A 57,671-nucleotide genomic window follows, 5' to 3' on the forward strand; every position below is an offset into this window, starting at 1 on the left:
ACATACAATCATTTTTTTGTAGGGTAATTGATCTTTAGAATCCGCCATGTAGACATAACCTTGACTCGTAGCGATAATTGGCTCTCCTGCTGCTTTTAACAATGAAATGTCGCCAACAATTACTTGTCTCGTAACACTCATCTGTTCTGCCAGTGCACTTCCTTTTAAAGGGTGCACGGCTTGTCTTAATAGTGTAAGAATATGTTCTCTGCGTTCATTAGCTTTAATTTTTGACTCTCTCATCTTTCTGCTCCTCTGTACGCTTTCGATATCCTTATAGTAACATATCGATTGTTTCCTTAATGAGTATCACTCGTACACATATCCGCTTAACTTCCATTGCTCGATGGAAAAAGTCGTTTCTCCAAGAGAGGTGAATAAGATGTCTTCATCTTCAGGCTGTGGAAACATCCGGCTTGTAAATACTTCCTTACCTCCATTCACAAAAATTTCTATAGAAGAAGTATCGATTAAAATATGCAGCTTTTTCAGTTCCTCTTTTAACACCGTCCGTCGAAACTCTGTTTGACTTTTGTCCTCGAGGTGCGGTCTCGATAAAGTAAGGGTTCCGTCCCTTTTTGTATAACTGAACGAGATATAATGGAAGAGCTCAATCGCAAACTGGTCATCAAGCTGTTCAAAATCTATCTGTAGTTCAATCGGTCTTCCTTCAATGCCTCTTATGGCCTTTTGGTCATTTTCGATCGTAATCTCAGAATGTAAGAGGACGGCCTCTCTCATCTCCTCTAATTCCGGAACGGGGTACTGGATAATTTGCTCTCCATTCCATTCTAATACACGCGGTACAGTGAGACAGTGGATCCATTTGCTGTTGACAGTCGGATGGGACTGTTCCATTTGTTCTGGGACGCCCATCCAGCCAAACATGATTCTTCTCCCTTTATCATCTATGAAAGTCTGAGGAGCATAGAATTCAAAACCACGGTCCAATTCGACAAATGCCCCATGTTCAAGACTGGGTTCAGTAAAAGACAGCTCTCCCGCAAAATAGCCCGTTTGGTAGGTGTTGTTGTATTTCATTCCATCTGGCTGAAGGCCTTGTGGTGAAACTAGCAGGATATCGGTGCCGTCCAGTTCAAACATGTCTGGACATTCCCACATATAGCCGAAATCGCCGAGACGATTTTCATTGGACCCGGCAATCGGTCCGAGGAACTCCCACTGAAGTAAATCATCTGATTCATACATGAGGACTTTCCCTTGTGCCTTTTGATTTTTCGCCCCTACGACCATATACCACTTGTGCTCTTTTTTCCATACTTTAGGATCCCTGAAGTCGCCCGTATACCCATTAGGCACGTGAATGACAGGCCCTTTCTTCTCAAAATGGACGCCGTCTGTAGAGATGGCTACACATTGATACTCCTCCTGATCGCCCTTATCATTAAACACGTTACCTGTATAAAAAAGGTATAAGGTATCTTCATGAGAAACAGCGCTTCCCGAGTAACAGCCGTCTTTGTCGTACCATTCAGAAGGAGCAAGCGCGATTCCTTCATGCTTCCAGTGAACTAAATCCTTTGATATGTAATGACCCCAAAATTTTTCTCCATGATCCGGTTTAAAAGGCATCCATTGATAAAAAAGATGATACTCCCCTTTCCACTGAATCAGGCCGTTCGGATCGTTCATCAACCCTACAGGCGGCATATGGTGGAAAGTAAGCCGGTAAGGATCTCCACTTACTGTAGTTTCGTGTGTAAAGATTTCACTCATTGCTTGCTGACGAAGTGCTGTATCTTTATCAGACATGTTGACCTCTCCTTCATTCAAGTCTTCCATATGGTAAAAGAACCCAACGTCACGTAACGTCAGGTTCTTTTATGGTGCAATTATTTAGTCTGTAGTTTGATGATATGAGTCTCTCCAGCATTGGCCGTTTCGCTGTAAGTAGGTTCAAAGCTTTCTACAATATCATCATAGTTCGTGATGACAATCGGAGTAATAGTGCTTTTAGCTTTTTCTTCTACAAGAGCTGTATCAAAAGTGACAAGTTTATCGCCCGCTTTGACTTGATCTCCTGTAGTGATGTGCCCTTCAAAGCCTTCCCCTTCCATAGCTACGGTCTCAAGACCGATATGGACAAGTACTTCAACACCAGATTTCGTTTTAATACCTACCGCGTGATTGGTAGGGAATAATTGTACGATTTCTCCATCTACCGGGCTGACAACTTCTCCGTTCGTAGGCTCAATAGCTACACCGTCGCCCATCATACGTTGACTGAAGACCGGGTCTGGAACTTCATCAAGGGAGACTACTTTGCCGCTGATAGGGGCAACGATTTGTTCCTCTACACTTTTTTTACCGAATAGCTTTTTTAACATGATCATCATCTTCCTTTCGTTGTTATAATCTTGGGTTCTTTTTGGTATAAACTGAATACTCTTCACTTTCCCTTAAAATATAACAGTAAACCTTATCATATGTAGGGCCGGCCATCTCATCCAGCCCGAGGCAGTCATCATCGTTTATGCGCACACCCTTCTAGTGCCTGCAGAAGGTCGAACCAAATATCCTGCCAAGCTTCCAAACCGACGGAAAGCCTTAAAAGTGAATCATTGATACCCATAGCTTCGCGATCTTTTGCAGGAATAAGAGAATGAGTCATTGTGGCTGGATGTTGAATAAGTGTTTCAGCATCTCCTAGGCTAACAGCAATCCTGACCAATTTCAATTGATTCATCAGCTGCTGCGCATCGCCTTTATCCCCCTTCAATTGAAAAGATAATACGCCTCCCCCCTGCGACATTTGCTTATGGGCGAATGATGAATCTGGATGATCTTTATCGGTTGGGTAGTTTACCTTCTCAACACGTGGATGCTGCTTCAGTTTTTCAACAATATTCACTGCATTACTGCTATGCCGGTCCATCCGGATAGGCAAAGTTTTCATGCCCCTGATCAACAGCCATGCATCCATAGGAGCCATAATTCCACCGTAGTCTTTTTGTGCGGTTTGAGCCAGTTCCTGAATATATGAACGTGATCCGGCGACGACCCCGCCAATCACATCTCCGTGTCCGCTTAAATACTTTGTGGCACTATGAACGACTATATCGCACCCCAGCCTAAGCGGCTGCTGCAGGTAAGGGGAAGAAAATGTATTATCCACCACTACCTTGATCCCACACTCATGAGCGATATCGGCAGTCCACGCCAGGTCTATCAGCTTCATCGTAGGATTCGCAGGTGATTCAATGAATAAACATTTAGTATTCGGCTGAATCATGGAACGCAGCTGCTGTTCATTCCTCATGTCACAAAAATCGTGGGAGATTTGATATTTTTCTTTTAATAATTTGAGTAATCCAAAGGTGCAGCCATAGATTCCGTTCGAGCAGATAATATGGTCACCGGCACTCGTAAGAGATGTGAATACAGCTGAAATGGCAGCCATACCCGATGCAAAAGCAAGTCCCATGTCTGCTCCCTCGGCGACGGCGACTTTTTCCTCAAAGACTTTGACCGTCGGATTACTAAGACGAGAGTAGATATATCCATCTTTTTCACCGGAAAACCTCAACGCTCCTTCTTCAGCATCTGGGAATGTAAAGGTCGAGGTTTGAAAAATAGGTGTCGATAAGCTTCCGTGATAGGGCTCTTCCCGAGTCCCTCCATGAATGAATTTAGTATCTGGTCGATAATTCATCAAAGATTCCTCCTTCCCTATCATCCTATGCAGTAGAATTACATTCTTTCTTAGCACACTAAAATAGAAGAAAGATTCTCTATTAAAGAAAGAGGAAAAGAGGTAAGATCATCTACCTATCTGGAAAAGACGCACGACCCAGTAAGCCGCAACTCATCTAGGAACTTAGCTCTTCTAACGTCAAATGATTATTATACAATTGTTCTGTCCAGGCAATGGCTTGACCAAAAATTTCAAGCAGTTCACTCAGCGTAAGCTCTATTCCTTGCAGTTTATGTTCTAAGTCATCAAATTCAGCTTTCTCTATTGCAATGACAAGATCAAGAATAAAACGATGGCTGTTTTCCTCTCCGCTCAGTGCTTGTTTAATGTTTGAATCCAGCGGCAAATTGGAGATGACTTCTTCAGTCGGTCGTTTCACCATAGCATCTACGGCGGACATTAATCCTGTCAGGAAATATTCTTCTGTAAGATGACTCTTTCCGATACTGACTCCGATTTGTTCACACATTTTAGCGCGCTGCAGGCTTGACTTCATCATTTCCTTTGATGCAGGAGCTGGTCCGCCCTCTTCGACAGTAAAAACGTACAGCCATTTTTTTAACGGGTCCACACCTAAAATAGTGACCGCTTGCCTTATGGACTGAATAGGCTCTGATAATTCTGCTGAAAAATTAATGATCCTTAGCAGTTTATATGTAAGTGTAAGATCTCCTTCAAATATTTCAATTACTTTTTCTAAATCAATCTTATCTTTATCTGTCGACAGCTCTTTCAAAACTTGAAAGTAGGACGATCCATATAAAGGGATGTCCTCAGCAGATAAAACAACCGGCTTGCTGTAATAATAGCCCTGAAACAGTTGAAAACCTTCCTTCACACATTGAAGATGCTCTTCCTTTGTTTCAACTTTCTCTGCTAACAAAGTGATTTTTGCTGCTTTTGCTGCCTGAACAAGCTTCACTCGCATCTCCGGGCACGTCTGTCTTATATCAACCTTAATAATATTTACATAAGAAAGAAGCCCTTCGATATCTGTTTGAGAGATACTCATCACATCATCAAGCGCAATAGAAAAACCTTTTCTCTTCAACTCCCGGCATACTTTAAGTAAATCGCCTGTCCATGAAACATCCTCGAGGATTTCTACAACTAACGTACGGGGATCGAAATATTCGGGGATTTTTTTCATTAAAAGATCCTCCGTAAAGTTGATAAAACAAGGGCGATTATGAGACAGCCTTTCGAGGCCGATCGTAACGAAACTGTTGATCAATACTTCTTTCGTTGCCTTATTTCCATCTGTGGGAGGGAAGTTATTTTCTTTACTGTTACGATAAAGTAGTTCAAAACCGTAGATTTGATCGTCTACATCCAAAATCGGCTGCCTTGCTACGAACACTTCCACTATCCTTTTCCCCTCCTCTTGTACTCTTTATTTAAGGCTTTATTAAAGTTCCATGTTGATATTCATATATGCTCCCTTAAGTGTAGGATTCAGTTTTGAGACATTCTGGCCGTTTCCGTCCCAAAATAGTGATTGAAGGGCCGGGAAATCACTCGCTTTCCATGGGCGTACGGTGAGCTTCCTCGGGCTAGCGCCCTCCGGGATCTCACCATGTACTGTCATCCCATAGGAGTCTCGCAATTTCCCGGCCCTTCTTGCTTTTGTGAGGATAACGGAAACATCATATGCGCTGCTGCACATATAAGTAACTGCTTTTAAGTGATAACCAGCTAAACTTCTGTATGCAAGAAAACGGTTGAAATTACCTCAAAGTACAGGAAGTTTTAAAACTAAAATGCTATAACCAGAGCACTGGAGTTTAATGCTCCCACTATAAGTAAGATAGTTCTTATTCAGATTATCCAGGCGATTTCGAGAAGCACATCAATAGTGAGAGGCGGCGGAAAAGTTGGTACAAGAGAGTTTTTGCTTCTCATGTCTTAGTTCCGTCTCTTACTATAAGATAGGTGGTTTTAGGAATGGGCGAGACTCCTGTGGGATAAGAGTGATTGGTGAGATCCCGGAAGGCGAAGCCTGAGGAAGCTCACTGCACTCCCACGGAAAGCGAGTAGCTCCCCAACAACCCCTGACTCTCAATACGGCAACGAACCCAGCTTACCTCAAAATCAAGTCTTCCACAATCTTGCCATATTGTTGAATAACTCACTATCAACAAACACCTTTAACATCGCTTTATGTAAAAGTATACTCCATAAAATGCCATCAACATATCCCTTACATGAATTTCCTTCTATTGGACAAACTGAAAAAAAGTGACCATTAGGAGGTTATTTATGGATAACAAATTAGATTGGACACACCCCGAACCACTCTGGAACAAAAATAGCAAACTTCCTTCCTTTGAGCCCTTAAGCCAATCCATCCGAACAGATGTCGTCGTTGTAGGAGCCGGGATTACAGGGATCACAACTGCCTATTTACTTGCAAAAGAAGGAAAGAACGTCACTTTAATTGAATCAAGCTCTATCCTTAACGGAACGACCGGGCATACAACAGCTAAAGTAACAGCCCAGCACGGACTGATTTACAACGAGCTCATCAACCACTTCGGAGAAGAACATGCCGCGCTGTACCTTCAGGCGCAAAATGATGCAATCTCTTCTATGGAAAAAGATATTCAGGAGCTTAATATTTCCTGCCAATGGGAAAGACAGCCTGCAATATTGTATGCAACGACTGCAGAAGGAGCCCAGAAGCTAGAAAAAGAACGGGAAGCTTATAGAAGACTAGGAGTCGCAGAAGAATCTCTTACTGGCCTCTCATTTTCAGTTGATGAGACTGGTGTACTGCTGATGGGCAATCAGGCACAATTTCACCCTCTTCTCTATTTATCGTCTATTCTCGAAGAGTTTTTAAATTTGGGTGGCCAGGTGTATGAACAGACTACAGCTGTGAAAGTTATTGAAGGCGAGAACGTCCTTGTAAAAACCGATCAAGAAGCAGACGTAACGTGTGACCAACTAGTTATTTGTACGCACTTCCCTTTTCATGATGGTAAAGGATTCTACTTCAGCCGCATGCATGCTGACCGCTCCTATGTGATTGCTATTGAGCCTGAGAATGAGTGGAAAGGCGGCATGTACTTATCCGTTGATGAACCTAAGCGATCCATCCGCTCCATCGAATTTGAAGGGAAGACCGTTTTATTGATCGGCGGAGAAAGCCATCGGACGGGAGAGGGTGGAGACAACTCCTTCCACTACCGGGCACTGGAAGAATTCGCGAATCGTACTTTTGGTATTAAAACCAAACTTTTTCAATGGTCTGCGCAAGACTTGACGACATTGGACAAGATTCCATACGTTGGGCCTATACGTAAAAACAACAAACAAGTGTATCTGGCAACCGGCTTCAGAAAATGGGGGATGACGAACAGCCGGGTCGCTGGTGAATTGCTCACTGACTATATTATGGGCAGGGAATCTCTCTATCACGGAGTATTTGCGCCGTCCAGATTCAAAGCAGATCCGAGCATTAAAGAGTTCATGAAAAGCAATATAGATGTCGCTTCTCATCTAGTCGAAGGGAAGTTAGAGCTCGTCGGAACTAGACCCGAAGCTCTGCTTAAAGGTGAAGGAGCCGTTATTCAGTGGAAAGGCGAACGAGCAGGTGCCTATAAAGATGAGAATGGAGAACTTTATGTGCTGGACACTACGTGTACGCACATGGGTTGTGAAGTTGAGTGGAACAGTGCAGAACACAGCTGGGACTGCCCATGCCACGGCTCACGCTTTTCCTATGACGGTCATGTTATGGAAGGGCCTGCTAAAAAGCCATTGAAGAAGATTGCTTACAGCGATACCGATGAAGTTCGGCATATTCCTGAGTCAGATGAAGTAAATGAAGAACAAACCGATCAACAGTAAAGACGCTGACTCCAGCGTCTTTTTTTTCCATTCTAATACATATTCCTTTCCATCACTTCTTTAGATGGCTAAACTAACATTAGGAAGTGAAGAAAGGATTTTGACTTATGCGAGATGAAAATAAACTGGGCGTTCTCTATACTACAGGGGCATATATCTTATGGGGGTTTCTTCCGATTTACTGGAAACTGTTACAGCACATTTCCCCTTTCGAAATTCTTGCCCACAGAATTGTTTGGTCGGCAGCATTTATGATGATCGTTATTCTATTTTTAAATAAAAGACGCCAGTTTTTTGAAGAAGCGAAACAGGTCTGGCAGACGAAACGGAGTTTGATCGGAATTACTCTTGCTGCCATCATGATCAGCATCAACTGGCTGACGTACATATGGGGTGTCAATAATAATCATGTTATAGAGGCCAGCTTAGGCTATTATATTAATCCGCTCGTCAGTATTCTTCTCGGCATGCTTGTGCTGAAAGAAACATTTACACGTCCCCAATGGATTGCTTTTATACTGGCAGGAAGCGGCGTGGTTTACATGACCGTTCATTTCGGCTCTGTTCCTTGGATTGCCTTAATGCTGGCGTTCAGTTTCGGCATGTACGGTCTCCTGAAAAAGTTAGTACCTCTTAATGCTATGTTTGGTTTAATGATTGAAACTTTGATCGTCTCACCAATAGCAATAATATACTTGTTAGGGTTTAAAGACGCCTATGAACAAGTGGAGTGGTTATCGCGGTCGACTCTCCTCGTTTTCGGGGCAGGTGTCGCTACTGCTATTCCTTTGCTGTTATTTGCTGCAGGAGCAAAACGGATACCTTTATCAATGGTCGGATTTTTACAATATTTCGCACCTACGATCATGCTCATCCTCGGTGTATTTTTGTATGATGAGCCGTTTACTGCCGTGCATGCCGTGTCATTTACTTTGATCTGGTCAGGGTTAGCGGTCTACACGATCTCACGCATGAAACGATTAAAGAAATATGAAGCAAGGGCGAGTTGATGGGTTTACATAAAAGGAGTGCATCCCAACCAGCTGCTTGAGATGCACTCCTTTTTTTCTTTGGCTATATTGAAGCTTTCATTTGATTAATTAGAAATTGATAATCTTGTTATATTTTCAGTCTCCCTAAGAGCCAAGGAAAGCACCAGCTGCGTCCAACCCAGATAAATAAGCACTTTCAAACCGGGTACGCCCGGAAGCATCATCCTGTCTAAGAAAAGCATCTCCTGCAGTGAGCAGCCTTTCGCTTACGTGATGATACGAATGCGGAAAAGTCTGAGCAGCTTGAGCATAGCGCCACTTCTTCAATTGCTCAGAAACTAAATCTTCCATTTGAAAAAATCCGCCCGCCTGCTCTTTAATTTTATCCAACACTTCTTCCTCGCCATAGTGTTCGCTGGACCACGCTGCCGTCATATATACACTGACAATGACATCATCTGAAATTCCTTTTTTATAATGGTCTACTATTCTCTCCACACCTTCCGGGAGCTGTTTGTCTACATGGCCGGAAGAAGGCAGCATTGTAAAATTTCTAAACTGAAAGATCCCTACATAAGTAGGCTGGAAGTCGATACTCTGTAAGTCATCCAGAGAAAAGCTGCTTCTTTCCAACAGTTCTACGGTCTGCGGTACCGGAATTGTGATCAACACCCTTTCACATTCCCACTCCTCCTTATCTTCCGTAACTACTGTATATTTAGCCCCATCACTCGCTATGTGAGACACCCTGCTTTCAAGCCTTACATTCAGTCCTTGAGCAAGCTTTTTAGCCAGTCCATTCATTCCATTCACAGAGGTGTACCTCGGATAATCCTCCCCGAACCAATGCTTAATCCAGCCTTTATTCAGCCAATCGGCTGCTTCCTTTTGCAGTTCATCTGACCTCACAGTAAAAAATTGTGCTCCATGATCAGCTTTTCCTTTGGCTACACGCCTCGTGGCCAGCCTTCCTCCCACACTTTTACTTTTATCAACGAGCAAAACGCGTTTTCCTTCTGATTCAAGTCTTCTTGCGGCAGTAATTCCTGTTAACCCCGCACCGATAATTATGATATCGTGATGTTCCATTAAAAGACCTCCCTTCCATCTCTTACAAAAGCTTTCCCTTTCCACAAAAAAGAACACCTTCTAAGATCAACGACAGATCGGCATTACATACAAGCTGATTGGGCGGATGTTGATCAGAAGTAGATCTAACTGTTCCTGCTCCGAATAATTTGCTGATCTTGTTCCAATATTTCATTCACCACTCCTACGGGTGCGGCTCCTTAAAATATAGCTGCCACACTTATGAACGGAGTTTCTATATCCTGAATTGTTTCTAGTTTCATATTTAATCCTGCGTATAAACCTGCTATGGTTATACTAATCGTGATTTACTATACAGTACAATTATTATTCATTGAAAAATTAATAACCTGATTTCATTCACCTCTCCCCGATTGACTACTCAGTCACGTAGACAAGTTGCATATGACCAATTAGTCATTTATCGTGTGGAAGATACAAGGTTATTATTATATAAGGAGCTTATAATATGGAAGATAAAGCCATACTCATCATCGAAAATGCTATCAAACTTTTTGCCAAGAAAGGGTACAGCACCACTTCTGTACAAGAAATCGCGAATGAATGCGATATCTCAAAAGGGGCTTTCTACTTACATTTCAAGTCTAAAGATGCCCTGCTGTTAGAGGTGTTCAATCATTATTCAAGACAAATCCAGCTAAAATCTGATGAAATACAAGCTACGGATTTAGATCCTCGCACGAAATTCGTCAAGCAACTAACAGTGACGTACCAGGAAATCATCAAGCACCGTGATTTCATCATCATGCAAATCCGTGAGCAAGCTATTCCCTTCAATAAAGATATTGAAGATTTTATGCAGCACATGCGTTTTAATTCTTATTTATTCTACAAAAGAAATCTGCTTGCGATTTATGGCAAAGACATCGATCAGACCATATGGGAAGTGACCTTATTAATGCAAGGGATGTTCAAAGCCTATCTCGATTTGATTATCATCGAAGGTGTGGAGCTGGATGTGGAACAATTATGTGAATCCATTTTAAGACGCGCTGACTACCTTGTGGAAGGATTCAATCGAACCGGTGACCAACCAGTCATAAATGATGACATTATGAACCGTGTAATTCCGGAGGATTATTATTACAACCAGCTTTACACGATTGTGGAAACCTTAAGAGAAATGAAAACAGATTCTAATGAGGATATAGAAGTAACGATCAGCGTACTGCTTGAAGAGATCCAGAAGGAACAGCCGCGACTGGCCGTTATAAAAGGTATGCTTTCAAACCTTGAGGAAGAAGATAGATTCAAAGGGGTAAGCGGACAGATTCGCACCTTTTTCCAAATTTAATAGCGTGCCTGCAAAGTATAATTCGTTCACATAAAATGTTTTATTAAATATCGGAATCTGAAAAGAGAGAATTTGGGTAATGGATATAGAGAGAGTGAAAAATATGGCAGGATATTGGAAACTACTCGCTTTACTCTGGTGGAAGTCTGCTGTTCCGTCATCGTGATGAGAGGAAGGTGGTTTTAGGAATGGGCTCGCTTTCCGTGGGAGTGCAGTGAGCTTCCTCAGGCTGCCGCCTTCCGGGATCTCACCAATCACTCTCTTCCCACAGGAGTCTCACCCATTCCTAAAACCACCTCATTTAAAGTGAGTGACGGAACTAAGAAACGAGAAGAAAAAACTCTGTTGTACAAACGTTTACCGCCGCCCCTCACTACAGATATAGAAGTGATTCTTTAAACCACTTAGATAAGAACTTTCTTACTAATTGTAGGGCATTAAACTCCAGTGCTATAGTTTACATTTTAAGAAGTTTCAAGCATCTACTCATAAACAACAGTCTCGCGGTTATCATTAAACAGTTATTTTTTATGAAGTACCGCTTAAGATGTTTCCGTTATCCTCAAAAGAGAAAAAGGTCCGGGAAATGGCCAGTTTTCTGGGACACATCGTCTTATCTAATATTTTCAATCAGTAACTACTATTTTAAATTTGGTGTAGTTTCGAGCACCTTTTAATCGGATGGTGGCTTTAGAAAACGGTGAGACTCCTGTGGGATGTACATGGTAGGTGAGATCCCGGAAGGCGAAGCCTGAGGAAGCTCACCACATGCCCACGGAAAGCGATCCGTTTTCTAAAGCCACCATATCCTCATACAAACATCTCGAAACTGACTCTTCCAATATAGGGAGCTTTAGTTGAACAACTTAAATAAACATTTAAAAGGCTCAGTCGAAAGATGACTGAGCCTTTTGGTATTCATTCATCTTCTTCGTCTTCAACGATTTCATCCAAAATTGGATAAACTGCCTCTACCCCTTCTTGGGCAACAAGACAAGCTGCCCCTAAAGGTGTGGACCAAAAAGAGTCTGGGATATAAGGGTTTTTCAAGCCGGCGGGCTGGAAAAGCGATCGGTATATTCTGTTCAACTGCCGTTCGGTTTCTTGCGGATTTACTTCTTTCTCCCCTCGAGCCAACAGGAAAACATAACGCATCGATTGAAATAAGTTATCGCCCGGCATAAAGGTATATTCCTTGAAAAATTTCAGCTGTTTTTCAGCTTCTTCCTTCAATCCTGTATTCACCGCTAAATCATCCAAATGTCCATGTAAGTGTCGATAAACTTGTTGAAAAATTCTGCGCTTCTCATCCTGCATCAATTTATCAGTATAAATCTCCTGCAGTTTTAGAAAGGCTGATTCCTTCGTCCACTCCATTTAGCTCCCTCGCTTTCATGAATATTGAAATCCAAAGTTAACCGCTTCATGTTCCGCAGATCCATACAACTCGGGAATCCCTTTAGAATGCTCTTTCAGAAGCCCAGGCAGGTGGGGCACAACTTTGTTCCAGACCATCGGATTAGCAGCCATCGCCTGAAAAAGAGCCTGTTCATTATTCGTCCATGCCCGGCGTGTCTGGATATAGTCCAGAGTCAGTCGATAACCTGGCCCCAATTTTTCATCACGTCTCTTTTGAAAAGCTTGCAGCGCCTCTTCCCAATCGGTCCCTTCCTCCCATGATTGAATGGCATCCACTAATTGGAAAGCTTGCATGAGAGCATCATTAATACCTAATCCTGTGCTTGGGTCTTTGCTGTGGCCAGCGTCACCTACTAACGCCCATCCCCTTCCTCCAGTCTGTCTGAAGAAATTAGGCACGCCCGTGGTACCAATGATTTTCCCTTGAAGGACAGCCCCATCAAGTCTTTCCTTCATTCCATAAAACTGCTTGAATGTCTTCTCAAATAAATGAGGGTTCTTAGCAAACTCCTGGAACTCATCAGGAAGTATCTCAAGCCCCAGACAATCCATTCCCGGCTCCATAGGGAAAAGGAATCCGATGCGTCCTTCATTTAAGAAAATTTCTGTTGTTGGTTCGATCAACGGCCGTACGTGATGATAGTAACCGTAGAATACTGGTCTTACGGCTGAATGCTCCCCGTAGACTTCAGCTTCCGCCCACTTAGCTATCTGAGAATTTCTCCCATCCGCTCCGATTACAAGGGCAGATCTCAGCTGATGTCTGTCTCCTTTTTCGTCTACAGCCTCTACGCCAGTTACTCTACCTTCATCTTTGAGCAATCCTACAGCCTGATACCCCTCTCTAAGTTCTACATCGGGAAATGAAGTTGCTTTCTGCAGGAGCACATGATCCAGGAGATCACGTCTAGGAATAAGTGTATAGGAATGCCGTGGTCCTTCAACAAAACTATCACCAATATATGTACGCATACGTTTGATTTTTCTTAAGCCCGAAGCCTCCACTTCATCCAGTACGCCTAGTTGCTCTAAATAATGAACGTTTGATAAATGGTGTGTTGAAAGAGTATCACTCGGAAAAGAAGCTTTATCCAGAAGAAGGACCCGCTTTCCCATTCTCCCTAATAAAATCGCTAAACTTGATCCAGCTACTCTCGCACCTACGATTATGACATCAAATTGCTGCTTCATCCTGTGCCCACCCTTAAGATTGTTATGTTCAGATTAACGCTTTTTTAGTTAATTATCCAGAACTAAGGCTGCATCCTGCCATATTTTTGGCCGAAAAAAAACTCCCGACGAAGGGAGTTTTTATATGGTGTTTCAATTTAATATTTGATTTCTTCTTCTACTTCGTGGTTCTGATCCAGAACTAGAATACGGCTTGGCTTGTTTTGCTCAGCCATTTCTTTAGCCTTTTCTAAAGCAGTATCTCTTTCATCGTACTCATCTGTTGGAGCGATATCCTCTATTTTTACGATCCAGCCTGTTACGTCTTTATTTGGTGCTACACTATATTCCTTCATAAATTCTCTCTCCTTTAACGTTGTCTTACTATGGATACTTCCCACCAATCCACCCATTCAAACGTCCTGTTCACTTTTACAAATAGTTTGACAATATGTGCTTCTCATTCTATAATTCGAAACATACCTTTTAAGACACGACTAAACTGAATAACTCTTATCTAGAGTGGCAGAGGGACTAGGCCCTGTGACGCCCGGCAACCTTCAAGCAACGGCTTGAAAAGGTGCTAATTCCTACAGATCTTTGATGATCTGACAGATAAGAGGAGGAACCTAAATACCAGCCCTCTTCTTATTTAAGAAGAGGGCTTTTTATATGCCATCTTTTCAAATGACGAAATTAAAATAGAGGAGGGAGTCCGACTATGTCTATTAAAAATATTACAAACCAGCAAACTCCCACGAAAGTACCGATTGGGGCTTTCACCTTAGAAAATGGCGACACTCTTACCGATGTTGAGCTGGCTTATGAAAGGTTTGGCCCAGAAGGTGCACCGGTCATTCTCATTTGCCATGCACTGACGGGAAACCAATTCGCTGTTGGCTCAAAAGAAAGCCCTGGGTGGTGGAAAGGGCTCATAGGGGACGATTGCCCAATTGACACTACATCATTCCAAGTCATCACCTTTAACGTCCTGGGAGGATGCCACGGGTCTACAGGTCCGGCGAGTATGGATCCTTCGAAGGAAGCACCTTACCGTCAGAACTTTCCTAAAGTGAGCATACGGGATATGGTACACGCGCAGCACAAGGCCCTGGACGTTCTTGGAATTAAAGAAGTGCACGCAGTGATTGGAGGATCTTTAGGAGGCATGCAGACACTGGAGTGGGGACTTCTTTATCCCTTCTTCATGAAACAGCTGTACGTCCTTGCAGCCACGCCCTACTTAAGTGATTATGGGATTGCCTTCAATCATATCGGAGCACGTGCCATAGAAGACGATCCAGCATTCAATGGCGGTTTCTACGAAGATAATGCCCAGCTTCAAGGATTTGAGATAGCCCGAATGGCAGGTATGGTCACTTATAGAAGCGGAACGCTTTTCCAGAAAAGATTTGATCGCCATCAAAAAGACTCCCTTTACGACATTCAGTCTTACATGGATTATCAAGGGGAAAAAATCAAAGAGCGTTTTGATGCGAATAGCTATTTATATTTATTAGAAGCAATGAACCACCACGACATCAGCCGAGGCCGCGGGTCTTTACAGGAAGCAGCAAAGCAGTTCAAAGCAAAACTTTATACGATAAGCTTTCAGCACGACTTACTTTACCCAAGAGAACTAATTGAAACATTCAGCGATCATGTCCCAGGCAGCGAGCACCACCATGTTCTGACTGATTATGGACATGATGGTTTTTTAGTGGAATTCAATCAGTGGGGATCATGGATGCAAGAGAAAATCAACGAAGGAGCAGTGAACCATCATGACGATTAAAGCAGCATTATTAGGATTCGGCACCGTCGGCCAAGGTGTTTATGAAATTCTGGAAGAGAAACAACAAGATTTACAACATTTACTCGGGCGCCCGGTAGAGGTGGTCGGTATTCTTGTGAATGACATGAACAAAAGCCGCCCGGTCAGAACAGAAACCCTGGTCACAGACCGATTCGAACAGATTCTTGAGCAGCAGCCTGACGTTATATTTGAAGCCACCATCGGCCAAGAGCCCGGTTATTCATATATCAAACAAGCGTTAAATGAAAGAATTCATGTAGTGACCGCTAACAAAGTGATGTTTGCCGCGCACGGGGAAGATATATTGGAGGTCGCTGATTTCCATGATGTCGGAATTGGATACGAAGCGACAACTGCTGCCGGTACACCGATCATCGGCACATTATCCCACCTCCTTCAAATCAACAACATAACTAAGGTAGAAGCCATTCTTAACGGGACAAGCAACTATATCCTTACGGCGATGCAGCAAGACGGAAAAAGTTTTTCCGAGGCTTTACAGGAAGCGAAAGATAAAGGATACGCAGAGGCTGATCCGGCCAATGACATTGAAGGACATGATGCTTTTTACAAGTTAATGATCCTCAGTCAATTGCTCCATAAAAAACAGCCCGTCTGGTCAGATGTTCCTCTTAAAGGCATTTCCCAAATCTCACCAGAAGATTTAACTGAAGCTGCACAAAAAGGGGAAAGAATACGTCATGTAGCCGCGCTTGAGCTGATTAACGGGGAATTGTCTGCTCAAGTGAAACCTGTGGCCCTCCCCGCTTCCCACGGACTTCACTCCATAGATGGAGTAGATAATGCCATCACCGTTTCAGGAGATTTAGTAGGCTCTGTTACGCTTCGTGGACCTGGTGCGGGGAAACGCACCACTGCCAGTGCAATGGTGGAAGATTTTGTGCGTATTCTTCAATCAGCGCCTATTTATCAACTTCATTAAACGAAGCCAAAAAAATCCTGAGACGAAATTGTCTCAGGATTTTCATTATTATTTTTCTTTTAACCATGACTTCTGAATCTCTGCATATTTAGAACGCATCATATCTTCTAGATGTATCTTAGAGATTTTTATCAAATCCTCTTCAGCACCGGAGTCTGAATGGAGGTAAATTTCAATACGGTCACCTTTAAGAGCTACATTTGTGAAATTCCCGGCATCAACCGCAAGCTCCGCACGCCCGCTTAATTCTTCATTCACCAGCTCAGTCAAGTGTTTTACGTGCTGCTCATCTTTTGTGAAAATGTCCTCTAATGCAAGCCGCTTCCCTTTCGACTTATCAAAATTCAAAACAGAATCAAAATTCACAGGAGAGTTGTCACCTGTAATAATAGACTGGTTGAATTTCACAACAAAAACATGTTCATCTTCGTAGAGAACATCATAAGACACACTAAATTCATGTGTGACGTCACTGTTTTGTTTTTCATGCGCTTTGTAACTGATTTTTTTGAATTTCTCTTTACTCTGGTTCACAAAGTCGATAATCGACTGATCGATTTGATCGTTTGGGGTTTGCGGATAATCAATAGACACATGGTACTCTTCAATTTTTTCAGTTTCTTCTTTAGTTGTTATTTCATAAGGTTCTTTTTTTTGAGATGACGAGGCTTTTTGATCATTAGCATCCGCAATGATAAATGAGCAGGCCGTCAGCAGTACTACACTAAGAAGTGATAGATATATATTAAATGAATTCATTTTCTTCCCTCTTTAATCATGATCTTTTCAAATCATAGTGTAACACAAATGTAATAGGGAATTAATAAATTTGTTATAAACAATCGATTTTTTTATATTTTCGTTCGAACATCCCATAGTTCTGGGAAAAAACGGTGGTCGAGTACCTTTTTCAAATACCCTACCCCCGAAGACCCTCCCGTTCCCGTTTTATGGCCAATAATTCTTTCTACTGTTTTCATGTGCCTGAATCTCCACTGCTGCAGAGAATCTTCAATATCTACAAGCTTTTCAGCTAATTGGTATAGGTTCCAATATCGATCAGTGTTTTTGTACACTTCTGCCCAAGCCTGTTCCACACTAGGGTCCGCTTGATAAATTTCAGTATAATCTCTATTCGTAAGGGAAGGATTGATCGGAAAACCTGCTTCGACGAGTTTTTCTATTGCTGCATCGTACAAACTCGGGGCTTCATAAGCTTGTTTTAATTCCTCATGTAGTTCACGATCTTTTTCATAAATTTTTATGACGTGCGGGGTTTTATAACCGAGAGCGAACTCGACCATCCGATATTGGTAGGATTGAAATCCAGATGCTTGACCGAGTTTATCCCGAAACTGGATATATTCTGCCGGGGTCAGTGTGGAAAGCACATCCCACGCGTGAATAATCTGAGTCTGAATCGTAGAGACTCGCGATAACATTTTGAAAGCTTCCTGCATTTCACCTTTTCGTATAGAAAGAACAGAGGCCTGTAATTCGTGCAGAATGAGTTTCATCCAGAGCTCACTAACCTGGTGAATGATGATAAAAAGCATTTCATCGTGATGATCAGATAACCGGTGCTGTGAAGAGAGAAGAGGGTCCAGTTTCAAATATTCTCCATAAGTCATCTTCTCTCGAAAATCCGTATGAACATGTTCGTTCCCTTTTGATCCATCTTCTTTCAATATGGTTCACCTCTTTTTAAGTCAGTATCCCCCGGTCAGGAATGTGGTTCGATGTGATCGGCAGGATTTCAGTGTGGACAAGCCCTTCATACATTAAGACCGTTCCGATTATTGGATGTTCAACGTGGACGTGAACTCGAAAAGCCTGTTCCTTTTCATCATAGTGCTCGTATAAAGAGGTTCGCGGCCCCTTAATCGATAAAGAATCCAATACCTTAGTCTTACGAGAATGCATGAGCAATCCTCCCTCTTTCGTCACATCTACATCCATGACGGTAGATAATAAAGAAGATTTACCTAAGCGGTCTACTATGGCTTGTTCTTGTTCATCGTAATACATCGCTGCGTCAAAACCACGAATCGCGTATGGGAAAAAGAAGCGGCGGATATAACTCAGCGCCTCCCGCCCGTCATCGTCTTCGTACGCATAATTTTCTAAAGTGAACGGCACCTCTTTCCCTCTTTCTCCAAATATGACGTGGTCTTTTGCGCCGATATTCAAGAAAGGGCGTAACATAAGAGGAGTACCCCTTATTTCTGTCATTCTCCCTTGGCCGAGGACCATAATATTTTGTTGACTTGTAATTCCGAATTTCTTTTGTAGTTCGGGGTGCAGCTGATGAAATTTTTCTTCGAGTGCTAAATGGAAAATCGATTTCATAAATTGTACCTCCCATACGTTCTATAGTGTCTTTATGTAGAAAGGGAGCTGTTGAAGACTCCCTTCCTTTTTGCTACATCACTTCTTCTGCGAATTGACTGATTGAATAACCCTTGCTCTGCTTCATCAGCCAGCCCTGGTTCTCCAGCTGCTTAAATAATCGCTGGATATATTTTTCCGGCCAGTCTGACAAAAGGCCAAACCAGCGTGTTTCATGAAGATGAAGCCTGCGGAGTTTATTCGTCGATTTCCCCGCAAGAACTTGTACAAGCGTATGTGCGGGATAATCTGTGCCATAATAATGGATTAGATCAAGCATTTGCTGGACAGAAGCATAATCAAGTGAGCGATCTTTAATCGTGATGATAATATCATCTTCCTGATAAACGACTTGACTGAGCCTCTCATTTAGTTCTTGTAAAAGCTGGTCCAGTGCAAGTTCTATATCTTCTGGTATATTATCCACCCATCCTTCCACCTGCTTCACCATAGAGACGTCGGCCAGCTTAATATGAGCAAGCCAGATGAGATTGGACTCAAACGACTCAATAGGCAGGTCGGAATGGTTCAATTTTTCATACATATCCAGAATCGTATCAGTCGTGACGAATGGCTCGTCATGTTTATATCGTTTGATCAAGTGAGCAATCTGTAAAGCTTCGTCCAACTTGTTACGATAAGGAATGAATTTTTCCTTTAAAAAAGATAATTGCCGCAGCTGATAAAGTAAATCAGTATTCTTATCGGCTATGTCGTTAAATTGTTGATGAATCGTCTTTATTCTTTTTCCAGCTTTTACAGGGTCGAATTCTTCTTCGAGCAGCACTTTATCATGATCAGTGAAGTAAAACACTTGATAATCACATACCTCACAGTAACAACAAATTTTCTTTTGACCAGAGTGAAACTGCAAATCTTTTTGGTGAGGACAAGTTGTACTTCGACTATTCAGCCATTGATCAGGTAAAGCACGGAAAGGACGCATGACAATCTCTACCCGGTGCCTCCAAAAGGATACATCCTCTGGATATTTAAGGACGGATAAAAGCGCCGATTGGTTCATGGTTTCTACAGCCTGAATGACGTTTTTCTTTTCGTGAGCAAGTAACACGATAGGATGAGCATGAAAGGAGTGGACGATCCTTGTGAGCCACTCTTCTCTTTCCTCTGAACTGATGTCCGCTATAAACATATAATCATCGATCACTTCACGAACGTGATATTCAAGCTGTTCAGACGATAATCGCGTGAAGTCGGTTTCATATAGATATTCATCTTTCAAGGGCAGCCCATGTTCTTTGGAAACACTGTTCCAAAGAAAAAATTCAGGTCTGATGAAATAAGGATGAAGCGTCTCATCTTTAAGAAACGAAACTGGCAGAACAGTCTGCCCCTTTATATTCAAAAACAAGTGTAAATTCTTTAAATCCATCTTTTTTTCATTAACATACGTGCCGACTGCTTCATTCAATCTAGAAAGAACACCGCGTTCAAACTTATGTCCGATTGATCGAATCGCTTTGTTCTTTTTTCCGATTGGAGTCAGAATGATATGAGGATATCGTTCATCTTCGTACGTTAAATTGACTGGAAGTCCCATAGTGATTCCCCTTTGTGATGGAAGGATATACTTCTATTATAGAAAAAGTATGAGAACATACCAATGATTATTGGATAAATGGGCTCATAAATATAAAATTTCCACGGAATAACCAATGAAAAGGCCCGTTTCTACAACTCCTGGAAAAGATTTTAGTTGTTTCTCCATAGTATGAGGAATATCTGGGAATCTTACATCCAAGATTACATTTCCCGCTTCTGTAATGACAGGGCCATCTTTAGCAGCGGCCTTGCGCAAATGTACATAAGTCGGTTCACAGTGTTCGATCAATTGCTCTTCAACGAGATGGATCGCCCTCGGGTCCACTTCTATTGGAACTTCAGCTTTTTCCCCCAGTCTCGAAACAAATTTACTTTGATCAACAAGGATATACGTCTTAGGGGAGCTTGCTATGACAAGCTTTTCCATGAACATTGCGCCTCCGCGCCCCTTGATCAGTCTTTTATTACTGTCCACTTCATCAGCTCCGTCAAACCCCCAATCAGGCTTGACTTCCGTCAATGAGGAAACAGGGATGCCATAATAGGCACATGTGAATGCAGCTTCTTTAGATGTCGGGACAGCTTTTACTTGCAGCTTTTCCCGGTTCACTCTTTCACCAATAGCCTTAATGGCCAGCATTGCTGTAGAACCGGATCCTACACCAATGACATCTCCATCTTTCACTTTAGAGCTTACGGCCTCCGCTAATTTTTCTTTTTCAGATCTATTAGATATGTCCCCGAAGTCAAGCGGAGATTCAAATAAAGGATTTTTCCATTTCATTTCTCTCACCTCTTAGTTGTTGTTATTCCCTAAACTGAGCAAATCAAGCCGGACCATCATTGAACCATTTGTTGAAGCATAGGATAGAAGAAAACGTTAAAAAAGCAGGTGGTCCTGTGAAAAAAGTCTATAAAAAGCTGCTGATATTTTATCTAGTATTGATCCTTGCGTTTATTTGGGTACTCATGAGCAAATAGCCTTTACCTGAGGCCAGGTAAAGGCTATTTTGTAAGATTATGTTTGAACGCATAAATGACAGCCTGCGTCCGATCATGCACAGTTAATTTCCCTAGAATATTACTTACGTGCACTTTCACTGTTTTTAATGCAATAAAAAGTTCTTCAGAAATCTCCTGATTCGTTTTCCCTTCCGTCATCAGCAATAAAATTTCCTTCTCACGTGCAGTTAACTGATCGTGAAGAGGCGCATCAGACCCTGTCCTCATTTTATTCATAATCTTTCCGGTAACTTCAGGCTCCAGAATCGATTGGCCATCATACGTTTGCCTGATCGCTCGTGCGATCTCTTCAGCTTTTGATGTTTTCAGCATATAGCTCGTGGCCCCTGCTTCCAGTGCCGGATATACCTTTTCATCATCTAAAAAGCTTGTAACAATAATGATCTTAGCTTCTGGCCATCGCTCAATAATCTGTCTCGTCGCTTCGATCCCATCCATTTTTTTCATGACAAGATCCATCAGGATGATATCCGGTCGATGCGACAAGGCCAGGTCCACAGCTTCTCCCCCATCATTTGCTTCAGCAATTACGTCAATATCGTTTTGAGAAGATAAATAAGCGGATACCCCGATACGAACCATTTCATGATCATCAGCGAACAGTACTTTAATCAATATGGCCGCCCCCTTTCAATAAAATCGGAACTTTCACTTCAAGTCTCGTTCCTTCGCCTTCTAAACTTACTACTTTAAGCGTGCCTCCAATTTCGATGGCTCGTTCCTTCATATTTTGCATGCCGTAAGAGCTGGCTTTCGCTTCTTCCACGTCAAAACCGATACCATCATCAACAATCCTTAGAATGATATACCCGTCTCTCCTGATCAGCATAACCTGGAGCGACTCTGCTTTGGCATGTCTTAATGTATTGGATACGGCCTCTTGTAAAATTCTGAACAGCTGATCTTCAATTCCTTTATCGAGGGTCAATGGCTCAACAGTCCAATCCACTTGCATCGGAACCTTCTGAGTTAGTTCTGCAAGTAATTCCTCAGATCCTTCTGATAAAGACTTCCCTTTCAGTGCTACAGGTCTCAAATGTAATAAGAGAGCCCGCATTTCCAATTGGGATTGATGGACCATATTTTCAACCATAGCTAGTTGATTTTTCAAGTCTCCATTCTCTTCTATAGACTTATTTTCATTAATAGCAGACATGAGCATTGAAGCTGCAAACAACTGTTGACTCACTGAATCATGTAATTCCCTGGCGAGACGGTTCCTCTCTTGAATAACTACCTCTTGAAGACTTTTTTCACGTTCTTTGGCCCTCTCGGTTGCAAGGCGCTGAGCGGTTTCAGCCTGCTCAGAAAATTTGTCTTCGATTTGCTTCATTTTCTCTTCAATGAGCGAAAATTCTTTTCTCGATTCGGTTTCGTTCAACACCGAATTTCCTTTCGTAATCGCATCCAGCTGATGTTCGATATAATGGAATTTCCGTGAATCGATCCATGCTTGGCCCCCGCCCAGTATGACACCCGCACTTACGCTCATCACCAACACAAAAATGATATAGGGTAAATCAAGTATTTCAAGCGTCCACAATTTTGACCAATTTTGCAGGGGAAAAGCGAAGAACGTAACTGTAATTAAAAGTACAGCAAGGACAATAATTAAAAGTACGTTGACAACGATTTGCTTTTGCCACCTGCTCATATGCGCTTCACCTCAAGATCACCAGACAAAATGGAGGTGATGATCTTCACCCGGGGCTTTTTCACCGCGTAATCTGGAGTCTTGTAGTCGATGACTTGATTCATCAATTTTCTATTTCTGAACTGAAAAATGGCTGCACGGCCAAAGATAGCACTATGTTGAATGGAAACCTCCACTTCGTAAGGAACATAGATATTGACATCACCAATGAAATGCCGGATTGAAATAACGGCTTCATCCTGTGGCAGTACAGTATTGCTCAAGTCGACTACCCGATCTCCAAACCCACCTTGGACATTGATATCCCGCCATTTATACGACCTTTCAGGAGTAGATTCATCCCCGAAGAACTTCTGCTTTACAATAGGATCAAGCTCTGACTCAGGAATATCTTCATAGAATACTGGCTCTATTCGTTCTGGTTCATTTTTTGATCGATAATAATGTCGGATCAGAAGCACAAGCACAGCGATGATAAGAAAGCGAACAGCCATCATGTTAATGACCGTAACAAATAAACTGACAGCCCCGATCCAGAATACAATTTTCCATATTAATTTTTTATAATTTTTCCACCCAAAGTAAAGGAGCACACCGGAAAAAATCACGGAAAATATCAAACCACCATTAAAAAAAGCAACTTCCAGCACGAGGAGGGCAGCACCTATGAGTAAAATAATATTTACTGTATCTGTAGACATTCTCTTAAACATAAGATGCTCCCCCCTTTCTAAGATGCTTGCTCTCTTTTAGTGATACTAAGTGTATCAACTATATGTAAAAGCTATATTAAACGATTCTATAGATTCTCATTGATATGACAGCTATCCGCAACACTCTCATTTCTGTGATTTAACAGAAACTATGATAAAAAGCGCAGACTTCACTGCGCCTTTTATCATACCATTTTTTATTACGGGGTCGTAACCTTCTCTTCCTTCTTCATATCCTTCTCAAGCTGCGCCACTTTACTATCGAACGTATTGCGGTAGTAAGAACTATTTACTTTGTATTCCAAGTTTTCAATATACCTATCGATCTCCGCAAATTTAGAATATGGCTTGTCCGCTGTATCTTCGATTACTTGATCCATACGGTGGTGGGCTCTTGCTATATTTTCTCGTCCCATTACCTCCATACGCTTTAGGTGCATATCCTTCAATTTATGCTTCATTTCCTCATATTTTCTTTCCAATGTTTCCAGCTGCTCGATAGATTCAAGGCGGGAAACCTTCAGCCTTTCCGCTCGTGACTCATATTCCTGCTGTTCTTTTACAGCGAATTCATACATTGAATCTTCACCCGCTTGCTGAGCTATCTCTGCTTGGTGTCTGCGTTTTGCAGCCATGTCCTCAGATTTCTGATATTCACGAGCAAATTCATCTTTCAAGCGATATTGGCGTTCTACAAGCTTACGAACTTTCTCTGTTTCTTTTTCACTTTCCCGCAAATATTGATTCAGCATTGCTATCGGGTTTTTCTTTTCTTTTTGATCCAATGCTTCATGGAAATCCGCTGAAATTGAATCTTTTAATCGTGTAAATAAGTTAGCCATTTTAAACTCTCCTTTATTATTTGTTCAATTCTGCCCATTGTTTTTCAAAATTAGTGAACGGATCATTTGATTGCACTTGCGTATCTTCCGCTTTAGTGCTTGTCCAGTTTTTATAGATCCAATAAATCGCATAAGCTGCAGCCAGTCCGACAACGGCATAAATATTAGATACCGCCACGCTTAAGATAATCAAACCGAGGATGACCCAGCCAATCTTTCCGGCAGTTGATTCGCTTTTAGTAAATTGTTTAAATACTACATAAAGCAGCCAGACGCTGACTCCAAGCAGAATCATCGGCCCTAAATTTGCTAGAAGAACTGCAAGGGCAATGAGAGCCGCTACAAAAAGCAAAAATTTCTTCATTTCATGTTTCCCTCCTTATCTATTTCCTGATTCAATCATATCGAGATCGTAGATTTTCCATAATGAGCCTGAGATATATTTTAGACTAGGTCTGGAGGCGTATAAGGATGTCGAACTTTTGATGATCATGCTTTGAACATAAAAAAAGGCCTGAAATCAGCCGTTCTGATTTCAGACCTTCCCTCCTTACTGGACGATGTTAAGTTTTGTAGGTGTTTTTGTGAGTGTTTCACAGCCGCTTTCTGTAACGAGCACGTCATCTTCTATTCTGACCCCGCCTATGTTCGGGTCATAAATGCCAGGTTCAATCGTATAAGTCATTCCTTCTTTTAACACTCCATCATTTAAATGACTCATTGATGGGAACTCGTGAACGTTGATTCCGAGACCATGACCAATTCGATGTGGAAATAAATGACCGTATCCTGCTTTTGTGATAACCTCTCTGGCTGCTGAATCAAGGTCCCCGATCCGTGTACCTGGCTTACTTATGGCTAAAGAAGCTTCAAGAGCTTGTTTAACCGTTTCATAAATAGCCTGCTGTTCATCAGTAATCGCCTGATAAGCAAACGTTCTAGTAATATCTGACGTGTACCCTTTCCAAACGACCCCTAAGTCAAAGAGGACAAAGTCTCCCTTCTTAAGTTTCCGGTCGCCAGGATTGCCATGGGGGTGGCCTGATTTTTCACCGAATAGAACCATTGTGGAAAAAGACATGGCGCTTACACCTTTTTTCTTAAGTTCATACTCAATGGAAGCCAGCACCTCCATTTCTGTAACTCCTTCTTTTAAAGCTTCTAACCCGGCTTGAACACCATAATCAGCTAATTGTGCAGCTTCACGGATATAATCTATTTCTTGCTGGTCTTTGACTACACGCATGTCGTTCAGCTGTGCTTCCAAGTCTGCCACTGATGCTCCTGAGAAGAGGTTTAAGAAAGATTCACTGCGGCCATAAGAAAGCACCTGCTTTTCAATTCCTGCTTTATGCACGTGTTTTATATTGATTTCATTTAATTTATCACCAATAAGAGTCCAGGGGTCTTCATGATCTGAGTAACCAATCACGTCATAAGACCATCCTGAATCCCGGAGCTGCTCCTCCTCCATTTTCGGCAGGACTGCAATGGGATGATGCTCCTGGAATACTAGCAGACCTAACAGCCGCTCATGCGGGTCTGTCAAAAATCCGGTCAAGTAGAAAAAGTTCTCGGGAGAATTTAAAAAGGCAACCTCTATGTCCTGATTTTTCAAGTATGTAGAAAGTATATTCAAACGTTGTTCCATAATATCTCTCCTCTTCATTTCACCATGATTACCTTCATCATATAGGAAAAATCCATTCTTTCCAAAGGAATGTAAGCCGGTTCTTGTATTTCTTTTAATCCAATGTTTTTGTATAATAGCGGGAGATGAACTATATTTGGGGGTTATTTTTTTGGATCGAACGAGATTTTTTGTACGGGTATCAGCTATTTACGCATTAATCGGTTCATTTATGGGGTCCCACATGGCTGGGGGCGGAGGCTCCCAGCTTAGTGCCGTGCACGCTCATATTCTAGTCGTCGGCTGGTTATCCCTTTTCGCTTTTGCGATTTTTTATAAAGTATTTTCTATTCCAAAAACATCTAAACTGGCCTCCTTTCATGTATGGAGCTCTTTTATCGGAGTCTTTGGGCTGACTACAGGAATGTGGCTTTATAATACACAACCTATCGAAGGCATTGAAACGCTCAACCTAATCTTTTTTATCGTCGGCGGTACCATTTTGCTCATCGCCTTCGTCTGTTTCGCAATTATGGCCTTCGTCCACGGCAAATTCATATCAGAAGAATAAACAAAAACGCCGGTCAACCTCCGGCGTTTTTGTATTATGGCCGAAACATGACGAGCTGATCATCTTGCTCCTCTGGATTTCCACGACCATCCGTATTGTTAGTAATAAAATAAAGAGAACCATCCACTTCCACAACATCTCTTACACGCCCGAACCCTTCAGCTTCCGTTTCTGAATTTTGCCCATCCATATCAAGAGAATAAAGAGCTCGACCAGTCAAGGCTGCTACAAATATGGAATCTTCATAAACGGTGATTCCTGAAGGTGCCCACGTGTTATTTCCAGTTTGAAAAAGCGGTTGCTGCATCCCTTCTTTTGAGTCATCACCAACAATGTCAGGCCAGCCATAATTTTGACCGGGCTCTATTAGGTTGATTTCATCGTGGTTGGTCGGTCCATGCTCAGAAGCGAACATCTCCCCATCATTATTCCACGTCATCCCTTGTGGGTTTCTATGACCGTAACTATACATATAGGAAGTTTCCTCGGGATTGTCTTCCGGAATGTCCCCATCCAGCTCCAATCTTAAGATCTTCCCTGCTAAACTGTTTTGATCCTGAGCTAAGCTTTCTTCCTGAGCATCCCCCGTCGTTACATATAGCTTTTCATCCGGTCCAATGGCTATCCTTCCGCCATTATGAAAATTACTGCCAGGTATCTCTTCCAATAGAGACTCTTGTTCTATCCATCGTCCTCCTTCATACTCCAGAACGACGACACGGTTCATTGTCCGCCCGCCATCCTCATAAGTATGGTAAGCGTAAGCCTGTTGATTCGACGAAAAATCAGGATGAAGCTTGAGGCCAAGCAGCCCACCTTCCCCAACCTGAGTAATTTCTCTTTCTGTCTCGACCGATTGTCTTTCGACTTGTCCATCTACTACAAGTGCGATCGTCCCTTCACGCTCACTTATAAAAAAACTTCCTTCATCATGTTCAATATCCCACGGAGACTCTAAATCAACTGCCACCTCAGTGAAGTCTCGACTTTGATCCACCCCGTTATTTCTTTGTTCCTCTCCGGGCTGACAAGCGGCTGTCATAAAAACCAGCATGAAAAATCCAAGCACTTTCAATATGGAAATCACCCACTTATTTATAAGTTATTAGTAGTTTATCAAGTTTTGAACCGCCTGCAAAAAGAAAGCTGCACCTTAAGGGAAGGAACAGCTTTCTTTTGGACCATACAGTCCAGTTGATTCAGACCCGTGATAGAGTCTAACAGCTATTTAGTTATTCAACCTAAATCAGCTGGCTTGTGCCTTTTTCATATCAGATTGTTTTTTCCTGACATCCACTTTAGTCAGGATAGATACGACAAGAGCGATGGCAAACAAACCGGAGAAGTAAATGAGACTGCTTGAATAACTTCCGGTTACATCATTCATGATCGCGGCAAATTGAGGACCAGCAAGACCTGCAGCTGCCCAGGCCGTCAAAATATAACCGTGGATCGCCCCAAGTTCCTTTGTACCGAATAAGTCTCCTATAAAGGCAGGAAGAGTAGCAAATCCTCCCCCATAGCATGTATAAATCACCCCGAAAAATATGACAAACAGAGCGACTGAACTAGTCATAGGCAAGAAAATGAATAAAGGAATCTGTAATGCAAAAAAGATAATATACGTATTTGAGCGGCCGATGTAATCGGAAGCCGAAGCCCACCCGATCCGTCCGAGTCCATTGAATACTCCCATGATTCCTACAAGTGTCGCTGCAGCAGCCGTACTCATTCCTACACTATTTTCCGCAAGCGGCTTCGCTGCAGAAATCACGGCAATGCCACACGTAATATTTATGAACAACATAATCCATAAGTAATAGAAACGCTTCGTTTTCACCGCTTCTTTAGCACGTAAATTTGCTAAATCCTGAGATTCTACGTCTTTATTTTCTTCTGGGTTATACCCTTTTGGCGTCCAACCTTCAGGAGGCCTCGATAAGTATAAAGAAGATAATATCATTATAGCAAAATAACTTGCTCCCAATATAAAGAAAGTCATAGCTATACCAGTTGAACCAATCAGCCAATCCATGACAGGACTAGCTATGGCCGCGGCAAAACCAAATCCCATGATGGCCATTCCTGTCGCAAGACCCCTCCGGTCCGGGAACCACTTGACGAGTGTAGACACCGGAGCTATATAGCCTACTCCTAAGCCAATTCCTCCTAATACTCCATAAAAAAAGTATAACGCCCATAAAGATTCCAATTGAATGGCAAAACCTGAGCCGAATACTCCCACACCGAAAAAGACAGCGGCAGTGATCCCTGCAACTCTAGGTCCATATTTTTCTACAAACCAGCCTAGAAACGCAGCCGATAAACCTAAGAATAAAATGGCAATACTGAATGTTAGCTGAACTTGCTGAGATGACCAGCCAAACTCTTCTCCAAGAGGGCCAGTGAAATTACTCCAAGCGTACACTGAACCAATCGAAATATGTATACCGACCGCGCCGAGCGCAATTAACCAGCGATTTTTCACTTTTCTCTCCGACATAGGCTAACCTCCTAATTCATTTTGATCATTTTGATCGTATGATTAAACATAACCCGAATCGTATGTGTTAAAACTTTCTAATATAGTAATTTTTCTTCAAAACAAAAGAAGCGCTCTCCTAAAATACTTAAGAACAGCGCTTCGAACAGTAGTATAAATACGACAAAATATTTTATTATTTCCCAGGAAATGATCTTTTTTAAGTGTATTTCCCTCCTATCGGAAAATACTGTAGTTTCTCCACTCTTCAGGCAATAATGTAAGGTATTTTGACTGAAGAAAGCGATCATCGATAAGTTGAATGATTCCATGATCTTCTTCTGACCGTATCAACCTTCCACCAGCCTGAAGCACTTTATTCATCCCAGGAAAAACATACGCATAATCATAACCGGGCTTCCCTATTTTTGTAAAATACGATTTGATGAGTTCTTTTTCAAAACTTCTCGGCGCCAGCCCTATCCCTACAACGGCCACACCATTCAATCGATCTCCTCTTAAATCTACACCTTCTGAAAATACGCCACCAAGCACGGCAAACCCCGCCAGCCGGCCTCCTGTAATGAATTGCGCTAAGAAATCCTCTCTTCTTTCTTCTGTCATTCCAAACTCCTGCTGCACTGATTCAATATTTCCATAGTTTTTAAAATGATGGTAAACCATATTCATGTACTGATAGGAAGGGAAAAAGAACAGATGATTCCCTTTTTGCTTTTGTACTTGATGATACAAAAGCTGCGCGAGCTTATCTGCAGTTTGTTCTCTGCTTTTATAACGAGTAGATAATGGAGCGATTATGACCTCCATTTGCTCAGATTGATAAGGGGAAGGAAGTTTCAAGATATAATCATTCTCTTCTCCTCCCAGCATGTCCTTATAGTAAGCGAATGGAGATAATGTAGCTGAAAAATAAACACTCGATCTGAACGTTTCCGTCACTTTCTGCAAAACTGACGAGGGATCGAGGCAATAGAGCTTCAGCATTCGATCCGAATCACTTTTCGTAACAATGAATTCATAATGATCATCTACTATACTTAAAATCTTTATGAAATTCTGAGTTGAAAAGTAGCAATCGAGTAAATATTCCCCATTCTCACCTTCGTGCTCGTTCTTCAGCTCTGCCTCTGCTCGCTCAATGAATTTTTCCAAGTTCTCTTCCAAAGAACCAGGAATATCAGGGATCGTACTTTCAGCAGATTCAATGTTAATATCTTCCATGTCCTTCCTTACCGCTTTAGCGGAGTTCGCTAACTTCTTATTTGTTTCAACCCAGTCCTCTTCCACACGCCAATACGAGTTTTTCATAATAGTAGATGAATACATGTCCCTGGCCCTTTCCACGAGATTATGAGCTTCATCAATTAATAATGAAGTTTTTTTCTTATGTTCAGGGAGAAGCCTTTTCAATGATACTCTCGGATCAAATATATAATTATAATCACCGATCACTACATCAACTACGTCAGTTAAATCCAAAGAGAACTCAAAAGGGCATATACGATGCTTTCTTGCATACTCCTCTATTACAGCCCTTGTTATTTGTGTATTGTTTTGCATCACATCGACAACAGCACCGTTGATCCGGTCATAATACCCATCTGCGAATTCACAATAGTCCGGCTGACAAATCGTTTCTTCTTTGAAGCAAATCTTATCTTTAGCCGTTAAAGTTACAGAACGTAAAGACAAGCCGCTGCCTTCCATCAGTTTCAAACCTTCTTCCGCCGTTTGTCTCGTGACCGTCTTAGCTGTCAAGTAGAAGATCCGCTCTTGCTCCCCACGTTCCATGGCTTTGATTGCAGGAAAAAGAGTAGATATGGTTTTCCCTATTCCTGTAGGTGCTTGCGCATAGAGATTTCTTTTTTCTTGAATTGTTTGATAAACAGCCCCTGCAAGCTTCCGCTGCCCTTTTCGGTAAGAAGAAAACGGAAAGGATAATTCCGGTATCGATGCTTCCTTTTGTTCCCGTATGTGTAATAAGATTTTTGCATATGATAAATATTCATTCACGGATTCTTTCATGAAAATAATTAATTCTTCTTTAGTGAACGTATGCAAAAACCGTTTCTTTTCCTTAGACTGCTTCTGAACATACGTGAGCTGCACCTGGATTTCCTCCAGCTCCTGCTGCATAACAAAAATAAATGCATATCCCTTGGCTTGCGCCCAATAAACAGGAAAGCTTTCTTCAGAAATATCCTCCAGCATTTTAGAAGTCGATTTAATCTCATCTACGATGGGACCCCTGGATGAATCTAACAGACCGTCACAACGCCCATGAATATTCAAGGTGATATCATCGAATTCATACTCCCATGCCAGATGGACTTCACGCTCGTCTTCTTCACCATATTCCTTTTGCACTGCTTGATGAATGGCCGTTCCTTCCGTTAAGGACGTGCTGGATCGGAAACGATTATCTATGCTTCCTCCTCTATGAACATATTCCATCAGCTCACGTACAGAAATACTCATTTTCTCAGACATGACTGCACCTCCCTGCATTCTATTCGATCAGAACCGTCATCTCTTGAAGATTCGTTTCGAACGTCTATTTTATAGCTATAAGTGTTATAATAAAGGTTAAACGATCTATACTTACTGCTGGGTCTTAAACAGCACCCAGCAACTGTTTTTATTGCGCATTGTCAAAATTTCCATATACTATATCATAACTCATTAAACCACAGGTGTGATCTTATTGAATAAATTTAAATGGCTGGTACTCTTTCTTTTCTCCCTGATTTTTTTAACCTTAATTGTAGTGACCTTCATTTACGATCCTGTCACAGAACAGAACCCGAACGCTACTGTCGATACCGAAGAAGTTAATGAACCAGTTCAAGAAAATACCGAGGAAGACTCTCCCGACGATGTGCTTGAAGAAGAAAATGCGGAATCAGAAGAGGAAGGCTCAGTCAGTGAAGGTCTTCGAGAGGTTTTCTCCAGCGTTCTCGATAGTGCCCGCAACCTCTTTGTCAGAGAAGACTTACGTGTGGTATCTATAGGTGACTCTCTTACTCAAGGTGTAGGAGACGGGACTGATAATGGAGGTTATGTAGGAATACTAGAAGATACAATCAACGAAAATGATGAGACGGCTGACTTCACGATCGACAATTTCGGAAAACGTGGAGATCGTACCGATCAGCTGTTGGACCGTATGGAATCCGCTGAAATGTCTTCAGCCATACGGGAAGCCGACCTCGTCCTCATTACGATCGGAGCCAACAACGTCGTCGAAGTGATAGAAAATAACTTCACGAGTTTAAGTTACGATAATTTCTCACCAGCCCGCGAAGAGTATCGGGAGGAGCTTGAAGAAATTCTTTCAAATGTAGAAAGCTTAAACCCTAATGCTTCTATCTACTTAATAGGTTTATATAATCCTTTTAACCAGTATTTCGATAATATTCCTGCATTGACTCAAATTATGAACGAGTGGAATGATGTGAGTGAGAATGTTGTGCAAGAACACCCTAATGCCTCCTTCATACCTATTAATGATGTCTTTGAAGGAAACGAGGATGAACTTCTTTGGGAAGAAGACTACTTCCATCCCAATGAGAAGGGCTATAAACAAATGGCTGAACGCATATTAGAGAATATAAGAAATGAAATACAGCAATAATACAGGTGGAATGCTTAATGTTAAAACGGTTGTTTCTGAGAGATCGATGGCGGACGTCTTTTATCATATTGGCGTTCATTAATATTGTGATCATTGGTTGGATATTATCCCTTATTTTTTTACCTAGTTCTTATACCCTAGTCAATGTAGATCAACAGAAAAAGGATACTGAAGCAGAATTCACGGTCGTTTCAACAAAAGAAAACCTCGAACAGCTGGCGAATGAATACTTGAGCGAGATTTCTACGCAAACGATATTCGATTATTCGATTTCTATAGACAGGAACGTTACATTATCCGGTAATATCAGAGCTTTTGAACAGACCATTCCAATCAAAGTCGAGCTTCATCCAGTGGTCCAGGAAAATGGGGACCTTATCTTAGAACAAGAAAGAATTTCATTAGGTCAACTCCCCCTTCCTAATAAAAAGGTATTGGAGTTTGTCGCCGATAACTATGACTTCCCTGAATGGGTGAAGGTCAATGCAAATGACGAGAATATCTATGTAGCTGTCACCCAAATCGAAACGGACAGCAATATAGACATCGAAGTCGATAGATTCAATTTAAACGCTAATCAGCTGGCTTTCAAAATTTCGTTCCCAGAAAGAACCTTCAGCTTTGCTGAAGCCATTGTAGAAGATGAATTTCACATTGAAGACGCTCCAGACTGATTGGGCTCCGTGGAAATGGTGATCCTCAGGAAGCTCACCGTACGCCTATGGAAAGCGAAAAATTCCCCGGACCTTAAATCTCCATTTCTACGGAACGGAAATTTATCTGAGCCTAGTTAAAAGCGCACTATTTCATATAAGAACGGCGGCTGTGATAAAATCAAATAAAGAATAAGGAAAAGGGAAGTGACTTCATGCGCGTCGTAAATAACATCGCTGATTTGATTGGAGATACTCCACTCGTTAAATTGAACCGACTTTCTCCAGAAAACGGAGCAGACATCTATGTCAAGCTGGAAAAATACAACCCTAGCGGAAGTGTGAAGGACAGAGCCGCTTATAATATGATTGTTCAAGCTGAGAAGGATGGTCATTTAAAAGAAGGTGCTACCATCGTTGAACCTACAAGCGGAAACACCGGCATAGGAATAGCTATGAATGCGGCTGCACGAGGCTATAAAGCAATTTTGGTGATGCCGGATACGATGACCCAGGAACGAATCAATCTATTGAAGGCTTTTGGCGCTAAAATTGTATTGACTCCCGGTGACGAAAAAATGCCCGGAGCCATCGCCAAAGCTAAGGAGCTCGTGGCGGAAATTGAGAATTCATTCATGCCTATGCAATTCGAAAATGCCGCCAATCCTGATGCCCACCGTTCGACTACAGCTACGGAAATCATCGAGGCTATGGAAGAACTCGGAAAGCCTTTATCCGCCCTTGTAGCAACTGCTGGCACAGGTGGCACAATAACTGGAACGGGCGAAGAACTCAAAAAACAATATGAAAACGTAACGATTCATGTAGCTGAGCCCGCAGGTTCTCCAGTGCTTTCCGGAGGCAAGCCTGGAAAACATAAACTAGTAGGTACAAGTCCAGGTTTCATCCCTTCGATTCTCAACCAGGACGTCTATGATGAAATTCTTCAAATAACAGATGAAGTTGCTTATGATATAACTAGACGGCTGGCCAGGGAAGAAGGTCTGTTATTAGGCACTTCTTGCGGTGCAGCCTGCTATGCCGGCATTGAAGTCGCCAAGAAGAAACAACCAGGAGAAGTGGTAGTCGTTATAGCTCCTGATACAGGAGAACGCTATTTATCAGGAGATTTATTCAGACAATAATAAAAAGAAGGCTTGTTTCCGTCTTAAAGGAAACAAGCTTTCTTATATACGATATAAATCCCTGAATCGTAAATGCCATCCTAAATGATAAGACAATACTCGGCACATGATAATAAGTAAAAATAAAATGTACGTCTGCACTACACTGTCTACAGAAACTAACCCTGCCCCTACGATAAGACCTGCAGCCATGGCCCAAACTGCATAGATTTCCTGATGCAGTACCATCGGTCTTCTTTGAGCGAGTACATCTCTTGTCACTCCCCCTCCGACACCTGTCAAAATTGCCGAGAAAATGATTCCACCTAGAGAGAAACCGTTGTCTATAGCAAAAGCTGCCCCTTGCAGTGCAAAAGCCGATAAGCCAATAGCATCCAAATAAATATTCCAGCGGTCCCAGAACATTACCCAGTTTTTCGGAAATACGTAAACTACACTGATTGTTATGATGGCGACATAAAATAAATATCCTTGATCCCATACATGAACGACAGGTACATCCAGAGCTATATTTCTAATGATGCCCCCGGCAAATGCCGTAGCAATACCTAATATGAAGGTACCAAAGATATCATACCTTTCGCTTAGAGCGACTATAGCCCCACTAAAAGCGAAAGCACTTACCGCAATAACGTTTAGCAACTCAAAACTCAATACCATATACCCACCTTCTCCAAGGAAACAGTCTAAAATTATCCAACCTGAACCATCATATCAGATATTCAAAGAATGGAAAGATACTTCCTTGTAAAATGGTGGACAAGCCTTGTGTTAAATACTGTAAATTAGAGGTTAAGTAAGGTATATTTTTATAAAGATAAGGGAATATAAAAAGACGGACTTGTATTGTTGCAAAGTGCCACAAGGATATTAGATGATCCATTAGAATTAGTAAAATAAGACATTTGACATAGTGGGTGTGATAATTGATGAGAGAATGGCTTGTTCAACTTAGAAAAGAAAAGAAACTCACTCAGCAGCAGGTAGCTGCAGGTGCTCATATAGATCGTGCCTATTACGCACAAATCGAAAGCGGCAGCCGGAATCCAAGTATGGCTGTAGCCTCGCAAATAGCTAATTTCTTAAACGTCAACACTTCTATATTTTTCTCTGAACATATCAGTGAGCCTTTTATGATTGCCCTTACCAATTCCCCGATAGTTGTTGCACATTGTGATTTGAAGCTGCGTTACACGTGGATGTTTAATCCTCATCCTGATTTTAATACAGAGATAGTCATCGGAAAAAGGGACGACGAACTTGATTTGAACGAAGGAACAAGCGGGCTTCTCGAATTGAAAAAAGCTGTACTCCGGACAAAAGGACCTGTACGCAGAAAGATAAGCTTCCCATTATCAGACGGGCTTCTGACTTATGATGTTTTTGGGCAGCCAATCTACAATGAATCAAAAGATATAATTGGTGTAGCCACCGTATCTACTGAACTATTAACTTAGAGTAGAGGGGGAAATTCAATGAATTTAAATCACCTGTCTCTCCGCATCTTGCTTACTACCTATAGGAGAGCAGTTGAGCTGGACCTAGATGATGAATTCATTTTATGGATACGGAAAGAGATTGAAAAAAGAGAACAAGAAAAACAAGTGCGTGCCAAAAAAGCGAATCTTTGAGTTCGCTTTTTTCTCGTCATTGAAAAAATTGACAACCCCTCTAGTCTTCTGTAACATTTATCTTGAAATCGAGATTATCACTACAGATCCTTAAGGAGGAGACTATATGCATATCAAAGGAATTCACCACGTCTCTGCAATTACCGCTAACGCTAAAGAAAATTACGATTTTTATACAAATGTATTAGGCATGCGCCTTGTTAAAAAAACAGTAAACCAGGACGACACCTCCATGTATCACTTATTTTATGCTGATGAAAAAGGAAATCCAGGAACAGATTTGACGTTTTTTGAAATAAAACGGGCTGGAAATACGTATCCTGGTACGCATAGCATCTCAACGACTTCCCTGCGCGTTCAGAACGATGACTCCTTAACGTTTTGGCAAGAACGATTCGATGAATATAATGTAGACCAGGACCCTATAACTGTACGTGCTGACCGAAAGACTCTTTCCTTTCGGGACCCCGAAGGGCAAAGATTGATGCTCGTATCAGACGAGCAAAATCACGGGGTAGCTTCCGGAACTCCGTGGAGCAGAAGTAAAGTTCCTGTCGACAAAGGAATCACCGGTCTAGGCCCTGTTCACCTAACCGTTTCTAATGCTTTACCGACCATCACAGTACTAAAGGATATCCTGGGCTTTAAAGAAGTAGGAAAAGTCGAGAATCGGATCATATTAGAAACTGGTGAAGGAGGCACGGGGGCAGAGATTCATATAGAAGAACGAACAGACCTTCCTAGAGAAAAGCCAGGAAGAGGCAGTGTTCACCACGTCGCCTTCCGAGTGGAAGATGAAGAAGAGCTTGAACAGTGGAAAGAAATTATCCAAAAAGCAGGATTCCCAAATTCTGGTCTCGTAGATCGCTACTATTTCAAATCGCTGTACTTCAGGGAGCCCAATCATATTCTTTTTGAACTGGCTACAGATGGACCGGGATTCGCAACTGATGAGCATATAGATCACTTAGGTGAAGAGCTGGCCCTCCCCCCATTTTTAGAAAGTAAACGAAAAGAAATAGAAGCCAAACTCATCCCATTAGAAACTAAATAATACGAAACTAAAAAAACTGCGATGAATGGATCATTCATCGCAGTTTCTATTTAGTCCTCCAAACGATCCTTCAGCCAGTTGATTAATCCGCCTTTTTCCATCATCTCAGCCTGTCTCGGTGAAAGAGCATGTTGAACTTTCAACTTTGTATTTTTCCCTTTCACTTCTACTTCAAAATCATCATTATTAAGGATTTTTTCTTTTAGACCTTTAAAAGTGAGGGTATCTCCCTGTTCAATCTTTTCATAATCTTTCTCATCTACAAAGACTAGAGGAAGGATTCCGAAGTTGACGAGGTTCTGCCAGTGTATACGAGCAAAGTCCTTCACAAGCGCTACACGTAACCCCATATATCTAGGAGCAAGTGCAGCATGCTCACGGCTTGATCCTTGTCCATAGTTCGTTCCGCCAACAATAATGTGTCCTCCGTCATCTTTCTGTTTCATTGCACGATCGTAATAGGTGTCGTCCACTATTTCATATGTGAATTTACTGATTTCAGGCAAATTACTTCTATAAGGAAGCACACGGGCGCCTCCAGCTAGAATTTCATCCGTAGAAATGTCATCTCCAACTTTTAATAAAATCGGCAGTTCCATCTCGTCAGGTAATTCATCCATTTGAGGAATAGAAGCGATGTTAGGTCCTTTTACCAATTCCACTTTAGCCGCTTCCTCGGCTGGTAAAGGACGGTCCAGTAAGTTGGTATCGATCGTCGGCTGTTCTAATTCCTGGACTTTCGGATAATCGAATCCAGCTTTTCTAGGGTCTGTAATCTTCCCAGTCAGTGCAGAGACGGCAGCGGTTTCCGGACTGCATAGAAAAACGCTGTCCTCTCTCGTACCTGAACGTCCGGGGAAGTTACGCGGCGTCGTTCTCAAACTGTTCTTGCCTGAAGCAGGGGCCTGTCCCATCCCTATACAGCCATTACAGCCTGCCTGATGCAGACGCGCACCAGCTTGCAAAAAGTTGGCAATATGACCTTGCTGGGACAAGTCGACCAGCATTTGTCTTGAAGTCGGGTTCAAGTCGAATGAGATGCCATCCGCTATGTGACGTCCTTCCAATATTTTAGAAGCGATAGCAAAATCACGATATCCTGGGTTGGCTGAAGATCCGATGTAGGATTGATAAATCTCCTCTCCTTCCACTTCACTTACAGGCACCACATTGCCAGGACTTGAAGGCTTCGCTATCATAGGTTCAAGTGAAGATAAATCCAGCTTGTCATGGCGATCATAAGTTGCGTCTTCATCTGCCTTAAGTTCTGTCCATTCGTCTTCACGCCCTTGCATCGCCATATATTTTTTAGTTTCTTCATCGGAAGGAAATACAGTGGCCGTTGCACCGAGTTCAGCCCCCATATTAGCAATCACGTGGCGATCCATTGCTGATAAGCTCTTTAAACCTTCTCCATAGTATTCAAAGATATAGTTTACTCCGCCTTTTACTCCATGACGGCGCAGCATTTCAAGAATGGCATCCTTTGCACTTACCCATTCCGGAAAGTCGCCTGTCACTTCAACGCCCCACACCTTAGGCATCTTCACGTAGAAGGGTTCACCAGCTATGGCCATAGCTACATCAATCCCGCCTGCGCCCATAGCAAGCATTCCCATACAGCCGTTGGCACATGTATGACTGTCTGAACCAAGAAGTGTCTGACCTGGCTTAGCAAGCCTCTGCATGTGTACAGGGTGACTGACCCCATTCCCCGGACGACTGAAATACAAACCGAATCTCTTTGCTGCACTTTCCAGGAACAAATGGTCATCAGGGTTTTTACTATCTTCCTGGATAAGGTTATGATCGACATATTGGGCTGATGCTTCTGTTTTTGCACGATCGATCCCCATCGCTTCGAGTTCAAGCATGACCATAGTACCTGTTGCATCCTGAGTCAATGTCTGATCAATTTTTAAGCCTATTTCCGACCCAGGCTTCATTTCACCTTTTACCAAGTGATCTTTGATTAATTTCTCTGTAACATTATGTCCCACTTCGTCTCCTCCTTCTTATGAAATAAAACTGTCTTAACTATTCACCTATACCATTTATACCCTTTTTTAACTTAACTTACTCATAGAGTTCGATGCACATTTTGGAAAAAAACGTCTATTCCTATGTCTTGTTAATCATTTTTTTATAATTCAAACCTGATTTACACTTTTTTAACCTGTGAAAGTTGGTCCTATTTAACCCCTTTTAAGCTATGAAAAAAGAACGACTTGGGAAACCTCTTAATATAGTTGAAAAATTTTAATCGAACGTGTATTCTGAATATAGATTTGAAAGAAAGAAATTTCTAACAAATCATTAGTTGATCAACTAGGTGTGTGTAAAATGGAATATGGTAAAGCGCTTCGATTTCATCGAGTGAAGCAAGGGTTGACACAAAACCAGCTCGCGGATGGTATCATCTCGGCAGCCTATCTTTCTAAGATCGAGAACGATCAAACAGTTCCAGCCATTGAGGTGCTCGAATTGCTTTACGAACGGCTAGGCATCGACTTTAATGAGTCCACCCTTAATCACCCTTCCAAAGAAAAGTTGAAGGAATGGTATGAAGCCATCGTATTTAAAAGAAAAGATGAGGCTAAGCTGCTAAGAGATGAACTTCTTCAGCAAAAGAGTACTCTGGACAATCATCAGTTGTATATTTTCTATGAATTATTTCGCATTCGCTATCTTTTTTTAATTAATGAGGTAGAGGAGGCTTATGAAACATGGGAAAATTTAAAGCAGCATAAGAATACTCTCGATGAAGAAATGAAGTTCTACTACCAGTTAATTACAGGCTTAGTTAAGTATTATAAAGGCGAGTACAACGATGCATTTCAAGAATTAATGGAGGCCAAAAATTACAGTACTTCAATTGAAATTGAAGATTGGGAAGCTAGCGACTTATTTTATTTACTTGCACTTAGCACCAGTCAGTCTAATTACATTTCTCCATCCATATACTATGCGGAACAGGCACTTGAAATCTATCAATCTCACTATGATCTATCCAAAAGTGCTGATTGCCACATTATTTTAGGGATAAATTTCGGCAGACTTCAAAACTATGCAAAATCTTTGGAGAATTACCACCTAGCCAGAAAGATAGCATTACAAATTAACGATTCTTTAAAGTTGAAATTACTTTATAATAACCTTGGGGTTCTAGAATCGCGTCTAGATAATCATCAGTCTTCTATTTCTTATTATAAAAAAAGTCTTGAATATTCAAAAGACTTATCTAGCTCAATAAATTTGTATGAATTCTTAAATACAATTCATGGATTAATAACTGAACATTATAAACTAGTTGATTTTAAAGGATGTAGCCATTGGATTAATGAAGGTATGAAGAAATTATCATCGTATCCTTCAAGACAACATGAACTACACTTTGAATTTTATAAAATGTTAATAAATGACTCTCCCAATCTTCAAGAATTTCTTGAAGAAGACGTAATACCTTACTTTAGAGAGCGAAATAAATATGTTTATATTATTCGCTATTCCTTGTTTCTTTCAGATCTTCTTGAGAAGCAAAGATTGTATAAAAAATCAACATCCTACTTAAGGTTAGCAATTCAATTGTTAAATAAACATTCTAATTTAGGAGGGATAGTCTTATGAAGAAAGTATTTGCAGTATTAACTTTAGTTACTATACTAGCTTCTTTAGCAGCACCTGTAGTTTACGATACTGCAGAAGAAAATTATCCAAGACCCTTAGTATTTGAAGTTTAAGTTTTAAATTGTGTGTTTTAATTAACACCTCCCCTAATCCTATACCTATAAATTTTACCCTTGCCCTCCTATAGCAAGGGTCTTTTTTTGTATAAGCTGCCGTTAAATCTCGTTGTGAATCTACACATGAGAGTTATTCATTGACATAGCAATAAGCTCTTTTTCTTTCAAAAAGTAGTCTCGTAGTTTCACAACCATCCTATTCGATTTGAAGTGAACGAACGCCCTGACAACAAAGCACGAGCCTTTCATAAGTGATTCGGAAACGCATTATTCTTTACAGTTCTAGTTCTTTACTACGACAAGCAGTGTCTAAGATGTTTCCGTTACCTTCAAGCTCTATCCATAGAAACGGAAACATACTAAACAATTTAGAAACAGAATATTCAAGATGAGGGATCTTATATGACTATCAAGAACTAAAACTTAACAAAGTTTATACATAAAAAAGCATTGCTCGAAAATGACCGAGCAATGCTTTACTAATTATTGACTATAATCCTTCCAGGCTCCGAAACCACCTTTTAGATTCAAAGTATCTTTGAAGCCGTTTGCTTGTAAGACGCTTGTCGCAATTGCTGAACGGACTCCTGATTGACAATGAACGATAGGTGTCTTGTTATCTGGAATTTCATTTAAACGATCCGGGAGTGTCCCAAGCATGACGTGAATCGCTTCTTCCATATGCTCCTCATCCCACTCGGATTGATTACGAACGTCGACGATGATGTAATCGTCTTCGTTCTTGAATTTTTTCTCGAGCTCTTCAGCTGTAATGCTTGTATACGTTTCAAGATTCTCCTGGTGATTGACTTCTTCACTGAGTACGTACCCGACTAATCGATCAAGACCGATCGATTGCAAGGCTTTTTGAATGTCACGCACTTGTTCTTCATCACTAATGATAACGATATCTTGATCATAATTGATCAGCCATCCAGCCCAATTGGCAAATCCTTTATTAAACGGGATATTTAAGGTTCCTTTCAGATGTCCTTCGGCGAATGTTTCTTTGCTTCGTGTATCAATTACAGCCGTTCCTTTAGCTGTTAATTGTTCCACGTCCTCCGCGGTTAATTGATCGATTGATTGATCTACGCTTAATAGGGCAGGCCCTTCTTTATTCAACTTCTTCATCATGCCGAAGTATGTCGGTGGTTCTGGCTGTCCCTCCAGCAATTCATCAGAAAACTGGTGCTCATTCTCAGTCGTTAAGGCCCAGTTATTAATTTTCTCATAACCTACTGTAGACGTTGGCACTGCGCCTAACGATTTTCCGCATGCGCTGCCAGCTCCATGTCCCGGCCAAAGCTGAACATAGTCAGGAAGTTCTTTGAATGCCTGAATAGATTTATACATTTGACGGGCACCCTGATCGGCTGTGCCAGCTGCTCCTGCTGCTTTTTCCAAAAGGTCCGGACGACCGATGTCTCCAACGAAAACGAAATCTCCTGTGAAGATTCCCATTGGTACTTCAGAGCCTCCTCCTTCATCTGTCAGTAAAAAGGATAAACTCTCAGGGGTATGTCCCGGAGTATGAAGAACGTCCAGTCTTACGTTACCCACATAGAATTGGTCTCCACCTTTAAGCCACTGATGAGAGTATTCTTCAGCAAAAGCGTATTTCCAATCATCCTCCCCTTCGTCTGAAAGGTAAAGCTTGGCTCCCGTTTGATGAGCCAGTTCTCTTGCTCCAGATAAGAAATCTGCATGAATATGGGTTTCTGAAATACTCGTTATATCGAATCCCTCTTTGCGGGATGTTTCTAAATAAGGAGTGATATCACGAGCTGGATCAATGACTAATGCCTCTCCAGTCTTTTGACAACCTACCATATATGACATTTGTGCTAAATTTTCGTCAAAAAATGATTTAAAAAACATGAATAATCCCTCCGCTATTTCATTACTTTCTACACATAATTATATACCCCTTAGGGTAATTTGTAAACGTGTGGATTTCAATCTAAAAAAAATCACACCCAAAAGGATGTGATTTTACTTATTGTAATATTCTCTCAGCGCTTCCACAGGCGGATTACCTGTTGGAGAATACAGAAGTTCGGCGTTGCTGACATAATTGATTTCTGCAGCATCAATATCTTCATAGTTCAAACCATCAGTCGCTTCTTCCACTAATAATTTGACCTGATCCATCATTTCCAGCACTTCTGGATGATCGGCTTCGGTATACACTAAAGGGTCGGCTTCCTGCAGCAGCTGATCTATAATTTGGTCTTCTACTTTAATGAGCTGCAATAACTGTTTTAAAGAACCTTTAATTACATTATCCAAATTCTCAAACTGTTGTTTACGCAACCCAAATAAGACAAGGTTTATTCCTGTTTCATTATTCATGATGATCAGGCATTTCCTTCTATTGATTGTGATCAGATTGGCCTGCCATTTATAAATAGCAGGCACTTCTTCATATTTCGTTACGGCTTCTGTCTTTTTATTTATTTCTTTATAAAGTTTCTCTGTTGTGCCAATGACAAACATACTGTTCCACCTCTTGTTCAATTCTTTCCCTTAGTGTAACAGTTTTCGCCAAATTCCCCTACTTAAAACATAACCTGACGTTGTTTTTTCTACTAAGCGATTGAACGTTATTGCGGCTCCGTTTCTCTCTGTAGAATAAAGCTCGATCAACCGATTCTTGTTCTTTTCCACTGTACTCTATCCGAGTGCCCCGAGCGTTTATTTTGTTCTTCGTGCAAAATCAACAAATTGAAATTTATCGGGCCGGTGTCTTGATTCAGTGAACTGGAATAGTGTAGCGTCTGCTAAATAGACAAAGCTTCGAATCACAACCATTTGCGTATGTCCTTCTACGTCTAAGTACTTCTCATCTTCCTCGGTCACTGGTTCCACTAGAATCTCTTTCTTTGCAAAGCTGATCTCCAGCCCCAGCTCGTTTTCTATATATTCATAAATGGAGTTCTCCGCAATAGATTTAGTAATACTAGGGACGATATCTTCACGTATAAAATCCTTGTCTAAAATAATCCGTTCACCATTGATTTCTCTCGAACGAGATACTTTCCAGATCTTCACTTCTTTAGAACAGTTCAACCTTTCTCTCAGCTTGTTATTAGCTGATTCTACAAAGACTTCATGCACATGAGTCTTCGAGTCCTGGCCAAGCTGATCTGAAAGCTCTTTGAAGCTCGTTAATCCCGATACTGGAAACTCAAATTTATTGTGATCCAATACAACGGAGCCTTTCCCTCGCACCTTCTGGATATATCCATTTTGAGAGAGAAGATTTAGCGCTTTTCGAATGGTCTCTCTCGACGTGGAGAATTGATCAGAGAGTTCATGCTCAGAAGGCAGGGTATCTCCTGACATGAACTCTCCATGTTGAATCATTTGAACTAAATCATTGTATATGACGATATATTTGTTTTTCATGCTTTCATCACCGCTATTATCCTATCATTTTGATGGGAAATGGTAAACGATGGACTCATAAGGACGAAGCGTTACATCACGATAATCAGATGAAGAATCGTCATAGTTACTAAGGAGAATCTCTGGATCTTCTTTAAAATCAACGTTTTCCGGCAAGCTAAATGTCGTGTTTTCACCATAGAAGTTGTTTACAACTAGTAACGCTTCTTCATCGTGCTGCCTAATATATGCGAATACCCGATCATCATTTTGATCGATCCACTGATAGCTGCCATGAGTGATGATGTCGTGAGTTTTTCTAAGTTCAATCAGCTCTTGATAATGAGTAAAAATAGAATTCTCTTGATGCATCACTTTTTCAGCATTCACCTCAGGATAATTACTTGCAACAGGAATCCACGGTGTGGCGTCTGTAAATCCTGCCTGATCGTTATTACTCCATTGCACTGGCGTACGTGAATTATCTCTTGATTTTTGTTTAAGGATCTCAAGTATTTCCTGCTCGTCCGTTCCTTTTTCTTTCATGATCTTATAAGCGTTAAGAGATTCAACATCACGATACTGATCGATGGATTCAAATTTAGGATTGGTCATCCCAAACTCTTCCCCTTGATAAATATAAGGTGTTCCTTGCATCATATGAATCGTCGTTGCAAGCATCTTCCCTGACTTATCGGGGTAACGCTCATCATCACCAAACCGGGATAAAACACGTGGCTGATCGTGGTTACACCAGAAAAGGGCGTTCCAGCCTTGTCCTTTATGCATATTCTCCTGCCATGTAGAAAGGATTTGCTTCAATTGTTGAAAATCGAAAGGTGCTTTAGTCCACTTCTCCCCGTTCGGGTAGTCGACTTTCAAATGGTGGAAATTAAACGTCATGCTAAGCTCCTTGCGCTCTGGAGCTGTATAGCGAATGCAATGCTCGATAGTCGTAGAAGACATTTCTCCGACGGTCATCAAATCATAGGGTTCAAATACCTCACGATTCATTTCCTGCATATACTCATGGACTTTCGGACCGTCCGTGTAAAATTTCCTGCCGTCTCCTGGTGCTACACTACCGTCATCATTCGGGAAGTCTTGATCTTTAGAGATCAGGTTGATTACATCTAAACGGAAACCGTCTACTCCTTTTTCACCCCAGAAGCGCATCATCTCATAAAGCTTTTCTCTTACCTCTTCATTTTCCCAGTTAAGATCCGCCTGTGTGACATCAAACAAATGCAAATAGTACTGACCGGTATTCTCGTCATATTCCCATGCATTCCCACCAAATTTGGACTGCCAGTTACTTGGCGGACCTCCATCGACAGGATCCTTCCAAATATAATAATCGCGGTATGGATTATCCTTTGACTTCTTTGATTCCTGGAACCAGGCGTGCTCCGTAGACGTATGGTTGATCACAATATCCATGATCAGCTTCATACCCCGCTTATGCGTTTCTTCCAAGAGCCTTTCAAAATCCTGCATCGTTCCATATTCATCATGGATATCATAATAGTCACTAATATCGTATCCATTATCATTTTGTGGAGACTTATACATCGGGGTCAGCCAAAGAACATCGACCCCGAGTGTATTTAAATAATCAAGCTTTTCAATAATTCCCTGGATATCGCCTACACCATTTCCAGTTGTATCGTTGAAGCTTTTAGGGTAAATCTGGTAGACGACAGCTTTTTTCCACCAAGGTTGTTCAGTCATGTATGCTCCCTCCAAAGTTTCAGTTTTATTTAATTAAACGTCTCGTTTGCGTTTGGCATATAGATAGGTGACCACTAACGGCACAACAAGAACGATGACCATACCGATAGTAAAATCAAACCAGTAATCCGACACAATTGAGAAGATACCTGGCACTCCTCCAACACCAATCGAGTTCGCCAATACGCCTCGCGCTGAAATATAAAGTCCTGCTATCGCTGAGGAGCTGATGGCGATAATAAACGGATATTTAAATCGTAAGTTAACCCCGAACAGGGCTGGCTCTGTGATTCCAAGATAAGCTGAAATCCCTGAAGATAATCCAAGGCCTTTTAATTTTTCATCTTTGGAAGCGAGCATAATCGCAAATGCAGCAGATCCTTGCGCGATGTTTGAAAGGGCAAGCATCGGCCATAAGAAGGTTGTTCCTGTGCTGCCGATCAATTGAATATCCACTGCCAGGAAGGTGTGGTGCATTCCGGTAATAACTAATACCCCGTACAGACCACCATAAATCAGACCGCCAAGTGCAGCAAAACTATCAAAGACAGATACAAGTCCGTCAGTAATAAAATTACCAATCGCAAAAGTGACAGGGCCGATGAACATGAACGTCAAGAAACCAGTTACTAATAAGGCGACAGGTCCTATAACAAGCAATTGAATACTATCCGGCGTTCTCTTTCTCATAAACAATTCAATTTTAGTCAACACATAAGATGCTACAAGAACCGGCAATACTTGTCCTTGATAACCTATCTTCTCTATTTCCCATCCAAATAAATTCCAGGTAGGTACTCTTCCTTCTTCAACCGCATTACCATAATCCCAGGCGTTCAATAATTCAGGATGAACGAGAATCAAGCCGATGACAATCCCGAGAATCGGACTTCCTCCGAATTTCTTAACGGCTGACCAGCCAATCAATCCGGGTAAAAATGTAAAGGCGGTATTGGCTATAATTATGATCATATTGGCTATATCCGCCCATTGCGGATAAACATCAATGACTGATTGTTCATCCCAGAATATCCCCTGAGCAGTTAATATGTTATTAATACCAAGCAGTAAACCAGCTGTAACAATTGCAGGTAAAATAGGTATAAAAATGTCGGCTAATGTCTTAATCCCTCGTTGAAGTGGATTCATTTTACTTTTAGAAGCTTCTTTCACATCTTCTTTTGATGATTCGCCTATACCGGCTAAAGCTACCAATTCTTTATAAACTTTATCTACTGTTCCTTGTCCAACAACAATCTGAAACTGCCCGTTGGTTGAAAATGAGCCTTTAACCGCGTCAATCTGGTTCAGCTTCTCGTCATCAACAATCCCTTCATCATTCAAAGCTAAACGAAGGCGCGTCACACAGTGTGTGGCTGCGTTTAAATTTTCTTTACCACCAATCGCCTCTAATATCTGTTCGGCTTGTTTTTTGTGGTCCATACTCTTCCCTCCATACGTATTATTCGTTGTGAACCGTCAACAATATTGTCGATCCACTTACGGCTTGCTGTGTGTATGATCCTTCGACGCTCAACTCATTGCTGTTCGTAATGATAATCGGCGTAATCGTACTTTTCGCTTTTTCTTCTACGAGTTTGAGATCAAACGTAACGAGAGGATCTCCGACTTTCACCTGATCTCCCTGCTGCACGTGAGCTTCAAAGCCTTCACCTTCCATACTTACTGTTTCCAGACCGATATGGATAAGAATTTCCGCTCCGCTTTTCGACTTTAATCCGATAGCATGCTTTGTAGGGAAAAGTTGAACGACTTCTCCATCTACAGGACTGACTACTTTGCCGTCGTGCGGCTTAACAGCTGTTCCTTCACCCATTATTTTCTTTGAAAAAACCGGATCAGGCACTTCACTCAAGTCGACGACGTCCCCATTGACAGGTGCAATCACCTCCACGGATTTCTCTTTATATCCAAAAAGTTTCTTAAACATGAACTTCCTCCTTAAACAAACGCTTACAAAATGTTCCTGCAACTTGTATATACATAATTCAGTTACGATTATAATTTGTATATACATGTTTTGCAAGCGTTTTATATATAAATCCCGATTCCCTCTACAGACTGTTTTATTCCATATTCTTTAATAAAATATATAATTTTGCTATGATAGTAATATTTAGCGTTACGAAATATTTTACGGAAGAAGTGGTCCGCCATCCTTAGTCAAGAGCAGCGAGTGAAGCGAAATGTATGGATTATGTGGTTCGCTAACTTTTTTATTGCGGGCAGTATTACGATGGTTTTGCCTTTTTTGTCTTTATATATAAGTGAGCTTGGAGATTATTCTGATTCTTACGTACAAACGTGGTCGGGACTTGTTTTCGGAGTCACCTTTGTCACAGCGTTTATCTTTTCGCCTATATGGGGGCGGATCGGGGATCGTTATGGGAGAAAAAACATTCTGATCATTTCGGCTGCCGGCCTGGCTTTATCCGTACTGCTTATGGGTTTAGCCGCTTCGGTGTGGCAATTATTCATTTTGCGTTTATTCATGGGTGTTTTCACTGGGTTCATCCCTATGTCACAAGCTTTGATTTCAACCCAGACCCCTAAGCATATGGCCGGACAAGTGTTAGGCACCTTGCAGACGGGCAGTATAACAGGTACGTTGCTCGGACCGATGATCGGAGGCGTTATCGCAGATTCTATCGGTTACAGCACCACTTTCCAGTTTGTTTCCATATCTGTCTTCATTTCAGCAATTATTGTTTTCTTCGGGATTAAAGAGCAGAGAATGGAAACGGAGGAAGGTGAAAAAACAAGCTACACTTCTAGAGAAGTCATTCAGCATATTTTGAAACGTCCCGTTCTTTTGGTCGTATTGATCGTATCCCTTTTTATTCAGGTGGCCCATTTCAGTATCCAGCCGATTTTATCGCTTTATGTAGAGGATTTGCACGGGCCTGAAAACCTGGCCTTATTTTCAGGTATCGCTTTTTCAGCTGCCGGCCTCGGTAATTTAATGATGGCGAGACGCTGGGGAATGATCGGGGATAGAAAAGGTTATGTGAAAATTTTAATTTTCCTGCTTTTCGTGGCAGGTATAGTATATTTTCCAGCAGCTTTCGTTACAAACATATGGCAGCTCGTCATTCTCCGATTTCTCCTGGGCATGTCGATAGGAGGGCTTATTCCTGTTCGGACAGCTTATATAAGACAGGAAGCGCCTATCGCCATGCAGGGCGAAGTGCTTGGATATAATACAAGCCTTCGTTTCTTAGGCAATATAATCGGCCCTGCTTTAGGCGGTATTCTTTCTGGTTTTTATGGTTTTTCAGCAGTGTTTTTTGTTACTAGCGGGCTACTAATCCTGTGTGGGGTGACTCTGCTTATTGCCACACAGAAAGTTTCCACACCGGTAAAGAGAGCTCCGTCTGTTTAACTGAAATCCCTTATGTTAATATAAGTGTATATACATTACATAAGGGGATGAAATGATGTCACGTGCCTTGATTGTTATTGATTACACGTATGATTTCGTTGCAAGCAATGGTGCCCTGACGTGTGGGGAACCTGGCCAAAGTATTGAAGGGAAAATTACAGCACTTGCAGAAGAATTCCTATCGAATGAAGAGTATGTCGTATTCGCTGTGGATGTTCACGATGAAAACGACGTGTTCCATCCGGAAACACGCTTGTTCCCGCCTCATAACATTCGCGGCACAAAAGGTCGTGACCTTTATGGCAAACTGAAAGGGCTGTACGAAGAGTATCAATCTTCGTCACACGTAGAATATAAAGATAAAACAAGATACAGCGCATTTTGCGGAACAGATTTAGATGTGAAATTACGTGAACGGGGAATCACAGAACTCCATCTTGTCGGTGTATGCACTGATATTTGCGTTCTGCACACAGCCGTAGATGCGTATAATTTAGGTTACAAAATTGTTATCTCGAAAAACGCCGTGGCCAGTTTCAACCAAACCGGGCATGAATGGGCACTTGGACATTTTGAATCGGTTCTTGGAGCCACCGTAAATTGACCGACGTAAAGCACCTTCTTTTATGACGAGGTGCTTTTTTTATTTTGGCTATGTTGAAGGTGGTTGTTGATATTGATAAGTGAGTTATTCAACAATATGGCAGGATTGTTGAAGACTTGATTTCGAGACATTTGATGAGAGGATCAGGGCGGCGGGGAATGGCTCGCTTTCCGTGGGAGCGCGGTGAGCTTCCTCGGACGTTCCGTCCTGCGGGATCTCACCAAGCACTCTCTTCCCACAGGAGTCTCCCCATTCCACGCCGCCCCTCACTAAAGATGTACTTCTCGAGATCGCTTGAAACAGAACCTTCTTAGTAATAGTGGGAGCATTTAGCCCCAGTGCATAGTTATAGCTTCTTAGTTACAAAACTTTCTTAACTTTAAGGTAGTTCCTAGCATTTTCTTGCAAACAACAGCCTCGCTGGTTATCACTCAAGAGCAGTTATTTTTTAAGTGAAGCACCGCCAAAAATGTTTTCGTTACCCTCACAAAGGCACGAAGTTCCAAGAAAAGGCTGGACTCCTGGTATACACGATGTTCTCTAATATTTTCAATCAGTAGCTAATATTTTTAATCTTGGTATAGTTTCGAGCACCTTCCAATCGGATGGCGGCTTTAGAAAACGGTGAGACTCCTGTGGGATGTACATGATAGGTGAGATCCCGGAAGGCGAAGCCTGAGGAAGCTCACCACATGCCCGCGGAAAGCGATCCGTTTTCTAAGGCCACCATATCCTCATACAAAAGTCTCGAAACTGAGTCTTCCACTAAAGGGAGCTTATATGAAGATCAACCCGGAACTTTAACAAAGCCTCAAAAAAATGAAGTTCGTTCTTTCCATAGGTCGATGTCATCCCGCCTAATAAAGGAGTTTATATGAATATCAATTTTAACAGCGCCAATCTTTAAAAAAAATGTTCAAAAATAAGCCATTTGATATTCTTGCAAAAATCGAATATGATGGTATATGGACATTTATGAATTTTAATAATAAGCAGCAATATATATAGGAGGAATCATCCATGAGCTCATTAGATCACCGAGTTCTGTTGTACTACAAGTATGTAGATATGCCTGATTATGAAGAGTACTGTGCCAGTCATTTGAAGTTTTGCAAAGACTTGGATTTGCGCGGTCGTATCATTGTTTCTCCTGAAGGAATCAATGGAACAGTATCTGGTACGGTCGAACAGGTAGAGCAATATATGGAATACGTTCGTTCAGATGAGCGTTTCGCAGATATGCACTTTAAGATTGATGAGCACGAAGGCCACGCTTTCAAGAAAATGCATTGCCGAGTCAAGCCTGAGCTTGTCAATTGGAGCATCGAGGACGACGATATCGATCCAAAAACGTTTGGCGGAAAACACTTGAAGCCGAAAGAATTTTACGAAATGCTTCAAGATGACGAGACGGTGGTCATCGATGGCCGTAACGAATATGAGTATCGTATCGGTCACTTCCGTAACGCTATCCAGCCTGGTGTCGATCACTCCCGTGAATTCCCGGAGTGGATTGCTGAAAATGCTGATCAATGGAAAGACAAGAAAGTCATCACTTACTGTACCGGCGGAATCCGCTGTGAAAAACTTACAGGCATTCTTAAGCGTAATGGTGTAGATGACGTTTACCAGCTAGAAGGCGGAATTACAACTTACGGGAAAGATCCTGAGGTCAAAGGTCAATTGTTTGACGGCAAAATGTATGTGTTCGATGAGCGCATTTCAGTTCCTGTCAATCAAGTAGATGAAAACATCGTAGCCGAATGCGAACACTGTGGTAAAAAAGAAGATCGAATGATCAATTGCAGCAATCCTGTGTGCAACAGACAATATGTGTGCTGTAAAGAGTGTGAGATCGAACAACATGCCGCATGCACTACTGAATGTAAAGAACATCCTGAAAACCGCTGGGATGCAGAACGTCAGAAACAGATTGATAAATACGACCGTATCTCTGGTTAAACGCTCGCTTTAGAGAAATTATTCTCTAAGCGAGCTTTTTTTGTTTCAGCTTCCGATCATCAAATGCGTAATCCAGAGCTACGAGCAGAAAAGCGAATATCCATTGTGACCAAAAGTGCATGGTCACACTTGCAACAATTTCATCAACGATATAAATAGCGGTCCATGTAACTAACAGGTCGACAGCTATTTTCACCCTCACTCTCTGGCTCCTGATGAAGTTAGACCGTATACTTATTGAGATGAAGAGTTTACTCAGGATTTCGAAAAAAGCTCCTATAACAAAAACCAATACTCCAAATAAAATGAGAGATCGGTTCGACTCATAAGTAACGCCTAACACCTGGAAAAGTCCGACCATTCCAAGGAAAAGCACTCCTAACACCAAAGCCAGCCCTAATAAAATGATGAAAGATAAACTTGAGATGACAACAACTTTTGTCTTTGTCTCCAATTCATTAAACGGTTTTTTCTTCGACATGATGTTCATCCTTTTTTAACTTTCGGGATCAGCTATAAGACCTTCTTTGGACATGCACATACCCTTCCGCTGTTTCAAGCTGTTCGTTACGCATATACACCCCGGATTGCTCTGCTATTCCATACCCTTCAGGCGCATTCAACACTTCTAACGATTGTTTTAAATGCTCTTCCTCTTGCCATTCTAAATAGTGTACGGATAGAACAAGGTTTGATAGCAGCCCTAACCCTTCTTTGAATAATATGACACGTTCTTCATTATCCTCAGCTGATATCACACACGTGTCTGGTACAATCAGTGCTCCGGCCGAGTGGCCAGCCAAAGGAACCCCTTGAGCATAGACTCTCTTTAACACTTCTCCTATTTCGCTCTGCACGACGTACTGCTGATATTTGACCGAATCTCCCCCGCCAATGATAACCGCACTTGCTTTGTATAAACATTCGATTTCTTCTTCAGAATACCTTTGTTTTAATTGTAAAAATATAAATTCTTGATTCGGCTCATGTTTCACTATGGAATCAGTAAAGATTGAACTGTATTGTTCAATACCCACATTTTCCCTTTTTAAATATAATATAACGACAGGCCCCTCTCCCACCATTTGCGAAAAGTTACGAGCCAGCTGATCTGTCATTGGCGGTCCGCCGCCAAACAAAAATAAATGACGGTCCTTCACGTTCACTCAGCCTCCTTCCCATGCTTCCGGTAGGCAGCATGGTAGGTAGACCCTATCCCCCGTTCAAATGAGAGAGCGTACTGAATGGCACTCGTCACAAAGTCTTTCGCTTTGAAAACTGCTTCCTCCATAGTTTTTCCTTTAGCCAGTTCTGCAGTGATAGCTGCTGAATACGTGCAACCTGCTCCACTCGTATGAATGGTCTGGACTCGTTCAGACTGAAGAGTCGTCATTTCTTCCCCATCAAAAAGAATATCTATGGCTGGGTGATCCTTCAGGGAACCGCCTTTTATGAGGACATATTTGGGACCTAAGTTATGAAGCTTGCGGGCGGCCCTCTCCATTTGTTCCGGCGATTCTGGTACAGGCTGCTTCAGTATGCGGGCCGCTTCTTCCAAATTGGGTGTGATGATTGCTGCTGCCGGCAGCAGTTGTTTGATCAGCGCTTCGATTGCCTCATCTTGGAGCAGCTGGGAACCCATTTTCCCGATCATGACGGGGTCGACTACTATATTTTTCACCTCGTAGGACTTTAGCAGTTCGCTAGTGCGTTTAATGATATCTTCGGTGAACAGCATACCAGTTTTCACGGCATCTGGACCGACATGTTCAAAAGAGGCGTGAATCTGGGCTTCCACCGCTTCTACCGGTTGAGTGAATATCCCTTGTTCAGTCGTTGAGTTGCCGGCTACGATTGCTGTGACGGCACTCATTCCATAGATGTCTAATTCCTGAAAGGTTTTTAAATCGGCTTGAATTCCAGCACTTCCCTGGGCTGCGGATCCCGCTATTGTTAAGGCTCGTGGTATACTCATTAGATAATCTCCGTTCAAATTCGACTTAGCTGAATTGTACCAAAATTTGTTACACTAAGGCTATTGATTTAATGTAAGGAGGGATCGTTTTGAAGCCTTTTACTCAACAAGTCATTCATGTGATTTCATCGATCCCCGCAGGGAATGTCATGACCTATGGACAGGTTGCCCGGGCAGCCGGCAGTCCCCGGGCCGCACGTCAAGTGGTCAGGGTGTTACATACGATGAGCCGCAAATATAACCTTCCGTGGCATCGTGTGGTCAATGGAAAAGGTGAAATCGCGATAAAAGATGAAGAATCCGCTTTTGAGCAGCAGTCCGCTCTTGAAGCAGAGGGCGTTGTAGTCGTTAATAAAAAGATCGACTTACAGGAGTTTCAATATACTGGAGTAAAGCAAGGAGATCACTATGTTTGAGATTAGAAAGTATCCGGAATTATCCTGGTCATTATCGAGGCATAAGACAATGCTTACATGTTCGAGAAAGTATGCTTATGATTATTACCTTTCACATAACGGCTGGTTAAGCAACGCTGATTCACTTGCCAGACAAACGTACCGGCTGAAAAAAATCACGAATCTGGAAATGCACTTTGGAAGTGTTGTCCACGACTTAATCTACCAAATCATCCAGCGCGTATTAAGCAATAAAGAGATACCTGGTGAAGAAGCAGTCGTTGACGAGATCCGTCACCATTTAAACAGAAGCTTCATTGAATCTACAAAAAAAGAGCATTTATGGCAGCATCGTCCCAAACACTATACGATGCTGCACGAAATCTATTACAGTCAAACCAATACACTGCCTGAAGGAAAAATCAAAAAAATCAATGATCGTCTGTCTACGACGGTTAAGAATTTTTTTGCCAGTCAATCCTTTGCTGACGTCTTGAACAAACAAGACATGCGCTTTATGGAGTCAGAAAAATTCCGATACATGATGGTGGATGGAGTGAAAATTTTTGTAGTCATGGATTTGCTGTATCGTGATTTACAAAATGATAAATGGGTGATTGTTGATTGGAAAACGGGTAAATCATCGGATGAAGATCGTAACCAGCTGGCACTTTACGCTTTGTATTTACAGCAAAAACACCATATAGAATCGCTTGAGGATATTGTTATCAGAAACGAATACTTACTGGACGGGACCCATGTTGACCATCAATTGACTGAGCATGATCTGGTGAATGTTCAGCGGCTTTATGGTATCAGTATGGAACAGATGAAAACCTTTTTATCAGACCCGCAGCACAATGCCCCCCTGCCTTTAGATCATTTTCCGATGCAGGATGATCCAAGGGTCTGCGCCCGCTGCAATTACCAGGAATTATGCTTCCCTTCTACTCCCTGATGTTTAACGCCTGTATGAATCGGCTAAACAATAGATGGATACAGATTTAATCGAAGGGAGTTTTTGAGTCATGAAAGTACTAGTAGCTGGAGCAAACGGCAATACAGGTCGTTTACTCATAAAATATCTAAAACAAGATGGACACGAACCTTATGGTATGGTTCGTAAAGAGGAACAGAAGAGCACGATCGAGAAACTTGGAGGTACTCCTGTACTTGCCGATTTAACGAAAGATGTCGGTCATGCTATTAAAGGTATGGACGCTGTAATTTTCGCTGCAGGATCTGGTTCAAGTACTGGTCCAGAGCAGACGGAAGCTGTTGATCGCGACGGTGCAATCAACTTAGTGAAGCATACTGAGAATCTGGGAATTAAAAAATTCGTCATGCTTAGTTCCATGTCTGCGGATGAGTCCAGTCAGGCTGAGGGCAATTTCAAGACCTACCTGGAAATGAAAGCCCAGGCTGATGAATATCTAAGAGGAACAGAGCTTGATTATACGATTGTCCGTCCAGGGGCTCTAACTGACAATGAAGGAACGAGCAAAATCAACGTTGGTGAAAAAGTAGAGCGCGGTGAAATCCCTCGTTCAGATGTAGCTAAAACGATGATCGCTGCTATTCAGGAGCCGAATGCTTACCATAAAACATTCGAGCTCATCTCAGGCGATACTCAAATCGAAGAAGCCTTAAAAAACTTATAAAATGATTCATTTTTAAATGCTGCTAGATTAAACTAGCAGCATTTTTTGTATAAATTCCCCTTTAAATACAATATCACATGTCTATATACCTATTAATTATTATTAATAATATAGGGATTCTGATATAATATGCTTACTTACAGGGGAAGAGGTGTCCGTCATGAAGGGTCAATTGATTAAGCAGCACCGTAAGTTCAAGGACATGACATTAGAAGAGTTAGCTGATGGTATTTGCTCAGTTTCCTATTTAAGTAAAATAGAGAATAATACAATCAGCGCAAGCAAAGAAATGTACCGTCTTCTCGGTGAGAAATTGAACATTCATTTGGAAAATTTAAATGAAGAATTCGATGATAAAATCTATGAAAAGCTCATAGATTGGCATAAGTCGATTCAGCTAAAGAATACTACTCTGATGGAAAATCTGCACGAAGAATGCAGAAACCTATTAAACTTTAACCAGAATATTGAATTATCTAATTTATTTAAAATCATCCATTCAAGGTTCCAGCTCACTACAACAAACGAGCCTCTCTCAAAAAAAATTACTAAAGAGCTTTATGACGTCATGTCCCAATCCTCTAACGAATATCGCTTTCTCTATTATAAGACGATAGGAATTGATTACCTTCTTCAATTCCAATATGAACAAGCTGAAATGAATTTTCAGTTTGCAGAAGAAATGATGAATAAACTACCAAATCAAGACTTTGAACTTTACTACCACATTTCTCTCACATACTCTAGACTCCTGATGTTTGTAGAATCCAATTTTTACGCAGAAATGGCTATTGAAGGCTATCAAAAGTCCCTCAATTACTCTAAAGTAACAGATTGTTCTATGATATCAGCAATTAATTATAATTTTCTCGGGGCTCACAGAGTAGCTGAACGGTTATTTTTGAATATGCTGCAAGGTGCAGGTCAGTATTTAGGAAAATTCGAAGAAAGCATAGTTCACCATAACTTAGGCTATATTTACATTTGTCTCGATAAATACGAGCAATCAATTGAACATTTACAGACGGCTTTATTATTGAAGGAAGAAAATAATATTTCACCTGTAAGCACCCTGTACTTACTAGCTAAAGTTTATAATTGCAAGCAGGACAAAGGGCGGAGCTGGGATTTTATAAACCAAGGAAAAGCGAAAGCCGTGGAAGAAAAGGATGTAAGATACATCCATAAATTTTACATTTTGAAAAGTGTGCTCGAAGGTACTACTAAAGATGACACGTTTGTAAAAAAGCTTGAGAATGAAATTCTTCCGGAGTTTCTCTCACTTAATGAATTCAGCGATTACAAAACCTATTTAAAGTTTCTCGGTGACATTTATTACGAAAAAAGAATGTATAAAAAGTGTGCCCAGTTGTTTAAAGAAGCAAATCGATATAGAAGATTTATGTTAGAAAAGTCTCCATAAAAATGCATCCCCGCCAAACAAGAAGTCAATCCTTGTAATAATAGTCAGTTCTAATACTGCAAATACAGT

Annotated in this window: 55 protein-coding genes and 1 riboswitch (2 of these 56 only partly in view); of the genes, 20 read left to right on the top strand and 35 right to left on the bottom strand. The window is 41.6% G+C overall.

The window, feature by feature from the left end:
- From O2Q26_RS12535 to O2Q26_RS12555, 5 genes are all read right to left on the bottom strand, one after another.
- A protein-coding gene (locus O2Q26_RS12535; RefSeq protein ID WP_289216221.1) for a transcription repressor NadR crosses the window boundary here: on the bottom strand, positions 1–243 show its 5' portion. The gene continues 294 nt to the left of window position 1, outside the view; only the first 243 of its 537 coding nucleotides appear in the window; it begins with the start codon at positions 241–243; the stop codon falls past the left edge of the window.
- A gap of 66 nt (positions 244–309) precedes the next feature.
- The gene (locus tag O2Q26_RS12540) at positions 310–1,773 is read right to left on the bottom strand and encodes a glycoside hydrolase family 32 protein (RefSeq protein ID WP_289216222.1); all 1,464 of its coding nucleotides are present in this window, start codon (positions 1,771–1,773) and stop codon (positions 310–312) included.
- Between the two features lie 80 nt (positions 1,774–1,853).
- A complete protein-coding gene (locus O2Q26_RS12545; protein WP_289216223.1) occupies positions 1,854–2,348 on the bottom strand; it encodes a PTS sugar transporter subunit IIA in 495 nt (164 codons plus the stop codon).
- A 137-nt stretch (positions 2,349–2,485) separates the two neighbouring features.
- Positions 2,486–3,673, bottom strand: coding sequence for a methionine gamma-lyase (gene megL, locus O2Q26_RS12550; RefSeq protein ID WP_289216224.1), 1,188 nt, complete (start codon positions 3,671–3,673; stop codon positions 2,486–2,488).
- A gap of 157 nt (positions 3,674–3,830) precedes the next feature.
- The gene (locus O2Q26_RS12555; protein WP_289216225.1) at positions 3,831–5,081 is read right to left on the bottom strand and encodes an EAL and HDOD domain-containing protein; all 1,251 of its coding nucleotides are present in this window, start codon (positions 5,079–5,081) and stop codon (positions 3,831–3,833) included.
- An 893-nt stretch (positions 5,082–5,974) separates the two neighbouring features.
- Here O2Q26_RS12555 and O2Q26_RS12560 point away from each other — a divergent pair.
- Positions 5,975–7,567, top strand: a complete 1,593-nt coding sequence (locus O2Q26_RS12560; RefSeq protein WP_289216226.1) for an FAD-dependent oxidoreductase — start codon at positions 5,975–5,977, stop codon at positions 7,565–7,567.
- Between the two features lie 107 nt (positions 7,568–7,674).
- Entirely contained in the window at positions 7,675–8,577 is a 903-nt protein-coding gene (gene rarD, locus O2Q26_RS12565) for an EamA family transporter RarD (protein WP_289216227.1), read from the top strand.
- A 126-nt stretch (positions 8,578–8,703) separates the two neighbouring features.
- Here the strand turns inward: rarD and O2Q26_RS12570 are convergent, their stop codons facing one another.
- Positions 8,704–9,648, bottom strand: coding sequence for an NAD(P)/FAD-dependent oxidoreductase (locus O2Q26_RS12570; RefSeq protein WP_289216228.1), 945 nt, complete (start codon positions 9,646–9,648; stop codon positions 8,704–8,706).
- A gap of 469 nt (positions 9,649–10,117) precedes the next feature.
- Between O2Q26_RS12570 and O2Q26_RS12575 the strand changes: the two genes are divergently transcribed.
- Positions 10,118–10,963, top strand: coding sequence for a TetR/AcrR family transcriptional regulator (locus O2Q26_RS12575; protein ID WP_289216229.1), 846 nt, complete (start codon positions 10,118–10,120; stop codon positions 10,961–10,963).
- 918 nt (positions 10,964–11,881) lie between these two features.
- Here the strand turns inward: O2Q26_RS12575 and O2Q26_RS12580 are convergent.
- From O2Q26_RS12580 to O2Q26_RS12590, 3 genes are all read right to left on the bottom strand, one after another.
- Entirely contained in the window at positions 11,882–12,340 is a 459-nt protein-coding gene (locus O2Q26_RS12580; protein ID WP_289216230.1) for a hypothetical protein, read from the bottom strand.
- 15 nt (positions 12,341–12,355) lie between these two features.
- Complete coding sequence (locus O2Q26_RS12585; RefSeq protein ID WP_289216231.1) at positions 12,356–13,573, bottom strand: NAD(P)/FAD-dependent oxidoreductase; 1,218 nt, start codon at positions 13,571–13,573, stop codon at positions 12,356–12,358.
- 137 nt (positions 13,574–13,710) lie between these two features.
- Complete coding sequence (locus tag O2Q26_RS12590; RefSeq protein WP_253935002.1) at positions 13,711–13,908, bottom strand: DUF2188 domain-containing protein; 198 nt, start codon at positions 13,906–13,908, stop codon at positions 13,711–13,713.
- Between the two features lie 154 nt (positions 13,909–14,062).
- A riboswitch (SAM riboswitch) is annotated at positions 14,063–14,174 on the top strand.
- Positions 14,175–14,273: 99 nt separating this feature from the next.
- Between O2Q26_RS12590 and metX the strand changes: the two genes are divergently transcribed.
- Both metX and O2Q26_RS12600 read left to right on the top strand, forming a co-directional pair.
- Positions 14,274–15,347: a homoserine O-acetyltransferase MetX gene (gene metX / locus O2Q26_RS12595; RefSeq protein ID WP_289216232.1), complete on the top strand. Its 1,074-nt coding sequence runs from the start codon at positions 14,274–14,276 to the stop codon at positions 15,345–15,347.
- The gene (locus O2Q26_RS12600) at positions 15,337–16,311 is read left to right on the top strand and encodes a homoserine dehydrogenase (RefSeq protein WP_289216233.1); all 975 of its coding nucleotides are present in this window, start codon (positions 15,337–15,339) and stop codon (positions 16,309–16,311) included. The genes metX and O2Q26_RS12600 overlap by 11 nt, the downstream gene beginning before the upstream one ends.
- Before the next feature lie 48 nt (positions 16,312–16,359).
- Here the strand turns inward: O2Q26_RS12600 and O2Q26_RS12605 are convergent, their stop codons facing one another.
- The 11 genes from O2Q26_RS12605 to O2Q26_RS12655 form a co-directional block, all read right to left on the bottom strand.
- Positions 16,360–17,070, bottom strand: a complete 711-nt coding sequence (locus O2Q26_RS12605) for a hypothetical protein (protein WP_289216234.1) — start codon at positions 17,068–17,070, stop codon at positions 16,360–16,362.
- Positions 17,071–17,162: 92 nt separating this feature from the next.
- Positions 17,163–17,999 carry a tryptophan 2,3-dioxygenase gene (gene kynA, locus O2Q26_RS12610; RefSeq protein ID WP_289216235.1) on the bottom strand — a complete coding sequence of 279 codons (837 nt, stop codon included), beginning with the start codon at positions 17,997–17,999 and terminating at the stop codon, positions 17,163–17,165.
- 16 nt (positions 18,000–18,015) lie between these two features.
- A complete protein-coding gene (locus O2Q26_RS12615) occupies positions 18,016–18,660 on the bottom strand; it encodes a DUF4166 domain-containing protein (protein WP_289216236.1) in 645 nt (214 codons plus the stop codon).
- A 73-nt stretch (positions 18,661–18,733) separates the two neighbouring features.
- Complete coding sequence (locus O2Q26_RS12620; RefSeq protein ID WP_289216237.1) at positions 18,734–20,260, bottom strand: RQC-minor-2 family DNA-binding protein; 1,527 nt, start codon at positions 20,258–20,260, stop codon at positions 18,734–18,736.
- 84 nt (positions 20,261–20,344) lie between these two features.
- Entirely contained in the window at positions 20,345–21,046 is a 702-nt protein-coding gene (gene rpiA / locus O2Q26_RS12625; protein WP_289216238.1) for a ribose 5-phosphate isomerase A, read from the bottom strand.
- Between the two features lie 221 nt (positions 21,047–21,267).
- On the bottom strand, positions 21,268–21,900 hold the full coding sequence (locus tag O2Q26_RS12630) for a response regulator transcription factor (RefSeq protein ID WP_289216239.1): 633 nt from the start codon (positions 21,898–21,900) through the stop codon (positions 21,268–21,270).
- Positions 21,893–22,939 carry a sensor histidine kinase gene (locus O2Q26_RS12635; RefSeq protein WP_289216240.1) on the bottom strand — a complete coding sequence of 349 codons (1,047 nt, stop codon included), beginning with the start codon at positions 22,937–22,939 and terminating at the stop codon, positions 21,893–21,895. Before O2Q26_RS12635 ends, O2Q26_RS12630 begins: the two co-directional genes overlap by 8 nt.
- Entirely contained in the window at positions 22,936–23,652 is a 717-nt protein-coding gene (gene liaF, locus O2Q26_RS12640; RefSeq protein WP_289216241.1) for a cell wall-active antibiotics response protein LiaF, read from the bottom strand. The genes O2Q26_RS12635 and liaF overlap by 4 nt, the downstream gene beginning before the upstream one ends.
- A gap of 200 nt (positions 23,653–23,852) precedes the next feature.
- Positions 23,853–24,494 carry a PspA/IM30 family protein gene (locus O2Q26_RS12645; RefSeq protein ID WP_289216242.1) on the bottom strand — a complete coding sequence of 214 codons (642 nt, stop codon included), beginning with the start codon at positions 24,492–24,494 and terminating at the stop codon, positions 23,853–23,855.
- A gap of 16 nt (positions 24,495–24,510) precedes the next feature.
- Positions 24,511–24,858, bottom strand: coding sequence for a lmo0954 family membrane protein (locus O2Q26_RS12650; protein ID WP_289216243.1), 348 nt, complete (start codon positions 24,856–24,858; stop codon positions 24,511–24,513).
- Between the two features lie 186 nt (positions 24,859–25,044).
- Positions 25,045–26,145 carry a M24 family metallopeptidase gene (locus O2Q26_RS12655; protein WP_289216244.1) on the bottom strand — a complete coding sequence of 367 codons (1,101 nt, stop codon included), beginning with the start codon at positions 26,143–26,145 and terminating at the stop codon, positions 25,045–25,047.
- Positions 26,146–26,296: 151 nt separating this feature from the next.
- On the opposite strand from O2Q26_RS12655, the gene O2Q26_RS12660 reads away from it, so the two are divergent.
- On the top strand, positions 26,297–26,695 hold the full coding sequence (locus O2Q26_RS12660; RefSeq protein WP_289216245.1) for a hypothetical protein: 399 nt from the start codon (positions 26,297–26,299) through the stop codon (positions 26,693–26,695).
- A 34-nt stretch (positions 26,696–26,729) separates the two neighbouring features.
- Here the strand turns inward: O2Q26_RS12660 and O2Q26_RS12665 are convergent, their stop codons facing one another.
- From O2Q26_RS12665 to O2Q26_RS12675, 3 genes are all read right to left on the bottom strand, one after another.
- On the bottom strand, positions 26,730–27,764 hold the full coding sequence (locus tag O2Q26_RS12665; RefSeq protein ID WP_289216276.1) for a PQQ-dependent sugar dehydrogenase: 1,035 nt from the start codon (positions 27,762–27,764) through the stop codon (positions 26,730–26,732).
- Between the two features lie 177 nt (positions 27,765–27,941).
- The gene (locus O2Q26_RS12670; protein ID WP_289216246.1) at positions 27,942–29,198 is read right to left on the bottom strand and encodes an L-lactate MFS transporter; all 1,257 of its coding nucleotides are present in this window, start codon (positions 29,196–29,198) and stop codon (positions 27,942–27,944) included.
- A 216-nt stretch (positions 29,199–29,414) separates the two neighbouring features.
- A complete protein-coding gene (locus O2Q26_RS12675) occupies positions 29,415–31,688 on the bottom strand; it encodes an ATP-dependent DNA helicase (RefSeq protein ID WP_289216247.1) in 2,274 nt (757 codons plus the stop codon).
- Positions 31,689–31,893: 205 nt separating this feature from the next.
- Here O2Q26_RS12675 and O2Q26_RS12680 point away from each other — a divergent pair, with 205 nt between their 5' ends.
- The 3 genes from O2Q26_RS12680 (at position 31,894) to cysK (ending at position 34,630) form a co-directional block, all read left to right on the top strand.
- Positions 31,894–32,832 (top strand): SGNH/GDSL hydrolase family protein, encoded by a 939-nt coding sequence (locus O2Q26_RS12680; RefSeq protein ID WP_390216017.1) that lies wholly within the window; start codon positions 31,894–31,896, stop codon positions 32,830–32,832.
- 17 nt (positions 32,833–32,849) lie between these two features.
- Positions 32,850–33,506 (top strand): YpmS family protein, encoded by a 657-nt coding sequence (locus tag O2Q26_RS12685; RefSeq protein ID WP_289216249.1) that lies wholly within the window; start codon positions 32,850–32,852, stop codon positions 33,504–33,506.
- A 194-nt stretch (positions 33,507–33,700) separates the two neighbouring features.
- Positions 33,701–34,630, top strand: a complete 930-nt coding sequence (gene cysK, locus O2Q26_RS12690) for a cysteine synthase A (RefSeq protein ID WP_289216250.1) — start codon at positions 33,701–33,703, stop codon at positions 34,628–34,630.
- Between the two features lie 42 nt (positions 34,631–34,672).
- On the opposite strand, the gene O2Q26_RS12695 is transcribed toward cysK, so the two are convergent.
- Positions 34,673–35,284 (bottom strand): trimeric intracellular cation channel family protein, encoded by a 612-nt coding sequence (locus tag O2Q26_RS12695; protein WP_289216251.1) that lies wholly within the window; start codon positions 35,282–35,284, stop codon positions 34,673–34,675.
- A gap of 275 nt (positions 35,285–35,559) precedes the next feature.
- On the opposite strand from O2Q26_RS12695, the gene O2Q26_RS12700 reads away from it, so the two are divergent.
- The 3 genes from O2Q26_RS12700 (at position 35,560) to O2Q26_RS12710 (ending at position 37,315) form a co-directional block, all read left to right on the top strand.
- A complete protein-coding gene (locus O2Q26_RS12700) occupies positions 35,560–36,087 on the top strand; it encodes a helix-turn-helix domain-containing protein (protein WP_289216252.1) in 528 nt (175 codons plus the stop codon).
- An 18-nt stretch (positions 36,088–36,105) separates the two neighbouring features.
- Positions 36,106–36,261, top strand: a complete 156-nt coding sequence (gene sda, locus O2Q26_RS12705) for a sporulation histidine kinase inhibitor Sda (protein WP_253934982.1) — start codon at positions 36,106–36,108, stop codon at positions 36,259–36,261.
- 106 nt (positions 36,262–36,367) lie between these two features.
- The gene (locus O2Q26_RS12710; RefSeq protein ID WP_289216253.1) at positions 36,368–37,315 is read left to right on the top strand and encodes a ring-cleaving dioxygenase; all 948 of its coding nucleotides are present in this window, start codon (positions 36,368–36,370) and stop codon (positions 37,313–37,315) included.
- A 50-nt stretch (positions 37,316–37,365) separates the two neighbouring features.
- Here the strand turns inward: O2Q26_RS12710 and O2Q26_RS12715 are convergent, their stop codons facing one another.
- On the bottom strand, positions 37,366–39,315 hold the full coding sequence (locus tag O2Q26_RS12715) for an aconitate hydratase (RefSeq protein ID WP_289216254.1): 1,950 nt from the start codon (positions 39,313–39,315) through the stop codon (positions 37,366–37,368).
- Between the two features lie 343 nt (positions 39,316–39,658).
- Here O2Q26_RS12715 and O2Q26_RS12720 point away from each other — a divergent pair, with 343 nt between their 5' ends.
- Positions 39,659–40,942 (top strand): helix-turn-helix domain-containing protein, encoded by a 1,284-nt coding sequence (locus O2Q26_RS12720; protein WP_289216255.1) that lies wholly within the window; start codon positions 39,659–39,661, stop codon positions 40,940–40,942.
- Positions 40,943–41,541: 599 nt separating this feature from the next.
- Here the strand turns inward: O2Q26_RS12720 and O2Q26_RS12725 are convergent.
- From O2Q26_RS12725 to O2Q26_RS12750, 6 genes are all read right to left on the bottom strand, one after another.
- Complete coding sequence (locus O2Q26_RS12725) at positions 41,542–42,939, bottom strand: MBL fold metallo-hydrolase (protein ID WP_289216256.1); 1,398 nt, start codon at positions 42,937–42,939, stop codon at positions 41,542–41,544.
- A gap of 114 nt (positions 42,940–43,053) precedes the next feature.
- Positions 43,054–43,557: a DUF6933 domain-containing protein gene (locus O2Q26_RS12730; protein WP_289216257.1), complete on the bottom strand. Its 504-nt coding sequence runs from the start codon at positions 43,555–43,557 to the stop codon at positions 43,054–43,056.
- A 198-nt stretch (positions 43,558–43,755) separates the two neighbouring features.
- On the bottom strand, positions 43,756–44,469 hold the full coding sequence (gene treR / locus O2Q26_RS12735; protein ID WP_289216258.1) for a trehalose operon repressor: 714 nt from the start codon (positions 44,467–44,469) through the stop codon (positions 43,756–43,758).
- A 24-nt stretch (positions 44,470–44,493) separates the two neighbouring features.
- Positions 44,494–46,179 carry an alpha,alpha-phosphotrehalase gene (treC, locus tag O2Q26_RS12740; protein ID WP_289216259.1) on the bottom strand — a complete coding sequence of 562 codons (1,686 nt, stop codon included), beginning with the start codon at positions 46,177–46,179 and terminating at the stop codon, positions 44,494–44,496.
- A 33-nt stretch (positions 46,180–46,212) separates the two neighbouring features.
- Positions 46,213–47,622, bottom strand: coding sequence for a PTS system trehalose-specific EIIBC component (treP, locus tag O2Q26_RS12745; protein WP_289216260.1), 1,410 nt, complete (start codon positions 47,620–47,622; stop codon positions 46,213–46,215).
- A 19-nt stretch (positions 47,623–47,641) separates the two neighbouring features.
- Positions 47,642–48,130: a PTS sugar transporter subunit IIA gene (locus O2Q26_RS12750; protein WP_289216261.1), complete on the bottom strand. Its 489-nt coding sequence runs from the start codon at positions 48,128–48,130 to the stop codon at positions 47,642–47,644.
- 201 nt (positions 48,131–48,331) lie between these two features.
- On the opposite strand from O2Q26_RS12750, the gene O2Q26_RS12755 reads away from it, so the two are divergent.
- From O2Q26_RS12755 to trhO, 3 genes are all read left to right on the top strand, one after another.
- Positions 48,332–49,582 (top strand): MFS transporter, encoded by a 1,251-nt coding sequence (locus O2Q26_RS12755; protein WP_352232245.1) that lies wholly within the window; start codon positions 48,332–48,334, stop codon positions 49,580–49,582.
- 55 nt (positions 49,583–49,637) lie between these two features.
- The gene (locus O2Q26_RS12760) at positions 49,638–50,186 is read left to right on the top strand and encodes a cysteine hydrolase family protein (RefSeq protein WP_289216262.1); all 549 of its coding nucleotides are present in this window, start codon (positions 49,638–49,640) and stop codon (positions 50,184–50,186) included.
- Between the two features lie 1,020 nt (positions 50,187–51,206).
- The gene (gene trhO / locus O2Q26_RS12765) at positions 51,207–52,148 is read left to right on the top strand and encodes an oxygen-dependent tRNA uridine(34) hydroxylase TrhO (protein WP_289216263.1); all 942 of its coding nucleotides are present in this window, start codon (positions 51,207–51,209) and stop codon (positions 52,146–52,148) included.
- 25 nt (positions 52,149–52,173) lie between these two features.
- Here the strand turns inward: trhO and O2Q26_RS12770 are convergent, their stop codons facing one another.
- From O2Q26_RS12770 to thiD, 3 genes are read right to left on the bottom strand one after another with little or no spacing between them, the layout of a single operon-like run.
- Positions 52,174–52,629: a YrvL family regulatory protein gene (locus tag O2Q26_RS12770; protein WP_289216264.1), complete on the bottom strand. Its 456-nt coding sequence runs from the start codon at positions 52,627–52,629 to the stop codon at positions 52,174–52,176.
- A gap of 28 nt (positions 52,630–52,657) precedes the next feature.
- A complete protein-coding gene (locus O2Q26_RS12775) occupies positions 52,658–53,308 on the bottom strand; it encodes a Type 1 glutamine amidotransferase-like domain-containing protein (protein WP_289216265.1) in 651 nt (216 codons plus the stop codon).
- Between the two features lie 2 nt (positions 53,309–53,310).
- Positions 53,311–54,123: a bifunctional hydroxymethylpyrimidine kinase/phosphomethylpyrimidine kinase gene (gene thiD / locus O2Q26_RS12780; protein WP_289216266.1), complete on the bottom strand. Its 813-nt coding sequence runs from the start codon at positions 54,121–54,123 to the stop codon at positions 53,311–53,313.
- Between the two features lie 89 nt (positions 54,124–54,212).
- Here thiD and O2Q26_RS12785 point away from each other — a divergent pair, with 89 nt between their 5' ends.
- The 4 genes from O2Q26_RS12785 (at position 54,213) to O2Q26_RS12800 (ending at position 57,602) form a co-directional block, all read left to right on the top strand.
- Positions 54,213–54,539 carry an MGMT family protein gene (locus O2Q26_RS12785; protein WP_289216267.1) on the top strand — a complete coding sequence of 109 codons (327 nt, stop codon included), beginning with the start codon at positions 54,213–54,215 and terminating at the stop codon, positions 54,537–54,539.
- The gene (locus O2Q26_RS12790) at positions 54,532–55,476 is read left to right on the top strand and encodes a PD-(D/E)XK nuclease family protein (RefSeq protein WP_289216268.1); all 945 of its coding nucleotides are present in this window, start codon (positions 54,532–54,534) and stop codon (positions 55,474–55,476) included. The genes O2Q26_RS12785 and O2Q26_RS12790 overlap by 8 nt, the downstream gene beginning before the upstream one ends.
- Before the next feature lie 70 nt (positions 55,477–55,546).
- The gene (locus O2Q26_RS12795) at positions 55,547–56,179 is read left to right on the top strand and encodes an SDR family oxidoreductase (protein ID WP_253934965.1); all 633 of its coding nucleotides are present in this window, start codon (positions 55,547–55,549) and stop codon (positions 56,177–56,179) included.
- Positions 56,180–56,339: 160 nt separating this feature from the next.
- A complete protein-coding gene (locus tag O2Q26_RS12800) occupies positions 56,340–57,602 on the top strand; it encodes a helix-turn-helix domain-containing protein (protein WP_289216269.1) in 1,263 nt (420 codons plus the stop codon).
- Here the strand turns inward: O2Q26_RS12800 and O2Q26_RS12805 are convergent.
- Positions 57,585–57,671: part of a hypothetical protein coding region (locus O2Q26_RS12805; RefSeq protein ID WP_289216270.1), annotated on the bottom strand (this coding region is incomplete at its 5' end). 204 nt of the annotated region lie beyond the right edge of the window; the window shows 87 of its 291 annotated nt. The two genes, O2Q26_RS12800 and O2Q26_RS12805, sit on opposite strands and share 18 nt — an antisense overlap.

The organism is Halobacillus campisalis (genome assembly GCF_030345335.1).
GTDB lineage: Bacteria > Bacillota > Bacilli > Bacillales > Halobacillaceae > Halobacillus_A > Halobacillus_A campisalis.

What these genes read in the sequence shown, in the direction of transcription:
- O2Q26_RS12800 (WP_289216269.1), top strand. Translation starts at nt 56,340, where the DNA reads ATGAAGGGTCAATTGATTAAGCAGCACCGTAAGTTCAAGGACATGACA.
- O2Q26_RS12685 (WP_289216249.1), top strand. Translation starts at nt 32,850, where the DNA reads ATGTTAAAACGGTTGTTTCTGAGAGATCGATGGCGGACGTCTTTTATC.
- O2Q26_RS12655 (WP_289216244.1), bottom strand. Translation starts at nt 26,145, where the DNA reads ATGGAACAACGTTTGAATATACTTTCTACATACTTGAAAAATCAGGAC.
- O2Q26_RS12590 (WP_253935002.1), bottom strand. Translation starts at nt 13,908, where the DNA reads ATGAAGGAATATAGTGTAGCACCAAATAAAGACGTAACAGGCTGGATC.
- O2Q26_RS12585 (WP_289216231.1), bottom strand. Translation starts at nt 13,573, where the DNA reads ATGAAGCAGCAATTTGATGTCATAATCGTAGGTGCGAGAGTAGCTGGA.
- O2Q26_RS12795 (WP_253934965.1), top strand. Translation starts at nt 55,547, where the DNA reads ATGAAAGTACTAGTAGCTGGAGCAAACGGCAATACAGGTCGTTTACTC.
- O2Q26_RS12650 (WP_289216243.1), bottom strand. Translation starts at nt 24,858, where the DNA reads ATGAAGAAATTTTTGCTTTTTGTAGCGGCTCTCATTGCCCTTGCAGTT.
- O2Q26_RS12670 (WP_289216246.1), bottom strand. Translation starts at nt 29,198, where the DNA reads ATGTCGGAGAGAAAAGTGAAAAATCGCTGGTTAATTGCGCTCGGCGCG.
- O2Q26_RS12720 (WP_289216255.1), top strand. Translation starts at nt 39,659, where the DNA reads ATGGAATATGGTAAAGCGCTTCGATTTCATCGAGTGAAGCAAGGGTTG.
- rarD (WP_289216227.1), top strand. Translation starts at nt 7,675, where the DNA reads ATGCGAGATGAAAATAAACTGGGCGTTCTCTATACTACAGGGGCATAT.
- O2Q26_RS12760 (WP_289216262.1), top strand. Translation starts at nt 49,638, where the DNA reads ATGTCACGTGCCTTGATTGTTATTGATTACACGTATGATTTCGTTGCA.
- O2Q26_RS12600 (WP_289216233.1), top strand. Translation starts at nt 15,337, where the DNA reads ATGACGATTAAAGCAGCATTATTAGGATTCGGCACCGTCGGCCAAGGT.
- O2Q26_RS12635 (WP_289216240.1), bottom strand. Translation starts at nt 22,939, where the DNA reads ATGAGCAGGTGGCAAAAGCAAATCGTTGTCAACGTACTTTTAATTATT.
- O2Q26_RS12725 (WP_289216256.1), bottom strand. Translation starts at nt 42,939, where the DNA reads ATGTTTTTTAAATCATTTTTTGACGAAAATTTAGCACAAATGTCATAT.
- O2Q26_RS12730 (WP_289216257.1), bottom strand. Translation starts at nt 43,557, where the DNA reads ATGTTTGTCATTGGCACAACAGAGAAACTTTATAAAGAAATAAATAAA.
- O2Q26_RS12560 (WP_289216226.1), top strand. Translation starts at nt 5,975, where the DNA reads ATGGATAACAAATTAGATTGGACACACCCCGAACCACTCTGGAACAAA.
- thiD (WP_289216266.1), bottom strand. Translation starts at nt 54,123, where the DNA reads ATGAGTATACCACGAGCCTTAACAATAGCGGGATCCGCAGCCCAGGGA.
- O2Q26_RS12580 (WP_289216230.1), bottom strand. Translation starts at nt 12,340, where the DNA reads ATGGAGTGGACGAAGGAATCAGCCTTTCTAAAACTGCAGGAGATTTAT.
- O2Q26_RS12790 (WP_289216268.1), top strand. Translation starts at nt 54,532, where the DNA reads ATGTTTGAGATTAGAAAGTATCCGGAATTATCCTGGTCATTATCGAGG.
- O2Q26_RS12750 (WP_289216261.1), bottom strand. Translation starts at nt 48,130, where the DNA reads ATGTTTAAGAAACTTTTTGGATATAAAGAGAAATCCGTGGAGGTGATT.
- O2Q26_RS12710 (WP_289216253.1), top strand. Translation starts at nt 36,368, where the DNA reads ATGCATATCAAAGGAATTCACCACGTCTCTGCAATTACCGCTAACGCT.
- O2Q26_RS12700 (WP_289216252.1), top strand. Translation starts at nt 35,560, where the DNA reads ATGAGAGAATGGCTTGTTCAACTTAGAAAAGAAAAGAAACTCACTCAG.
- O2Q26_RS12645 (WP_289216242.1), bottom strand. Translation starts at nt 24,494, where the DNA reads ATGGCTAACTTATTTACACGATTAAAAGATTCAATTTCAGCGGATTTC.
- cysK (WP_289216250.1), top strand. Translation starts at nt 33,701, where the DNA reads ATGCGCGTCGTAAATAACATCGCTGATTTGATTGGAGATACTCCACTC.
- O2Q26_RS12575 (WP_289216229.1), top strand. Translation starts at nt 10,118, where the DNA reads ATGGAAGATAAAGCCATACTCATCATCGAAAATGCTATCAAACTTTTT.
- trhO (WP_289216263.1), top strand. Translation starts at nt 51,207, where the DNA reads ATGAGCTCATTAGATCACCGAGTTCTGTTGTACTACAAGTATGTAGAT.
- treR (WP_289216258.1), bottom strand. Translation starts at nt 44,469, where the DNA reads ATGAAAAACAAATATATCGTCATATACAATGATTTAGTTCAAATGATT.
- liaF (WP_289216241.1), bottom strand. Translation starts at nt 23,652, where the DNA reads ATGTTTAAGAGAATGTCTACAGATACAGTAAATATTATTTTACTCATA.
- O2Q26_RS12615 (WP_289216236.1), bottom strand. Translation starts at nt 18,660, where the DNA reads ATGAAATCGATTTTCCATTTAGCACTCGAAGAAAAATTTCATCAGCTG.
- treP (WP_289216260.1), bottom strand. Translation starts at nt 47,622, where the DNA reads ATGGACCACAAAAAACAAGCCGAACAGATATTAGAGGCGATTGGTGGT.
- metX (WP_289216232.1), top strand. Translation starts at nt 14,274, where the DNA reads ATGTCTATTAAAAATATTACAAACCAGCAAACTCCCACGAAAGTACCG.
- O2Q26_RS12570 (WP_289216228.1), bottom strand. Translation starts at nt 9,648, where the DNA reads ATGGAACATCACGATATCATAATTATCGGTGCGGGGTTAACAGGAATT.
- rpiA (WP_289216238.1), bottom strand. Translation starts at nt 21,046, where the DNA reads ATGAAATGGAAAAATCCTTTATTTGAATCTCCGCTTGACTTCGGGGAC.
- O2Q26_RS12605 (WP_289216234.1), bottom strand. Translation starts at nt 17,070, where the DNA reads ATGAATTCATTTAATATATATCTATCACTTCTTAGTGTAGTACTGCTG.
- O2Q26_RS12620 (WP_289216237.1), bottom strand. Translation starts at nt 20,260, where the DNA reads ATGGGACTTCCAGTCAATTTAACGTACGAAGATGAACGATATCCTCAT.
- O2Q26_RS12675 (WP_289216247.1), bottom strand. Translation starts at nt 31,688, where the DNA reads ATGTCTGAGAAAATGAGTATTTCTGTACGTGAGCTGATGGAATATGTT.
- treC (WP_289216259.1), bottom strand. Translation starts at nt 46,179, where the DNA reads ATGACTGAACAACCTTGGTGGAAAAAAGCTGTCGTCTACCAGATTTAC.
- O2Q26_RS12540 (WP_289216222.1), bottom strand. Translation starts at nt 1,773, where the DNA reads ATGTCTGATAAAGATACAGCACTTCGTCAGCAAGCAATGAGTGAAATC.
- O2Q26_RS12545 (WP_289216223.1), bottom strand. Translation starts at nt 2,348, where the DNA reads ATGTTAAAAAAGCTATTCGGTAAAAAAAGTGTAGAGGAACAAATCGTT.
- O2Q26_RS12770 (WP_289216264.1), bottom strand. Translation starts at nt 52,629, where the DNA reads ATGTCGAAGAAAAAACCGTTTAATGAATTGGAGACAAAGACAAAAGTT.
- megL (WP_289216224.1), bottom strand. Translation starts at nt 3,673, where the DNA reads ATGAATTATCGACCAGATACTAAATTCATTCATGGAGGGACTCGGGAA.
- sda (WP_253934982.1), top strand. Translation starts at nt 36,106, where the DNA reads ATGAATTTAAATCACCTGTCTCTCCGCATCTTGCTTACTACCTATAGG.